The following is a 56,381-nucleotide window of genomic DNA, read 5'->3' on the forward strand; positions in this document are numbered from 1 at the left end:
TGCTCGTTGTCGACGGGTTGCAGAGAGCCTGAGCAGCAAGGCCGACCGAACCGTAATGCTGCGCCTGGCAGAGGAGAGGGAACAAGCAGCAGCATCGTGGGAGCGTCGCCGCTACAAATCAGCTGACGAGTAGCGAAATGGCACACACATCGCCGTCCACCTCATCCGAAGACGCGAGGCGATGTAGCACCAAGATCCTCGCCGACTTAAGGGGACCACATGGATGCCACTCCCCAATTCGTAGTGCTGATGCGACCCGAGCGCGAGAACGGCGGGGCCTTCGGGATCTACGCCGTCAATGAGAAGCGCTGGCTCGACATCATCTACAAAACCGAGAGCGAGGCAACAAACGCCTTGATGAGGTTGCGCGCCTATCACGCGCGATCACCCACCTCGAATGAGCGCCTCAGCAAGGTAAAAAAATAGCGGGGCTAGCCCGCTAGTTTAGAGAAAGGGAACACATTCCGCAGGCTTTTTGCGCTTCATTTATGGCGATCGTGACTTCGAGAAGACGCCATGATGAAGCTACACGGCATCTGGCTGGCGACCTGTCTCAACAGGCTGTCTCGGTGATCAGCGCTCAGGCTGGAGGTCAGCCGGTGGAAAGAAGTGCTCGATCACGTCCTGCGCGAGCCGCGCGGGACGCAAGGTGGCTGCATCGATACAGCACCAACTCGACTTCACCTCTGCGAGAACCTCCTCGCCGCGCTTGATCACGGTTTCGTAGAAGGCGCGCGCGCCATGCACCTTCTCCAGCAGGACGGTGGCGATCACATCATCCTCGAGAAACGCCGGCTTACGGTAGGTGATCTCGTGCTTGAGCGCGACCCACAGGTGCTGGGCGGCAATTTCTGCTGGAGCCAGCGCGCGCCAATGATCAAGCACCGCCGCCTGTACCCACTTCAGGTAGCTCGCATTGTTCACGTGCCCCATAAAATCGATGTCAGCCGACTCGATGCCGATTGCGAAGCGATGTGGAGCAGCGGTGGTCACATCGCACCATACCACCTCCCGTGAGCATCCGCAGCACAGATTGGGGCTGCAAGTGTTCGAAAGCGTGAGCGCTGCTGGTGCCGGTTGTCCTTAGCCGCGGCGGCACCATGTTAGCGTAACTGCCAGCTTCCATATTGCGAGCGCGGGCAGCTGAGAGACCTAGCGCTCCCGCTTGCCAGCGAGGATGCGTGTCATGGACATGAACGAGCTCTACCGCGTCCATCAAATCTCAATCACGCAAGCGGCGAACGCGGCATCAATCGAGGCGCGGATCTCACACGCGGGACGTGCCAGTGGGTATGCCGCGCTGATCGCGAAGCGCCAGCTGTCGTTCGGCGTCATCCATCCCACGCTGGTCTCGCCGTCATGAGCGAGGACCCGGAAGTTTTGCCGCCATTGTCAAAGCCGCGACGCGCTTTCCGCCCGGCCTCCAAATCTCCGCAAATCTCTCCTGAAGCGGCCGCGCGAGAGGGAGCAATTCTGCGAATCGCGATTACGGCGCTTGGGTCAGAAGCCGCTCAGACCTTTCTCAATACACCTAACAATCAACTCGACGGTCGTCCGCTCTCGGTAGCTACGAACGACGCGGGCGGTTTCGAAGCGGTTGCATCAGCCATTCGTGACTTAGGGAGAGCGTGATGACGAGAGGCCAAGAAAAGGCTGCTGAAGGCGGCAAGAATGACCCAGGCGAGAACGATGAGGATCGGGACATCATTGGTAAGCACCAAGAAGACCTAACCTCGGAGGATCTGAAGGGCGACACACGCGAGACCAAGACCAAGTGACTCTACCGCTGTGGCGCTGCTCATGCGCCACAGCAGTCGATAGGAGCTGGAGAGTGCTTATCAAGCCTGCTCCGACTGCGACAGCCATTGCAGACACGGCTGCCAGCGCGAGCCAGAGAAAGGCTTTGCCTGCCCTGATCCGGCATGGTCGATCATCCAGAACCTGGCGCCTCTTCGTCAGACGCATGTTGCCCTTCGACACCGGTCATCCCTGACGCTTCAGCCGCGGCAATCCCGGACGTGTCTTCGACCTTGATGGTGCGACCCTGCATGACTTCGGTCCGGACACGCGATCCATCATCGTCCTGATCGGGACCACGCGGACCCGGCTTCGGTCCGGTCTCCCCCTGATCGCTGAAGTCGTCGTCGCCTTGCGCCGCTGCGTTGGGGTTGTCGCTGCCGTCCTGACCTGCCTGGCCGCCGCCATGGTAGCCGATGTTCGACTGGCCGCCGTGCTTCGGAAAGCCTCCGCTCCGGTCGTCGTCGCCGTCACGGCCGTTGGGATAGCTGCCACCACCGCTCTCGCCTTGCTCGCTTCGGCCGCTTGGGTCGGTGTTCACGCCGTCTGGCGCGCCCTTCAGTCCATCTCCGCCAGCGGCGGGCATCGGCTTGCGGTCGCTCATTGTCGATCCTCTGCATGTGAGATTGCGGAACGCCTCGGTTCGTTGATCGGCTACGAACATCGCCTTCAAGCCCGCCTTCTGACGAGGACCTCATCTCCACGATCGAACACAAGGCGCTGCGGTGGGTAGGCAAGATAGCGGCTCAGCGCGGACCCCCTAGGCTACGGGTCCATTCCGGAAAACGGGCGGCGGACGGCGGGCGCTGAGCCCCGGCTTTCAAGCGTTTCCGGAAGTGCCCTAAGCACAAATGGTGCTGTCAAACCAATGAACCGCGCTGGGTTTCCCGGAGGCGTGGGGTTGTGAGTTACGCTGCCGTAGGCGCTTTCGCACCCATGTCATAAGCGTGTCCCGAGATCGCCCCGCGATCGTCATCGCAACGCCGCGGCACTGCAACAAAGCTACTCCAAAGGCCCCGCAGGAACTGGGGCGGGACGCGACATGAACAGGCGAGAATTTACGCGACGCGCGAGCATGCTTGCGATTGCCACCGGTGGTGCAGGCATGCTGGCCGCATGCGGTGATGATGGCAACGACAGGCCGCTGCCAGTTCCGACCCCGACACCGACCCCCACTGCGGCACCGTTGCCGACAGGCACTTTCGCCGCCGAGCCGCTCGTGCTCACCGAACCGATGCTTCAGCTGCCGACCGCCGACTCTGTGCGCGTCGTCTGGTTCACCGAGTTTAAAGGTCGCAACCACGCGGTTCGCTACGGCGCCAACTTCGCGATGCAGGTTGTCGCGACGTCGACGCCGATGTCGCGGATGTATGAGGACGCGTCATCGACTGTGGGCGGACGCACCTACACCGGGCTGACGCAGCGTGACATCTGGAAACACGAGGCAGTTATCACGGGCCTGAAGCCGGGCGAGCGCGTGCCGTATGTAGCAATCAGCGACGATGGCGCGACTGCGCTTCGCAGCGCGGAAGCCACGCTCCAGCCGCTACCCGCGGCGGGGCAGAAGATCCGGATCCTGCTGACATCGGATCTCCAGCTCAAGAAGATGGCGTCGGCAAACTACGAGCGCGTGTTTGAAACTCAAGGCCCGATCGACGGTATCTTCTTCGCCGGCGATCTCGTCAATGTGCCGAACCGCGCGTCGGAATGGTTCGACAACAGCGTCCTGAACCTGCCGCCGTTCTTCGCAGCGCTGCAGGGCACGATGCGTAAGTGGCAACCCGCCTCGACCTACACTGGCGGCGCACTGCTTCAGAACGGCTGGATATTCCCGATCTTGGGCAACCATGAATACTCGGGGCGCTGGAACACCGCGAACAACCTCAACACGATGTTTAACGATCCGCAGCCGCTCTGGTACGCCGAGATCGCCTACGAAAAGGCCAAGGCGACTGTGAACCCGACTGGCGACGCCGCGATCCGCGATCGCTGGCTGCAAGACAATTCCTACGAGATTGTCTCGTACAACGAGATTTTCTCGCTGCCGCAGGGGCCGGAGGGGGGGCGCTATTATGCGCAGCGCATCGGCGACCTGTTCCTGATCGCGATGGACGGAAACCGCATTTGGCGCAGCTGGGGCGCGACCGGACGGGGCAAGCTGTCGGAAGCAGCCGCTTCGATGAATAAACCCGCCGAGTGGGGCTTTGGCGATTTCCAATTCCACCCATTCGCCAAGGGCTCACGCCAGTATCGCTGGCTGCAGGAAGTGCTCGCCAGCGAGGCGTATCGCACCGCCAAGTACAAGGTAGTGATGGTACACCAGTCTGTGTTCGGGCTTGGAGACAACGCAACGCCGGTCATGGCGCAGACCCAGGCGAGCTTCGAGTATGTCGATGCCGCTGGTGCTGTCCGCGTCCTTGGCCCGCTGCCCTTTCCGATCGATCCTGCGACATGGAACGGGCAGATTCAGCCGATCATCGATGCTGGCCGTATGCGCTTTGTGAAGTACGACTATCCCCTCTCAGGGGATCTGTGGCGTAACGACATCGAGCCAATGCTGGTCGGCGCCGGCGTGCAGCTCGTCCATGTCGGCCATTCCCACCTATGGTGCCGCTCGAAAGTCGGCACGATGAACTACATCGAAACTTCGAACGTTGGGAACACGTATGGCGCATTCGTCGACAATCTGCCGCCGCGGCGTAGCGCTGTACCGGCACCGACCGCGCTGACGAGCGTCACCGGCGTTACCTGGAACCAGGACGATTATCCGCGCGAAGGCGATCCACACGATCGAGTGATGTTCACGCCGACGCTGCGTCAGCCAATGGTGGAGCTTGCCGGGGCCACCAACGCGGTGCCGTTCGTGGCGAGCAACGACATCACAGCGTACAGCATCCTCGATACCGGTGCCGGTACGATTAGTAGTTACGCGTTCGACACGCGATATCCCGCACGCGATCCAATCAAGTTTGATGAGTTCTCACTAATCTGATCGGCGTCCATTTAGCCTCATATGCCGCCGTGTTGCATGACGAGGTCTCGGCCGGGCGTCGTCAAAACAAATGCACCCGCTGGTAATTTGGTGAGGGTAGGGCGGGGTCATGCCCCGCCCGCGCAAGCCAGCCTCGCCTTTCCGCTACTTCAATTCGTCGCCCGAGGTGATCCGGCTGGTGGTGCTGATGTAAGTGCGCTTCCCTTTGAGCCTGCGGAATGTCGAGGATCTGCTGTTCGAGCGTGGGATCGACATCTGCCATGAGGGGCCGGTCAAACCAATGTACCGGCGCGCCCAGAGCCAAGTTTGGCTGGCGTTTCGAGGAACTAAGCTATAGTTGCCCCGCTGTCAGCGTCGCGAGCTTCCTTGGTATTCTCCGAGATGGGCCGCCGTTTGCCTGCTGAGAAGCAGCCAAATGGGGTAGAAGCTCACCCTCATTGGGCGATGTGCAGTTGCTTTGACAGCACCTCACCGAACGCTGTCTCGACCCCGCCTTGTAAATGCGCACCCAAAGTTCGCTGCTGACCGCGTGATGCTCGCTGAGCCAAGTGGCGAGGTCCTTGGGCGGCTCGAATGCGAATGCCTCATTTTTAAGAAGCGTCATTCCCCTGGGATAGTGGAGGTCAGGCTTCCGCAGTCACCCGATTGCTAAGTTGTCGGGCAAACCAAGTCCGATAGTGGTTCGATATGCGAAGTTGGATGTCAGACGATGTCGCTCACCATCTGAGCGACATGCAGGAGCTTTTCCGGATCGCGCGTCATGTAGACCGCCGCAATGCGGCCTTCGCGAATTTCGAGGGCTGTGGTCTGCAGGACACCTCGATCCATGCTGACATATCCCGGCAGACCATCGATCGTCGCCAAACGCAACAGCACGGGCTTGTAGCCACTCTTCTGCGCTAAGCCCGCGAATAGACGAAGCACCTTTGCGATTCCGTCGATGACATTGAGGAAGGCGGGCACCTTGCCGCCGCCATCGGAATGCAATGAAACGGTATCGGCGAGCATCGATGACAACGCGGCAACATCACCGTCGCGCGATGCGGCGAAGAAGGCATGCGCGATACGATCGGCATCGGCCTGCTCGACGCCGAAGCGCGGGCGTTCGACCTGAATGTGCTTGCGGGCTCGCGATGCAAGCTGGCGTACCGCGCTTGCATCGCGGTCGAGCGTGATCGCGACGTCGGCCAACGTCACTCCGAAAACGTCGTGCAGCAGGAAAGCGGCGCGTTCGAGCGGGGACAGACGCTCGAGCGCCAGCATCAGCGTGAGCGTCAAATCATCCGCCACCGGCTCGTCGCGCGGATCGACCGTGCCCATCAGTGGCTCGGGCAGCCACGCACCGACATAGGTTTCGCGCCTCGCCCTCGCCGATTTCATCTGATCGAGGCACAGCCGCGTCACGATGCGGGTGAGATAGGCAGCCGGCGTATCGACGCCTTCCGCGACGCGCGCCCAGCGCAGCCAAGCCTCCTGCACGACGTCCTCGGCTTCGGAAAACGAGCCGAGCATCCGATAGCCGAGGCGCAGCAGCCGGGGCCGCTGCGCCTCAAAATCGGCAAGGCGTTCGTCAGGCCGTGGCACGAGGCGCATCCACCGGATGCGCAACACGCAGGCCGACGGAGAACCGGTTCCATGTGTTGATCGCGCCGATCAGTAAAGTCAGTTGCACCTGCTCGGCCTCCGTGAACTGCGCCTTCAGCACTGCATAGTCCGCATCGGGCGCGTGAGTCTCGGAAAGCCGGGTCAGTGCCTCGGTCCACCCGAGCGCGGCGCGCTCGCGATCCGAATAAAGCGTCGATTCGCGCCAGGCGTCGAGCATGTAGAGGCGCATTTCCGGCTCGCCCTGCTTGCGCAGGTCGGTCGTGTGCATGTGGATGCAGAAGGCGCAGCCGTTGATCTGCGAGGCGCGCAGCCGCACCAATTCCATCAGCACGGAATCGAGGCCGCTGGCCTTGAAGCTGTTCTCCAGCGCATACATCGCCTTGGTGGCTTCGGGGGCGAACGCATAGGGGGCGGCGATACGTTGGGTCATGTGTCTTCTCCGTGCGCGCGATGTGCGCGCCTATTGCTGAGACGAGGCAGGCCGGGCGGATGTGACATGGAGAGCCGCCCAGACAGTAAGCGCGATGGCAATCAGCGCGGGCAGCGTTACGGCCGGGAAATCGCGTGCTAAAGCGGATGCGCCACAAATACCCACAGCGACCTCCCAGATATGGAACAGCGCATGCCCGGTGAGCCATATCGCGGCCGCGCCCCAGAGCGTCACACGTTGCATGGGCCGCGCGATGCCGAGAAAGAAGGCGGCGCCGATCAGCACGAAGATCAGCCCGATATCACGCAGGAAATGCTGATTGAACGGCCCAGTCGTCGTCACGCCCGGCACCGCGAAATACCAGGCGGCGGGCGCGGCAAGCATGTAGAGGCCGTTCGCGGCGAGCCCGGCGCCGAGCAGCGACGCCAATGCGAGGCACGCCTTCTCCGGGCGCATCATGCCGCCACCTGCGTAGGCAGGTGGTGCGCCAACCAATCGTCGAAATGCGTCGGCATTATCCGCGCCGCGGGGCCGGGCGTCAGCGAGGCATCGTCGATTTCGACGCCGAAATAGGGCGCGGCTGGATCGACCGCGACGGCACGCGGATCGTCCGTTTCGCCGAGCCATGTGGCGACGAATTTCGCAAGCGGCGCGCGTTCCGGCCCGGCGAGCTCGATCATGCCGTTCACCGGCGCTGCAAGGACGGCGTCCGCCAGCGCCTCGGCCACATCGGCGGAGGCCATCGGCTGCATCGCGGCCGGGCTTAACCAAACGACGTCCTCGCGCATGCTCGTATGCGCGATGCCGCCCATGAACTCGAAGAACTGCGTGGCGCGAACGATCGTGTAGGGAAGGGGAGAGGCCTTGATCAGTCGCTCCTGCGCCAGCTTGGCACGGAAATAGCCCGAGCCCTGCATACGCTCGGTGCCGACCACCGACAGCGCGACATGGTGCCGAACCCCCGCAACGGCTTCGGCGGCGAGCAGGTTTTTACTGGATGCCTCGAAGAAGGCCAGCACCGCGGTATCCTCGAACGACGGCGAATTGGCGACGTCGACGATGACGTCCGCACCTGCCAGAATGGCGGCAAGCCCTTCGCCAGTAACGGCGTTCACGCCGCTCCTGGGCGAGGCGGCGATCACCTCGTGGCCCAAGCTGTTCAATCGCGCAACGAGCTGGCTGCCGATTAGCCCGGTGCCTCCGATGACTACGATCTTCATGTTGCTTCTTCCTGATGGATGGCGCCCACGTTTCAGGCGCTCATCTCCAGGACGAGGCAGCGCGTACGGGTGTGACACGTTGCGCTGGATTTTTTTAGCTTCGTGCTCTTCGGGTCCAGGGTCCGAAAGGATGCCAAGCTCCCAATGTTTACATGAACTAGCGTCTGGTTTCGAGCACCGAACTGGGCATTGAATGGCGATTTCTGGGTCTTTCAGGCCCGAACCGCTGCAGCGAAGGCCTGACCTCAATTCGTCAACTCATAAAGATGTCTTCGCGGCTAAACAGTGTTTCAGGATCACCGCCTCGCCATGGCGGCAAACGAACCATCGGTCTTGTCAAAGCAACGTACCGGCGCACCCCAGAGCCGTGTAGAGCTGGCAGTTTCGAGCGCTTACGCTGTACCGGCTCCGGGATCAGTGCTGCAAACTTGCTTGGTATTTTCCGAGAGCTGCCCCGATCTGGCTGCTGAACGATAGCCAAATGGGGAAGAAACTCGCCGTCGATTGGACGTTTGCAGTTGCTTGACAGCACCGTTGAAAGCGATGAACGCTCCGCTGCCGGGTATGTCAGATACTGAGGCCGTCGTTGCTCGCGTGCCGAGCCCGCTCTACTCGAGAATAGCCGTCAGGCGACGCCTGCGAAACGGAGCAGGTCCACCATTGCAAAACGCTCATTCGTGTGAGCGGGGTCGATAGTGCGTAGGAACGGTTGCCACTCGGGCTCTTGTGACAGGTAGGACGTGCGATCGCCCTCGATAAGCCCGATCATGACCTCGGCGATGATGCGGCCGCCGACGGGTCCTAGCATTTCACCAGCCCTGAGGCTTTCGGCCTCCTGCAGCACGTAGAACCAAAGTGGCGTATGATCGTCGAGACCCCATGGGGCGAGCTTGGACAATTGCTCCTTGGTGAGTGGTTCGATCTTCATCGCCTTGGCGACACGCTGACCCGAGGGCAGTGAGAAGGTGAGGTGGCGCAGCAGGTTCCGCTGCGCGAGAGAGGCGGGGTTGGTCTTCGGATCGGCATGCGCAACGACGGTGCCGGGAAGGCGGAACAGCGCGGTCGACAGCGTGGTATCGATCTTCTTGTTCGGTTTCACCTCCTTGTCGCCGAAGTCGAAGAAGGTCCGCCAGTCGACGAAGCGCCGCGCAGCCCGGACCCCGCCTGACAGGTCGTCCGGGTCGCCGGCAGGTAGCGACTGCTCTTTGAAGATCATTGCGAAGAAGGGGGTGCCGCTTGGATTGCCATCGAAGTTGGCGCGATATGACGGACGCACCTGGCTGTGGCCGAAGCGGTAGGCGCCAACCGCGAACTCCACCGGGATGTAGGGTTCGTTGCGCCACTTGTAGAATTTACGTCCGTTCGACAGCACGTCGTCGACGACGGCGTCACCGCAGGTTTTGCGGAGGAACTCGTGGATGACGATCCATTGATAATGCCAGCGGACGATCCGCTGGGCTTCGGTGAAGACCTCACCGCCGCTTATCCCGAGGTCGCTCCGGACGTAATCGACCACGGCGTTGTGAAACTTGAGGAAGGCGACCTGAAGCTGGGAGATGATCAGGTTCTCGTCGTCGCGTGGATCGCCGATCAGTGCGATCATCTGGCTATTCCGAGGGACGTCGGATCTGCCGGGCGTTCCGGTCTCCTCGAGCAAAAACTTGTCGCCGTCGCTGCGGTCATAGAGATGGGGGCTACCCCCCGGCCCGCTGCCGTAGACGTTGTCGAGTCCCAGCGTGGGTGTTCGGAAATTCGCGATATGCTCGGGATCGACCTGTCGTTCCAGGCTTGAGGTTGGGTCGAAGGTCATGTCGTGATCGAGAAATTGCCCGAGAAACGTCATGCCTGCCGTCAGCCGCGGATTGTTGGTGTTGCGCGCAGAAAGGTTCAGGTCGGTAATCAGATCCTTGGGATCTGCGTCCAGCGCCTCGCGTGCGTCCATCGGTCCGTCAATCGCACCGATTTCAAGGAGGGCCTTCCTTATACGCGGTGTGTCCGACGCAAAGGCCGGCAGCTTGCCAAACATGCGTCCGAACCGTCCGGAGTCGTAATAGTCTGACACTGGCGGAATGATGTCACGAGGATAGATTCCATGCCTGGCCATCGCTTCTCTCCTGAGCGCCCCCGCTGAAAAGGCGTGCCCGAAGTGCTGCGACTAAATGAAATGAGCCACCAAAAAGGCGGGCACGAGTCGTTTGTTTCTTCCGGCTGACGGGAGAATGCTGCTCAGTACCCGCTGCCGTCAACTCGCTATTCCTTACGATTCGTTTTACCTGCTCCGTCCAACCAGATGCACCTGCTGGTAAGCCGCGCAGGGTAGGGGACGTCACATGCCTCGCCCACGTAAGCCAGCCTCGCCGTTTCGCTACTTCAACTCGTCGCCAGAGGTGATCCGGTGGTGGTGCTGATGTACGTTCGCTTCCCGCTGTCATTGCGCAACGTGGAGGATCTGCTGTTCGAGCGTGGGATCGACATCTGCCATGAGACGGTGCGGCTGTGGTGGAACAGGTTCGGACCGCTGTTTGCTGGAGAGGTACGCCGTCAGCGGGTGAGCCGCATGCGAGGGTTCCGGCACTGGCGCTGGCACGTCGGCGAGATGGTCCACCTCTGGAGAGCGGTCGACCATGAGGCAGAAATCCTCGAGAGTTACGTGACCCGCACCAGAGGCAAGGATGCAGCACTCCGCTTCATGAAGGCGCTCAAACGCCATGGCTCACCTGAGGCAATCAACACCAACGGCCTGCGCTCTTACGGCGCTGCGATGAACGAGCTCGGCAACCGGGGCAAACAGGAGGTGGGCCGCTGGGCCAATAACCGGGTGGAAAACTCACACCTGCCGTTCCGAGGACGAGAACGTGCGATGCTGAGGTTTCGGCAATGAAGACGCTGCAGAAGTTCGCCTCTGTTCACGCCAACGTTCACAACCACTTCAGTCTCGAATGTCACCTCATTGATGGATAGACCTACCGCGAACGACGCTCCGCCGCGCTGGCGGAGTGGCAGGTCCTCGTCAGCTGAATGTCGCGGTCAAAGACCGACGCGCATCGTGTAGAGAGCGGTCCGCATTGGACTGACAGCAACTCTCCGAGCCGCCCGACGGCTTGACGTCCTCAATCAGCTTCTCCAGCCGCTCGATCTCAATTTGTCCTGGCCCCATTTCGCAACGCTAATCGCCGAAGGCCCAACTGCATAGCCTCAGCCGAATTCGCGACTGCCTTGCGAGCTTTGGCCGCCACGTTCTCCGGGCCTGTAGGCGAAAAGTTGGATCAACGAGCGGCCGGTTTGGAGAAGCAGAATGCGAGACGTGAATGTCCGGGTGTGGGTCAACGCAGGTGTGCAATTTCTTAGTGCTACAATATGCTGGCGACCACATTGGCGGCGGATGGCAAGCGCAAGGCGACGCGGTTCCTCAAGTTGAAGGAACCCAATCGTCCGCCCCCGCTGCCGCAGGGCCAAATCTCAGCGAAGACGCGCTACATCACCGCCGACACCACTACCGCGCAGCGGCTTCGTGCTTTGCCGACAAATAGACCACCGATGTTGAATGTCGATCGGCCTCAGACGGGCAGCAGGCGGCGCAGATCGTCGACGACCTGCGCCAGCAGCGTCAGCTTCTCGCTCCGCCGCGTGCCCTCGCCGAATTCGACCATCGCGGCGTACAGCGTCACCTTTTGCAGCAATTCGTCGGCGGTGCGCATTTCCTCCGGCACCAGTTCGCGTGCCGAGAGCGTACGGATCATATAGACCAGCCCGATCAGCGTTTCGCCGTCCGCCGCGGTCAACCGTCGGCGACGGATTTCCACGTCGACCCCCGCCTGTCCTTCCGGGCTGTTGGGCGACAGTTCGGCCGCATCGACGACCATTCTTTCGCCGTCCATCCGCGCGAAGACGCCGGTCATGCGCGCGATCACCGCACGGCTGCCCCCCGCCCGCTCGGTCAGCCGGTCGCGCAACAGACGATTGCAATAGCGCAGCCGCCCGGTTTCGTCGGCGACGATGACCAGATGCGCCTGCTTCAGCAACCGCGCGCGCAGGTCGTCGAGGTCGGTGGCGAGGGACCGCAGGATGGCCGCGTCCGCCGCCGCGTCGTCGGCCGCCGCCACCAGCCGCGCGCTTTCGGAGGCGAGGCGTTTTACCATCGTCTCGATCGGCGTCACCGCGGAGGGCGGGGGTGTGTCGTCCGCCGCCTGCGTGACGATCGTTCCGGCATGTTTCGCCTGGATCGCCGCGACGAGCACGCCGAGGGGACGGCGCAGCGCATTCTCCGACTCGCCCGCCAGCGCTTCGCCGGGCTGCGAGCGTTTCAGCGTTGCGAAGTCCCGCACGACCGTGTCGAGCGCGACGCCGGTTGAGCGGCTGACCTCCTCCGGCGTCATTGCCAGCAGGATGCCGTCCTCCTCGCCTAGTTCGACCTGCAGCGTGCCCGTGCGATCGTTGCAGACGTCCGCCAGCGCCTCGTTCGCGGCGGCGATGATCGCGGCGTGCACCGCCAGCGTCGCGCCTTCCGCCACCGCCTGGTCGGCGGGTTTTTCGACCCATTCGTCCATCGGCCACACCGGCGCGCTGGCCGGAAACGCCTCGACGAACGCCGGGATCGCGGCGGGCATGACGACGCCGGTGCCATCCTCGTCGGCGGCGGAAATCGCTTGTCCCGGCGGCACGGGATCGATCCACGTGGTCCACGCAGAGTCGGCGATCAGCGCCTCGCCGATCCCCGCCAGCGGGCTGTCCGGCGCGATGATTCCGGCGCGCGCGCACGCGGCCTCACGGATGCGGCGCAGCCCAGCGCGCAGCGTCGGCGGCACGTCGATCGGCAGGTGCTCTCCCGGCGTTCCCAGCAACAGCGCGCGCGCATCGGGATGATCCGTCAGCGGGCCGTTTTCCAGGTGACGGTAGATGTCATCCAGCAACCCGGCGACGTGCCCGTCGGTCCCGCGCTGCAACAACGCATGCGCGGCCAGAATGCTGAGCCACGGGTTGTGATATTCGCCCGCCAGCAGTTGCTCCATCCGCTCGCTGCCGAACATCACGCGTTCGGCATCGCCGCCGGCAAGCGCGGCGAGCACCGCATCTGCGGCGAGCGCCTCGTCGCCGCCCGGCTGGAATCCCGCCCCCAGCGGCGCCATGTGCAGCGACAGCGTCGCGAAATCGGGCGGACCGTCGCATCGCAGGAAGACGTGCGTTTCCAGCCCGGCGCACAGATACAGCGGCTGGTAACGACAGCGCGATGTGTCCTCGACCCGCGGCAACGGCGCGCGCAGCACATAATAACCGGGGTGGAGGTCGAACGCGCAGCGCCACATGCGCCGCGGCACGACCCTCAGCCCCGCCTCGGGATCGGCCAGCGTGACGACGATCTCGCCCTGCGCGTCCAGCAGCGCGACGTCGAGGTCGAAGTCGCGCGCAATCTCGCCATCGGGCACCGCGGCGGCGGTCGCGAACAGCAACAGCCGCGTATCGCTGTTCTGGCGCGGCGCGCGCGTGCTGGCCAGCGCCGCCGCGTGCGACAGCCTGTCGTTGGTTTCCGGCCCCGGCGCGGCGGCTGGCAGCGGCATGGCCGTGTCGAGGGTCAGCCCGGTCCAGCTGCCGCGTTCCAGCGTGGCGACGCCGTCCTCTGGCGCGACCACCCATTGCGCGGCGACATGCCCGTTCAGCGAGACGCGCACCTCGTACAGCCCCGGCGGCACCGCGATCTCGATCCGGCCCCTAAAGGGATCGTCGTCGACCGGCGCCACCTTCCCGATGTCGGTGACCGGGCGCAGATCGTTGTCGATCACCGCGACCGACGCCGACCAGTGCGGCACGTCAACGACGATCCGCGACAGGTCAGGGGAGGTGGAGTTCATACGGCTCCGACATCTGGCTGGGATCGAGGATCGACTGCCAGCCAAGATCGTCGGTCATCAACTGGTGGCGGGTATTCGCCGCGATAACGATCGGTGGCAGCGCAGCATTCGCGACCGCCGGACCGAGCACGCGCAGGTTCCGCGTTTTGGGGTTGAGCAATTGCAGCGTCTTGCCGGCGGTCTGCGGCCCGACCACGATTGTCAGCGTCAGTTCGGGGATCGCCGGCAGCGTGCGCAGCGTCATCGGGGTGCCGGTCATCACCCATGGTTCGACTTTCTGGTTGAACTGCGTGTTCTCCGCCACTCGCGCCATGACGTAACGCTGGAGCGACTCGGTGGTGATGCAATTGCCGGTCGCCGGATCGACCGCGCCGGGCGCACCGTTCAGCCCCTCCAGCAAAGCATCGGTCATCAGGCCGCGTTCGTTGTCGCGATCGGTCTCCTCGAAGCTCTTGCCGCCGTGGCCCGACCCCATCAGCGCGAAGTAGTTGATCTGCTCGTCGATCGCGTTCTGGAATAATTGCACGGGCTTGTAGGGCAGGCCGATGGTCTCGACGCTCTGTTCCTCGCGGCAGCAATCCAGGAACAGGATCACCTCGTCGAAGAGCCGAGTGCGGGTGAAATAGTCCAGCCACTTGCCGACGCCGAAACACTGATATTCGATGCGGTTGATCCCGGCATTGGCCGGCAGCAACGCCACCTCCAGACAGTTCGGCCCCAGCCCGTGCCCGGCGTAGTAGACGTACAGCCGACTGCCCTTGCGCGCGCCCTGCCGTGGGCCAAGGCTGTCGACCGCCTGCAGGATGTCGTCGTTGGTCGGGGTGCCGTCGCCCTCGCCGGCGACGAGGTGGATGTTTTCCGGCGGCACCTGCGCCACGTCCTCCAGCCAGCGGCAGAAGCGCGCGGCGTCGCGGCGCGGGCTTTTGAGCGGCGTGTATTCGCGGTAATGCTCGATCCCCACCACCAGCGCATGCTGCGTTGTCGGGTCCATGACCGCGGCGCCCGCCGTCGTCACTGCACGCGCACCAGCACCGGGCGGCCGCCCGCGGTCGCCGCGACGCGCTCGCGGCTGTGCAGGCGGCCGATCGAGGCGCGCACCGAATAGCGTTCGCCAGCGACCGGATCGGCGCAGTTGATGGCGAACGGAATGCGGTCCGCAACGCCGCTGCGGTGCGCCAGACCTTTTATCTCAACCCACGCGACCGCCACGGCGGGCGCATCGGCGCGGCGCGCATCCTCGATCGTGACGGTCGCGGTCGCGCCGTCGAACGAACCGGCATCGGCGTCGATCAGCAACATGCCCGTCACCCTCACGCTTTCCCGACCGCACCGGGATAGATCGCCGCGATCGCCGCGATGTCGCCGGCGCTCAGCCCGTTGCGCTGCCCTATGCTCTCGCCTGCGGTGGTGACGATCGTATCAGCGCCGGTGGTTGAAAAGGCGCGCGACGAATAATGCATGACCGACCCGAAGTCGTAGCTGCCGAGATCCATGCCGTCGTCGATATGCTTGTCGAAATTGTGCCGGTTCTCCGGCGCGACCAGATCGAGGTTGATCGTGACGAAATGGTCGCGGTCGCCGCGACTCTGTTCGTGCCACAGGCCCAGCGCGTGGCCGATCTCGTGCACCGCCGATCCCGTGGTGCAGGTGGGCGAGAAGGACACCTCCTGCATGCCGCCCTGCCGCCCGACGAACGACCAGCTGGAGCCGAGCCGGCAATAATGGGCGTAGTCCTTCTCGTCGGTGCGGCGGCGGAAGCGGACGCCGGTGTGCTCCTCCCAATGCGCCATCGCCGATTGCGCGAGGTCGAGCGCATCGGCGTCGGCATCCCACACCAGCACCGCGCTCGGCCAGCGATACTCATCGCCGCGGATCGCAATCCCGCGCGAACCTGGCGAGCCCACGCGATAGAGCGCGATGTCGCCTTCAAAAATGCCCAGCCCGTCGCGTTCGTTGACGGTCACTTCCTTGTTGCGGCCATAGGGATTGTTCTTTTCCGGCACGCGGATCGTGGCGGCGGTGGCGACCCCACCGCCTATATGGGTGTCCGGCGCAAGGTCGAGATCGGGCGCGTCCGCATCGGCCTGCGGTTGCGGCGGGGTCGGGGGTGCTGGCGGTTGCGGCGGCGCGGGTGGCTGGGGTGGCGCGGCGGCGATCGCCGGCGGCCGCAGCTCCTCGCGACGGATATTCAGCAATAACGCGGCATGCTGCTGCTCCAGCCGCGCACGCGCCACGCCGCTCACGCCCGCGATCTGCGCGTCCAGCGCCTCGGCCTGCGCACGGTAGCGCATATCGGACGCGAGCCGGATACCCTCCATCAGTGTATCGACCGATGCGGTCGCGCCGTCCTTCATTTGGAAGAAGCGTTGCAGGATCGCCGAACTGGCGACGGTCGCGGCGAAATCGGCCAGTTGCGGCCGTTCGCGGCCGTCCAGGCTGATGATCACATAGGGATCGTCGCCGGCGTAGAGCGTGCCGTCCGCCGCGACCAGCCCGGTGCCGTCGACATAGCGGTGTGTGCCCGCGAGCGTCGGATTGTGGCTCAGCACGCGGAAGTCGGCGGTGGCGATGCGGCCGCCGGGCACGTCGAAGTTGATCGATTCCGTGATCGAGAACGCGGGCCGCCCGTCGAACAGTCCGTCGCCGAGATCGCCCGCCAGCCGCGCCACCTCCCCTGCGCCCAGCAGCAGCCCGGCGTGTGGCAGCATCAGCGGCACCCCAGCCAGCGCCTTCAGCGACTGGCCGATCGTGCGGACGAAGTCGCCGGGGAAGCTGTCCACCGCGAATTCGATCGACAGCGTCAGGCTGTCGGTCAGCACCGCGGGCGAATAGGCGACTATGTCGGTGCCCTCGTCGAACGCGCTGCCGCGCAGGTGGCTGCGCGCGCTCACCTCCTTGCAGATCAGGTTCAGCGCGCGGGCGCTGGCGGCGAAGGCGGCGAAATCCTTGACGCCCGATACCAGCGCCACGTCCTTGTCGCCGCCGAACAGCCCGCCGCCCTTGGGAAAGCGGCCGGTGTAGACGTGGCGGATCTGGATCGTCAGCGGACGGCCCTGACCGATCGGGGTGAACGCGCCGACCGCCGGCGCGACATCCTCGTCCGCCGCCGGGATCGCGGCCGCGCCGGCGCCACGCCCACGCCCACGCAGATCGGCCTCGGTCAGCAATTCGTCGTCCATGATGCGGTACACGGCCATGATCGTTCCCCGCTCAGAGCGTCTTCATATATTCCACCAGCGCGCGGCGATCGGCGTTGCTCATCGTCGACGTGCCGTAATCGTGGCCGGTGTTGGCGTTGCCCGCGACCGGCTTGCCGGCGTCGTCGACCGTGCGGAAGGCGAAGCCGCCGCTGTCCATCGTGGCGTAGCCGACGCGGTCGAGATCGTAGCGGCGCGTGCCGAGCCGGAACGTCTTCGGGCGTTGCTCGGCGGGCAGCAGCAGGTCGTACAGCGTCGGCACCGATCCGTTGTGCAGATACGGCGCGGTCGCCCAGATGCCGTCCAGCGGCCGCGCCTTGTAGGCGAGCAGCGCATTGTCGGTACGCAGGCACAGCGCGCGCCGCGCCAATTTCGCCGCGCCGGGCACGGCGCCTTCCTCATCCGACTGGATCACCAGCGGCGGGCGACGCAAGCCGGCGAAATTGCCCAGCGCGACCGCAACGATATCGCCTTTCTTCGCCGCCAGCGCGCCCTTCACCGTCGCGGTCAGCAACGTCACCACCGGCGCGCGATCACCGATCGGGACGCCCGAGACGAAGCCGTCGCGCGTGCCGTGCAGCTTGCCCGCCGGCCCATCGTAGCTCCACGCGTTGCATGCCATCCAGATGTCGGTCTGGTTCTCCGGCCGGGTGGTGCGGAACGGCACCATCACCTCGGTCGGCTCGCCGGGGCGTTGCAGATCGGATGTCCGGTGGCATTCGGCGCAGGCGCCGCGGAACAGGCCGGCACCACGTGTCGCCAGCGCGGTGTCGATGGGCCGTGCGGCGACGGGCCACGCGGGCGGGCGCAGGCGGGCGACCACCGCCTCCAGTCGGTCGAGGTTGGGGACGTTCAGGCTGGAGCCGAAGCCGCGCAGCCGCTGTCCGGGCGCGCCCGCGGGCAGCACGCTCGCTTCGCCGAACACGCCCAGCACCTCGCCGGCGTTGCGGCCCAGCGCGCCATATTCCAGGCTGCCGCCCGCGATCGCGACGCGCGCATTTTCCGCCACGCCATTCCACTGCACCTTCTTCTGGTGCTGGATGTTCCACAGGAACGGATAGCTGACCGGCGCATCGGACGCGTTGGGCGCCGGATCGGGCGCGCCCGCGAACATTTGCACCTTGTTATAGATGTGCCCGAACGCGTCGACGCGCGCGAACCCGGCGGTGCCGGTGGTGTCGCCCGCGGTCTGCGCCGCCGGCCGGTTGAGCTGCTCGGTGCGGCGCTGCCAGTCGATCAGCCGGTCGACCGCATCGCCCAGCATCGCCCGGTTACCCAGCGTATCACGCCGCGCGGTCAGCACCGCCTTCGCGAAGCGGTCCCATTTCGCCGGATCGGCACGCGTCGCCGCGAGTGCCGCATCCATCGCGGCGACGAAGGCGTCATAGTCGCCCAGGCCCGGTCCGCCGTCGACGCGCACGCGCTGTCCGCCGACCTCCAGTTCGGCGGTGTGGCAGGCGGCGCAGTTCAGCCCGACCCAGCGTTCGGCGTTCCGCCCGCCGTTCTGCGCCGCGTACCAGCGTAGCTTCGTCACGATCAGCGCATCGTCCGGCTGCTGATCGATCGCGAAGCCGATCGGCAGCCGCGAGTTGCGACCGGGCGGGGCGGGGATATAGCCGAACCCGGCGAGATTGTCCTCCGCGGCGAATTTGGCGGTCGACCCCGCCTGTTCCAGCGCGGCGAACCACGTCTCGGGCATCATCCGCGAGCCCTGCGTGCCCCAGTACCAGCCCTCGCGTTCGGCCGCGCTCAGCGCGTCGGCGGGTGCGGCCGACGTCCGGACCTGGCTGTCGACGACGCATGCGCCGACCGACGCCGCCACCGCACCGATCAGTGTCGCCACCCCCATTCGCATCGTCCGTCTCCCCGCCGCGGTCCGGCTCCCGTGGCCGTGGCCAGCGTGTCACGCGGGTCGTCGCGCCGGAAGCCGGTCGAACGGTCCCCCGCCATTTGGGGGATAGGCGCAGGCACGGGGTCCGTGGCCAACTACGCCGCGCGGGAGCAATACGACCCGCCCGGGGGGAGGATTGGTGGACGGGGTCGGGTCGTTGCTGTTGGGTCTGGTCGGCGGATGGACGGCGTTCATGCCCGCGCAGCGTACGACGACCTGCCTGCGCCCGGTTCTAATCTGGTCGCTCGTTCTCCTCCCGGTCGGGTGGTGGATGACGGCGCTGCTCGCCCCGCGGGCGGGCTGGCGGCCGGCGGCACGGCGCAGTTGCTGCTGCGCGGCGCGTTGAAGGGAAGGGCAAGGGCATGACGATGACCGAGGCGGGGGCGCTCGGGTTCGGGCTGATGGTGGGGTGGTTCCTGTATTTCGTGAATCGCTATCGCACCGGCGAGGCGTCGTTCACCGACATCACCACGATCATCGGCGCGGTAGGTGGCGCGGCGGTGACGCGGCTGTTCGCGACACGCGGCACGCTGTTCGGCGCTTACGGCATTGGGCTGGCGCTCGGCTTCTTCTCCTATCTTTTCATGCTGATCGTGCTGGTTGCGATCTCGAAGAATTTCGACGCCGATTACTTCCTCGACGGCCGCCGCCGCGTGGTCGGCGCGCGCGACGTCATTCCCGACGGCGTGCGTCGCGCGACGATCGCCGCCGACGAGGACACGCTCCCGGCACCACCGCCGCGCGGGCCGACCCACGCCACCTGACCACGTACCATCGAGGGGGATTTGACGACATGACGGGCACGCCGTTCGCGGCATCGCACCGCGTCCGCCTCGCCGATATCGATCATCAGCGGATGCGCTGCACCCTGGGCAATGGAACCGCGCGGAACGGACGATCGCGTTGTTCCCCGGCTCCACCGTGCCCGCGCAGCGCGCCGTCGCCACCGTGAAGGCGACGAACGGCATCGGCGCCAACATGCTGTTGCTGGGGCGCTATCGCTATCAGAAGGGGGGCACAAGGCCGGCTCCCCGAACAGCCACCGCGCCTTTCGCCAGGCGATGTTCTTTCCCGTGTGGCGCACGCGCCACGATCTTGACTTCGATGTGGCGGACGACATCGACCTGGGCCAGACCGCCGAAACGTTCGTGTTCGGCAACCTCCATTGCGCCTTCGCGGACAATGTCGACCGGCCTGGTTTCTCTAGCAACGGCTGTCAGGTGGTCAGCGGCGCACCGCGCTCAGCGCGCCGCGGCAACGCGCCCGAAACCGGGCTGTGGGCGCGCTTCATCGGCAACGCCTATGACGGCGTGCCGGCGCAATCGGCCTTCACCTATCTGCTGTTCACCGGCACCGAGGCCGCGGCGGCGGCGGACGATACAACCGGCACGATGGCGCGCACACTGCGCTTCGGCTCGTCGGGCGATCAGGTGCGCAGGGCGCAAGAGGCGCTGCAGGGCAAGGGCTTCGACTTCCTCGAACCCGATTCCACCTATGGCCGCGACACGTTGCGCGCGGTGATCGCGTTCCAGCGGCGCGAGTTCGGCGCCAGCAGCGCCGACGGCGTGGTCGGCCCCAACACCGCCGGCGCGCTCGGGCTGGACTGGGCGCCGGTCACCGTCGCCGCGGCCGCCGCACCGCGCCCCGTCGCGGACGACGAGGGGTCGGGTGTACCGGCCGACTGGATCGCGGCGGGGGTGGCGATCACGCCGGGGTTCGAGGTCGCGGGCGATCCGTGAAAGGGCCTGTCGGTCGATTGCGACGGCATGGGCGTATCGTGCGGGGCGCTGCAATGGAACATCGGGCAGGGCTCGCTGCAACCGGTGGTCGTCGCGGTCGGCGAGCGCGGGGTGCGCGCGGCGATGCCGCAACGGGGCGCGGTCATGTGGCGCGCCTGCAATGCGCCGGTCGTCGCCGGGCTGAAGATTATCCGCGCGTGGCAGCCGGGTGGCAAACTGCCCGCGCCGACCCGCGCGGAACTGGTCGCGCTGATGGGATCGGACACGATGCGCCGGCAACAGCACGACCGCATCGCGGTGGTCGCGGCGCGCCCGTTAATCGCCGCGACGCGCTGGCGCCCTCGGCCGAGCGCGGCGCGGCGATCAAGCGCGTGTTCCTATGGTTCTTCGATCTGGTGACCCAGAACGGCGGGCTGGAAGGGATCGTGTTCGACGACGTGCGCACCTTCATCCAGCGCAACGGCGAGGCGAAGGCCGACGACGTGGTGTGCGAATTCCTCGCCGGCGTCACTGGCGGCTCCGGCCACGTCAAGGATGCGGCTTGCGCCGCGCAATTGTGGCGCGGGGGTAGGCGGGCGACGGTCGGCTGGAATCGTTGGTGCATAGCTATTTCCGTTCCAATACCGCCGACGCGAAATGGCGCCACGTCGTGCTCAACCGCAAGGGGACGGTGGCGATGGGCAAGGGCTGGGGCAACGGCAGCTCGCACGACTGCAGCCGCTTCGGCATCTGAACCACAAACGCCTCGGCGCGGTTGGGCGCCTGGCCGCTAACTGTAATCCTTTACCCTTCCGCCGAGGCGTGAAGAGGCGTATGTCTGTGCGCAGGGCTTACTTCGGCGCGCGCGGCAACGGCCGTCGCCACCGTAGATCCGCGTTCCCGAGCCGTCGCGCCCCGTAAAGAACGGGTGTTTGGGTGCGTGCGCTCGTCGTCGCTGGTTGATGTGATGCGATCGGGGAGGGGCATGTTTGCAACTTGCGTGGATGATGTCCGGACGACGGTGGCCTGCCGGCTGCTGATCGTCAGCGATATCCTGCTGTACCGAGAGGGCGTGGCGCGCGCGCTGGAGCAGGCGGGCGGTTTTGTCGTCGCGGGAACGCGGGACGGGCGCGTCGCCGCGCTGGCGCCGGGCGCGCTCGCGTCCGGCGAGCCTTATGACGTCGTGCTGCTCGACGTGTCGCGGCCCGACGCGCTGGCGCTCGCTGCGACCCTGCGCGCGCACGCGCCGGGGGTGCCGGTGGTCGGCTTCGGCGTCGGCGGGGGCGAGAGCGAGGCGCTGGCCTGTATCGAGGCAGGGCTGGTCGGCTTCGTCGGGCGCGAGGCAACCATCGAGGAACTGGCCGCCACCGTGCGCCGCGCGGTCGCGGGCGAGGTGCGCTGCTCGCCGCGGCTGGTGGCGCGATTGTGCGAGCGCGTCGCCACGCTCAGCCATGCGCACCCGCCCGCCAATGACGCGCCGCTAACCCAGCGCGAGGGGCAGGTCGCCGAGCTGATCGCGCAGGGGCTGTCGAACAAGGAAATCGCGCTGGCGCTGGGCATCGGCCCCGCGACGGTCAAGAACCACGTCCATAACATCTTGGAAAAGCTGCATGTGGCGCGGCGCGGTGCGATCGGCGTGCGGCTCTAACCGGCGCAACGCACGGGCACTCGGGCACCGTCAAACCAAATGCACCGTCTGGTAATCGGGTGAGGGTGAGGTAGGTCGGGCCATGCCCCGTCCGCGCAAGCCAGCCTCGCCATTTCGCTACTTCAGCTCGTCGCCCAAGGTAATTTGGCTGGTGGTGCTCATGTACGTGCGGTTTCCGCTGAGCCTGCGGAACGTGGAGGACCTGCTGTTCAAGCGCGGTATCGGCATCTGCCACATACCGATGGCGAAATGAGCGCCACTTGTGACCATAACGGTATCCACGACCACTTCTCTTGAACGCTATCTGCCGGCGGCATCATAAGCGAAGCAAATGAATGCAAAACTAAGTTATGGTGAGCCCATGTTATTAAGCGTGGAAGAGGTTGTTCAGTATATATTAACACTCGCGCGACGCCCTGCATCAATCGGTAAGGTATGGTGAGGAAGTTCGGTCAGACCTGACCTCATATGTTATGAGCGTGCAAGATAAGCGTAATTCTAGCACGCTTCACCTTTAGGGGTATCATTTTTAGTAGCGAGTTTCCCCCCGATCTGCTTTTTCGCGGGTATGCAGGGTCGATAGTCAACCCGATCGCGGCGCATAGATTTCGTCGAAAGCGTTTAAACTCAAGTGACTGTATATTGATCAATTAAGACTATGTGACATTTGCGAGCATAAAGCACCGCAGCCCAATGTTACTTCTTTTTCCTTTTTTCATCTTAGGTACCTTAAGCCTAGAAAGGGCTGTCTATGCTTGAAATGTCGACTATAGGGAGCAAATATCATCGTCCGGTTCGCAAGTCAGCCAAGGGTGGGTTCGCGTATAGCAACGGCGGCAAGCATTTTGTTGAGGTTGTAAGTGCTTGTAACAACGGCTCTGCTATCACTATTAATGTGGTAGACAGTGACATTGCTCGCGAAGCCGCTTGTTTGCTTATAAACAGGTGCTACATCCCGCGGGGGTATGGCGGAGACCATGCGGTTCCCTCAGGTAAGTCTAGCCTGACGTTTACAGCTTCTGCTGGACAAGCCGTCTTTGCTACTCTGACGTTAGGGATAGATACAGGTATCGGACTTGCAGCCGACGACTGTTTTAGAGATCAAATAGATAAATTTAGGTCTAAGACGCGAGCTAAGCTTTGTGAGCTAACGAAACTTGCGGTTGATACGGCGGCTCCACCAAAGGAGCTACTTGCTGCTATATTTCACTTTGCGTTCATATATGGGGGCCACCATCATACGTGTACAGACTTGTTCATAGAGGTAAACCCACGACATCGGCGGTTCTACGAGACAATGCTTGGGTTCGCTCCTATCGGCGACGTTCGGATTAATGCTAGAGTGGCAGCTCCTGCTCAACTAATGCACTTAGACATCTCTAACGTCCGAGTGCAGTTAGACGATGAGAATAGGGGGTATGGATCAGCGCGAAATCGATCACTTTACCCATTCTTTTTCTCCCCAGACGATGAGTCGACAATCGCCGCACACGTGCGTAACGATGGTTAAGGACACGAGGGAGGTGTACAAGAGTCCTTGTTGCGTTCTACCAGTCTACTAATTGGATTCGAATAAGAGTTCTCCGCCCCGTCGAGCCTGCAGGCGAGAAGCATCAGGCGGACGCGCAGATCGCCAACGTCCGTCGCTTGACGGGGGTTTTCGAGCAAGCGTTTCTATTTACTACGGAGAGATGGGGTGCGCAGGGTTGGGCGCCAGCGAACTGTGCCTGGTAAAGCAGCTTAGAGCGTCGAACCGTAACCTAAAAAGGCGGTTACCGACCCGAGGCTTGACAAGCGCATCCTCTATGACGTGCTGTTAGAATCTCTGACGCCCGGACGGCGACGCGAAATGCTTCGGCGGGGTCACGGATCCCGCGGCATGAGCGAGCGGCGTATCGCTAATTGTTGTTAGCGAAAACCAAGCGTGATGGTGTGATGTGCGCGAGCCCGGGCGTCGAGATGATCGTGATTTTTTCAAACACCTCGATCGACACGACAAAGGCGCAGTCTTCCCGGCCGCCTAACTCCAGGATCTCGCAATATGCAGTCATTTCTCCGAGCGCCGGGACAGTGTGAAACGCAATGGCCACCGCCGCTTGTGCGGTCGCAATCCGGGCTTCGAACATGGTCGGATGATTAGCCTCGAACGAGGATCGTACCGCCGCACCGACTATCGAGATACAATAGTAGGGCACGCCTGTTAAAACCGATCGCGCGTCGGCCCGGTAATTGAGTACCGGCGATGAGGAAAGCTGCTCCTCCCCAGCATAGCGCCATAGGCAGCGGCGAATGCCCGATGCGCAATGCGTGCCGAGCGCGAGGGAGATGTCTGCGCATTATGCAGGGAAATCTGCTCGCGCCTGAGGATGTAATTCATGTCCATGCGAATGCCTCCTGAGCGGAGTGCTCGATCGTTGGGCGCATGTCGCTCCGGTCATGCGTGCTCAATCGATATGGGAGTGGCGCCGGCACTTACACCTCGAACGCAAAAAATTAAAGCGTGCAGCCGCTCGACAGGTAAATGAGGAGGCGCATCCTGCTGAAGATGAAAAGGGTCGCGTCCCGGCAAGTGGTGTAGCTGAGGGGTGGCCATCGGAGATCGTCGGATAGGTTCGGGTTGCGAAATCCAACCAACGGAGACCCCGATGGCCGACGATACGATGGGCGTTCAGGCGCTGCTGGAAAAGAGCGCGGATGCTGATTTCCTGCGTGAGATGATCGGCTTTGCCGCGCAGCGGCTGATGGACCTGGAGGTCGGTGGCCTGACCGGTGCCGGATATGGCGAGAAGAGCAGCGATCGGCTCGCCCAGCGCAACGGCTACCGCGAGCGCGACCGGGAAACCCGTGCCGGCACCGTCGAGCTGCGCATCCCCCGCTTGCGGAAGGGCAGCTACTACCCAGCCCTCCTCGAACCCCGGCGCGTTGCCGAGAAGGCGCTGACCGCCGTCGTGCAGGAGGCATATATCCAGGGCATCTCGACCCAAGAAAAAGGTTCGCTTCTCGATCTAGTCGCGATGGGCGTTGCATAGAAAGGGTCTTCTACGACGCTGAGGAGCTCGAGCAGCGCCTGTGCGTGAAAACGGATGCCGCAACCGGCCTCGCCGCGGATACTTGTCGGCGTACAGATCATTCGGGCTTGCCGCCATGATTGCCCTTCAGGAGTCGTTGGCGGCATGATCGGCGTCCATAATCCCGCCGGGGCATTTACCACCGGAACTGTTAAAAATCATCGTTGACAGCGGTCGTCCGTAGGCAGAGAGCTTACTTGGGATAGCGCGTTGACCGTACAATCTCGTTAGCCCCCTTCGACCATGGCGTTCTCGCTATCAAATCCGCAGATAGCGGTCGCGAATTTATTGGCCGATCGTCCAGTACTGGAGATCGTCATGAATATTCTAAAACTGTCAACCATCGCTTTGGTGGTTATATTTCCTGCTTCGTCGTCGGGCCAGTCGGAGGTGCGGGATGTCACGGTTAAAGCCGCGCTGCTCAGCCCGGCGCGCTGGGCCGTCGAGGTGAACCGCAAACTCGAACGGGTTTTGATCTATCCTTACCTGTTCTCCAACGAACTCCCTCGAACGGGGATGGTATCGGTTCGTTTTCACGCCGATGATATGAACCGGCCATCGATGATGGCGATCTCGCGAACGTCCGGTATTCGAGCGTTTGACAAGGCGGCCATGATGGCCGTTAGCCGTATCGGCGCGATGCCGTTGCTGCCCGCAACGTTTCGCCAGAATCAGGCTTTCGTAGCCAATATCATCTACGCGGCGAGCGAGGGTGATTACGATCAACAGGTAGCCGTTCTTCGCAAGGAGGCAAAGACCTTAGCCGAGGGGCCGGCACCGGATCCGAACACGACGGCTTTCGTCATCACGTCACATGTGGGCGTCGCCTCATAAAGGCAACGGTGTGTGCAGCGTCGCTCTTCTCACGCTTCTGCGGACGGGAGGGGGCGATTTCTGGAGAGCGTCCTTCCATAACGCATCGCGCAACGTGCACGAGTGACTGCGTCTGGCTCGAATGCCTGCACGGCATATCATGTTGCGCGGACGAGATCATCCCGCGCTGCGCCCAAGCGTTCACTTAAACGGCAACCTGGTACTCGACCTCCTTCGTAGCCGGAGGAGTCAGGGAGTATTCTCCTGACCAGCTTCAAGCATTACCTTTAAGCAGCCTGCCGTCACTCTGCGAACTCGCGAGAGGCCTGGTGTTGTAAGCACGTGACCCAATTGGTCTATGCAATGAAAAAATTAATCGAGGGAGGAAAGCATGCGCTGCATATCGTTAGTGGCTGGCTTAATCGCGGCATCCTTTATAGGTCTTCCCGCGCATGCCGCCGTCGTGACTTCGACGTACGACTACGTCGCGTTATTTTCTACGGGGCCATTTGGCGTCGTCGTCGGAAGCGTCACTGCATCATTTGACCCAGCCGTTAGGGGCGTCGTTGCAGTGGAAGCGGCCAATACATCTCTCCCCGGAAATTACCCGACTACGGGCTTGCTGTACTCTCCGAATTATATCGCATTCGGCAACTGCAACGCAGTCGGATGCTCATCCTCATCCAATAACAATCACTATTACATCAACTTCATCGTAGGCGATCGCGGCGACGTGCTTACGCCAATAAATTTCTCATATGCAACTCTGCTATCGGACGTATACTCCAGTGATCAGCTTTCGATCGTGCGCCGTCCATCGGCAGGGCCATCGGTTCCAGAGCCAGCCTCATGGGCGCTGATGCTTGTAGGTTTCAGCGTTATAGGCTTGTCTTTGCGTTACAAGGCTACGCAGGCGGCATAATGGCGATGGTCAGCGCTCGGCGCTGAGCTGTCCCGGGTCATCATCTTTAACCGTCAAAAGGGCATTTATTGACGTTTCATTGGAGTTGCGCTTGTTTCGTAGTTTAATACTTGAACTGGAGCGGTGTCCGAGACGGCCTGTCACAAGGCTTCAAGCTTAGTGACGCGTCAGTCAATTATGTACAATTCCTATCATTATGGCAAAAAACTATCATAGGTTTGTTCTTTGTCGTGTTCCATCGTGTCATACAAATACGAGCATAGTTTTTCTTGAGCTTGCTCAACGAGGAAAATCATCATGAAGAACTTCGTAATGTCGGCGCTAGCTGCTGCCGCGCTTTTAGGTGCGTCATCAGCTGGTGCAACGACCTTCCCGGTCGGGTCACCAAATTTCACTGCAACGGCCGGACCTAATGGATCGTTCGCTGGGTCGTTTCGAAACGTTGGGATTGTTGCAGGATTATTTACAGACTACTTCACCTTTACGCTTCCGTTAAATGGACAGGGCAGCGGAACGGTAACAACCAGCGTCAACATGGATGATTTGTTCACAGCGAATGATCTCGATTTTACGTCGGTTTTGGTCAACGGCATCGCTGCAAATTTAACCGTGACCAGCGGTGGTGCATTTGAGGTTGCATTTGCGCAAGGTATCCCGATCACCGCAAACAAGCTGAACACAATCGAGGTGAACGGAGTCTCGCGTGGAAATGGGGCATATGGTGGGCAAGCTACCTTTAGCCCGACTGCTGCAGTACCAGAGACAGCAACATGGGCGCTAATGATTGTGGGCTTCGGAGTAATGGGCTATTCGCTACGTCGTCGCCAAACAGGAAGTCGCATTCGGCAGGCGATCTAGAACTAAGAGGTCAGCGTCGAGGCGCTGACCTCCTCCCGGCTTTTGGAAAGCTTGAGAAATGGCTGATCACTTCTGGCTGAGTGATAAGCAATGGTTGGCAATAGGGCCGCACGTTCCGCAGGTTTGCGCAGGAATGCAGCGTTCCAACGACCGCCGCGTGATATCAGGCATCGTGCATAAATTGCGCGAAGGTTGCAGCTGGTACGCGCTGCCGATTGTTTATGGTCCATACACGACAGTGTACAATCGGTACAAACGCTGGAGCAGGCGAGGTGCGTTGCAAGTGATCATCACAGCTCTAGTTGAAAGTGACGGTCCGCCCGCGAGGGGTCTTTCGACTACCGGTATGTTGGATGCTGAGTGAAGCGCGGCTTATTTCACGGGTAAATGTCTGAACTCGCGAAAGGCAGCGCTGGCTGTATCAGCTTGCCAGGAACGGTCAGATCGAGCCGAGATCGATCAGGCAGGATGCGGTTTCAATGAGTGTGGCAATCTGAAGGCTTAGAAATTACCTTGGTTCGACCGGCGTGATGAGTAGATCTGCCTTTCGGGCCCTCCTTCCTTGCGAACCGCCGATGTATTCTGGAGCCTCGCTTGACCGAGCCACCGGTGGAAGTGACGATCACGGCGGAGGACGATGTCGCTGATCGTCTTGATGACCTTACGAAGCGTCTTACGGTTGCTAGGCTTCGCGACGGGCCGGTTCTTCAGGTGATCGGGATGATCTCCGGAAGCGTCTCTTCGGACAGGTTGCCGGAGCTGCGCGCGCATGAGGGAGTAAAGGCGGTAGAGGTCTCCGGCGAATTCGCTCTGACCCCGCCGCAGTCCGTTGTCCAATGATGCCGTTCTGGTGTCGAACGCTGGATCGGCCTTCGAGCCAAACACGAGGGACCGCGCCGAACTTTAGACTGGCGCGCCCGCCGTCCGCTGCCGCTAAACGCCATAGCCTCAGGCCTAATCGGCAGCGTTTGCACTTCTCGGAAAGGAGCAGTCATGCAGCATCAAAACGCGCCGCTAACCCGCGAGCAACTCTTCGATCTCAGTATCGAGGCGGGCACGAGAGACCTTGAACCGTTCACGACGGCCTCTGTCGGCCGTCAGCGGATCATGGAGCTTGCCGATGGAAGCGTGCAGCTCGGTCGCGTCGGAGAGAAGTGCGAGGCGGGCGAGGTTTTCACCCGCACGCTTCCCGAGCGGAGGCGGGCAGCCGTCGCACGACTTCAGGATGGCCGACGCGAACGCGCCGTTCGGTTGGAGGCAGGCGAGAGCTTCCGCCCCGCGGGTCTCGTTCTCGGTTCAAGGCCAACGCTCGTCACTTCACTCGGCAGGCCGCGATTTGGCCTTTCAAGCCGCGGTACCCGCACGATTATGTCGGAGAGCCCGCACAGTACGATTATCGACGGGGAGTCTCGCTCCCTCGTCTACCCGGACACATTCCCGTACACGGCGGTCTGTAAGCTGTTCTGCAGATGGCAACAGGCGCCGGGCGGCCCATGGCTGAACGAGAGTGAAGCCACAGGATACATGATTGGCCGGAACACGATGATGACGAGCGGCCATGTGGGTCCGCGAACCGGTGGCGCCGGTTGGATGATTGAGGTCATACCGGCCTGCTGGAACGGTCAGTCCCTGTTTGGCCCAGGTGCTGTCAGCTACGTGCAATCCTATCACTCATGGAACTCCGACTCGGGCAGCGACATAAAGATCTGCAAGCTGTTCGATCCGCTTGGCGATAGGACCGGATTTTTTGGCTACCGCGGCTACAACTCCGGTTGGGAGGATGGAGAGTATTGGACAATGGCCGGGTTCCCCTACGATGTCAGCCTCACTCACATGTCGCATGAGGTCGGCATCGCCGTTCGCGACGACGACGATGGCGACGACATAAAGGTTGACGGAACTGCCTACGACACGACCCAGGTGGAGAGCGATGCCGACGAGGCATCAGGGGTGTCCGGAGCTCCCCTATGGGGATGGTGGGGCGACCAAGTCCAAGCGATCGGCGTGCACCACGGCGTCGAACGCGACGGCACAATCTTTGGCACGGAAACGTTGTCGTGCGCATCGGGCGGAGCCGGCTTCACGCAAGCAGCGGCCTGGGGCCGTCGTTTATGGGGTTGAGGCGCGCCTTGGAGAAGGCTGATCGCGTGTTGGTACAGAGAGCGTTCCACAACGAGTACGAGCGCGCGCGGGCGACCCGGAGGTCTGTGCGCAGAAAGCTTGGATGAGCCCCGCAGGCGGCCGCCGCGTTCCGGCTGATGGCTGAAGGTTATCTTGTGAGGAGCGCTTAGCGAGAAGACGCCTACGGGGGAGCAAACGAACTTGGCCCGCAAGGTACCCACGTAGTGCGGCAAACGCTTCTGCAGCCTCGATTCCGTTGTTGTATGCGAGAGGAAGCCATCGCTGTTCATCGACTATGAAGATATACCACGAACCGCTTTGATCGTGCTCAGGCCGCGGCAGCACCACACACCTGCGAATGACCTTCATGTGGTTCCTTAGAACCCTGAAGCCGACGGTATCACAACACGTCGGCTCCGCTCCAGCGTCATTCTATCTCGCGGAAACAAAGCCCTTTTCGGTCAACGTCATCGCATCAAGATCAGGCTCAGAGGCTCGTGCGCCCCGACAAACGGAGGCGGCGACCCTTGACTACCATGGCGGGATTGGTGCGGTAACGTTCCAGCAGTCCGTCGATTAAAGCTGCCTGTACTAGCAGCGCTTCTGCATATTCCCGCTTCGACGCATCGTCGGCTCGACCGAACTCGGGATTGGCAGCGATCACAAGCACGGCCTGAGCGCGCACGGCTTCCGCGGTCGTACGGTTGCGCATGGAAGGATCCCCGTGCGCGACACCCACGAACTCATCCACTAAACCGAGTAAGCGTCGGCGAGGTCTTGGCAAACCAATGTACCGGTGCGACCCAAAGCCGAGTTTGGTGGGCGTTTTCAAGGAACTAAGCTCTAGTGGCCCCGCTGTTAGTGTCGCGAGCTTCCTTGATATTTTCCGAGATGAGTTGCCGTTTGCCTGCTGAGAAGCAGCCTAACGGGGTAGAAGCTCACCCTCATTCGGCGATGTGCAGTTGCTTTGACAGCAGCCTTCGCGATGTTCTGCATGAAGTTCTACGAGCTCGCGAAGCGCCGTATGGCTCAGCGAGCGCGCTTGCTTGCCTTAGGGGAAAGGATCCGCCGAGGCTGCCGAAGGGGAAACGACAGCGTCGGCGGAAAGGTAGAGGCCCGTTTGACGGGATCGCGAAATCAGCCGCCGAACCTCAGTAATCAAGCGGCTCAGACGGCTTGGGGTTCCCTGATGATGGGGCTACATCCGTGATTCGAGTGAGGCGGGCGCAGGTGCTCCGGCTCTTGTCGGCCTTCTAGGCACTGACGAACGCCCGAAGGGGTCCTGTCAAACCAATGTACCGGCGATCGCCAGAGCCGAGTTTGGCTGGCGTTTTCGAGAAACTAAGCTACCGTGGCTCCGCTGTCAGTGTCACGAGCTTGCCTTGGTATTTTACGAGATGGGTTGTCGTTTGCCTGCTGAGAAGCAGTCAAGCGGGGTAGAAGATCACCCTCATTCGGCGATGTTCAGTTGCTTTGACAGCACCCCAGCGGCGCTGGGTTCCTGCGGCCGCGACAATAAAGCGCGCCATAATAGGCGTTTACAAAGCGCGCGATCGGCGTACGGTCATGAACGTCGTTGGCCGACTCGTGAGCGCTAGCGGTTGAGAGATGCTTATATGCTCCCGCTCGTCTCAGCTGCGGGGTGTATATGCCGTACTTTCGGCTATATCGTATCGGACGTGACGGTCGTATTCTCGACGCGATTACTATTGAGGCGCAGGATGAGACCGTCGCCGTTTCCGCGGCAATCGCGTATGATCATGCTCCTTGGGTAGAGATTTGGAGCGGTCACCGTTTGGTTGCCCGCGTCGATCCTGAGGCCAAGACTGCAATCATAATCTAGAACCACGTCGCACCTTGTGCGTCCAAGCATCGCCGGATGCGGCGCTGATGGAAGGACCCCGTCGCAGGCCATTGCCAAAGGGAAGGGCACCGTCAACCAAATGCACCTGCTGGTAATCGGGTGAGGGTGGGGTAGGGCGGGAGCATGCCCCGCCCGCGCAAGCCAGCCAGCCGGCTCTGTCAAACCAATCGCACTCGCTAGTAATCGGCTGATGGTGGGGTAGGGCGGGCCATGCCCCGTCCGCGCAAGCCAGCCTCGCCATTCCGCTACTTCAACTCGTCGCCTGCGGTGATCCGGATGGTGGTGCTGATGTATGTGCGGTTTCCGCTTAGCCTGCGGAACGTGGAAGACCTGCTGTTCGAGCGCGGGATCGACATTTGCCACGAAACAGTGCGGTTGTGGTGGAACAGGTTTGGTCCGCTCTTTGCGGGCGACATCCGTCGCGCATGCATGAGCCGGATGCGCGGCTTCCGACATTGGCGCTGGCACCTGGATGGATGTACGTGAAGCTGAACCGCGAGATGGTCTACCTCTGGCGCGCCGTCGATCACGAGGGTGAGGTGCTGGAAAGCTACGTCACCAGGACCCGTGACAAGGCATCCGCGCTTGCCTTCATGAAGAAGGCGCTCAAACGCCACGGCTCACCGGTGGCGATCACCACCGATGGTCTGCGCAGCTATCGTGCTGCGATGAACGAACTGGGCAATGCCGAAAAGCAGGAGGTCGGTCGCTGGGCGAACAACCGGGTGGAGAATAGTCACCTGCCGTTCCGACGACGGGAGCGGGCGATGCAACGCTTCCGGCAGATGAAGACGCTGCAGAAGTTCGCATCCGTCCACGCCAACATCCACAACCACTTCAGTCTGGAGCGCCACCTCATCGATCGACAAACCTACCGGGAGCGACGCTCCGCCGCACTGGCGGAGTGGCAGGCGCTTGTCAGCTAAACGTCGCCGTCATAGATCGAAACACATCATGTGGAAAGCGGTTCGCATTAGACTGACAGCACCGGCTAGAGGCCAAACCTGTTTAGCGGGTCCGAACGCAAGAAGGAGGATAACGCCTGTCGGCATTACCCTCCTCCGTTCGCCGGGACGGCAGCGTTGCTGCAATCCTGATTAGATTGCCTGGCTGAAGCGCACCACGGTCTTGCGACGCCGCATTGCAAAGCCAACCACGCCGAAGCCCATGACCATCATCGCCCAAGTCGCCGCTTCGGGTACTGCCGCGGTAACGGGGGTGAAGGTCGCCTGTCCGCCATAAGCACCATTGCCGCGCGACAGGCCATTTACGACCAAGCGATTCAACTGCCCACTCACGATCGGCACATTGTTGACGAATGCGACTTCGAAAGCACCGCCCTCGGTGCGCGTGATATTGGCGGCGAAGCCATTAATCAGGACCGAGGTGAAGTCGAGGTCACTTACCGAGAACAGGTCAGTGACGCTGGTGGTCACCGTGCCGCTGCCCAAGCCATTGCTCGGCAGCGTGAAGGTGAACGTGTCGGAAAACACACCAGCGGCAATACCCTGATTCTTGAACGCGCCCGCGAAGGTGCCTCCCGCACCCGGCGTCGCCGTGAAGTTGGGCGTGCCAACCGGGAAGGTGGCTGCTTCCGCGGTGGAACCGAGCGCCGCCGCGGCGGCGATGCTCATAGCTGCGAGAAATTTCATACGACGCTCTTCCTTAGAAAGGCACACCCATAAAAGTGCGACTGCCAGGGCCTATCACGGCCTCCCTCATAAATGAACAACAAATTAACGGCCCTTGCCGAGTCAACTGTCTGTGATTGGGACGATAAATATCCGGTCCGGGCGATCGGTTTGCGTGCCGCGGGCATCGTATATCCGAGAAAATGCACGCCTCACCTCTTGGCAGGCGTTGCCGACTAGGAGCTGTTAACCAAATCTGCTTAGAAAAGTTCCGAAGAGAAAGCGTGATCGCAATCACCACCTTCCGAAATAGAAACCGTGGCTCGCAACAGATTCCTTTCGTACACCGTCTTATTCGAATAGCAAAAGCTTTGAGCGTGAGCGCTGCGCGCGCCGTCGCACATTCTTGCTCTTCGATGCGCTAGACTATAGATCGCCGCTTTTACCTCGATCTGTAATCATACCATCGATTTCTTTGTGGTCCTGCATAAACTACATCGCTCATTAGCTTTTTGGGGTGGCATATGTCTCGTATCTTCCTTTGCGAAAGAAGGCCTACTAACAGCTCACCCTTTGAAATGCCTGATGTTTCTTTTGCTAAACTCAGTCAATCTTTTGTGTATGAGACTATGATTGCTGGCCGTGACCAGCAGGAGCACTCCCTCACGATTGAGGTCGCGTGCGGGGAAGCAGAGTGGGCCGCAGCGCGGTCGCTGCTAAACAAGCGATACGCTTGGCGTGGGTACGGTGATGCGCACAACATCCCTTTGACGCCGACGCATTCGACCTTCACAGCTTCCATAGATGGCGCGCTAGTAGGCACACTAACGCTTGGTGTGGACTCGCCAGCGGGCTTGGAGATCGACGAGACTTTCCGTAATGAGCTCAACACATATCGGCGCGTACCCGGTGCCAAATTGTGCGAGCTCACAAAGTTCGCGTTTGAAACGAATGTGCAATCTAAAGCGATCTTGGCCGCCTTCTTCCACTTTATATTCATATACGGCGAATGCCGCTACAACTGCACTAATTTGTTCATCGAGGTGCACCCGCGCCACCGTCGCTTCTACGAGGCGATGCTTGGCTTTAATCGGGTTGGCGGGCTTAAAGAAAACGCCGACGTCAAGGCGCCCTCCCAGCTTATGCAGCTAGAAGTCGCCCAAATCCGTGCGCACCTCGAAGACTCTTCTTTCTCTGCCGACGGCATTGGGGAGCGATCCCTCTACCCCTTCTTCCTTTCAAACGGTGTCGAAAACGACATTCGTCAACGGATGGAGCTCGGCGGCCCCAAGGCGGCGATAGTTGCTCATTGCGTCGTGCCGGTAACGGAACAGTCTGAGCCAAGCTCGCTCGCCGCTTGAGCATCGGCCGTCAGCTCTTCCAACTAAAAAGACGCGCGGCGCAAGAGCTTCTCAGCTTGTACAGCGAACACGTCTACCAAACCGCAAAGCGCAATGCGGAGCACTAGCAACTTTACCAATTCGCATTCATAGCAAGCTGTTATCAGGTCGGCGGCGTTATTATAGCCAACCTTAACGCGTTGCCCGCGCCGCTGGTCTAACCTCCCACTGGGGGCGCCGCATCACCAATTATTAGCGCCGATACCACAGGACTTGTTGTCAAATGATGTGCAACTGACCACGTCGCGCGCCGCCAGAAGTCGTCCGGCGCCAGTACTTAGGGTCAGGACTCATTGGTCATAGCCAGAAGATGACTGTGGCCGCGAGGGCGACGGCGGAGAGGAAGACCGTTGGGCATCGGTCGTAGCGTGTGGCGACGCGGCGCCAATCTTTCAGGCGGCCGAACATGATCTCGATGCGGCTGCGGCGCCGGTAGCGCCGCTTGTCGTACCTGACCGGCTCGTTGCGCGATCTACGGCCCGGGATGCAGGGCTGGATGCCCTTGGCTTCCAGGGCGTCCCTGAACCAATCCGCATCATAACCGCGATCACCAAGCAGCCATTGCGCCTTTGGCAGATCGTCGAGCAGAGCTGCCGCGCCGGTGTAGTCGCTGACCTGCCCGGCGGTCATGAAGAAGCTCAAGGGCCGCCCATCCGCATCGCTGACGGCATGCAACTTGGTGTTCATACCGCCTTTCGTGCGGCCGATCAGGCGGCCGAGATCCCCTTTTTAACCCGCAGGCTCGATGCCGTGCGGTGTGCCTTCAGGTAAGTCGCGTCGATCATGACTGTTTTCGGCACGGCCTCCGCTGACGCCAGACCCTCCATCATGCGCAGGAAAACGCCCCGTTCACCCCAGCGCTTCCACCGGTTGTACAGCGTCTTGTGCGGACCATACGCGCTCGGTGCATCACACCAGCGCAGTCCGTTGCGATTGACGAAGACGATGCCACTCAGCACCCGTCGGTCATCGACCCGCGGCTTGCCATGGCTCTTGGGGAAGTACGGCTGCAGGCGCGCCATCTGCTCATCCGTCAACCAGTACAGGTCGCTCATCCACGCTCTCCTCACGGGGCCTGAATCAGATCGCGGCGCTCACATCAATGGGTCCTGACCGTAAGTATGCGTATCACGCCCGACACACTGAGGTTTACGATGCGGTACAGCTCTCAATCCTCTAGGCAGCCACAATTCCATTGCTTCTAGTGGAAACCGCAATTTAACGAGGCTTGCGGCCAAGTCCGTTCTTTTTAGCAAGGTCGCGGCGACTCTCGCGATATGAAGGCGCCACCATCGGATAGTCAGCCTTAAGGCCATAACGCCGGCGATACTCGTCTGGTGTGAGGCCATGCCCTCCGAGATGCCGACGCAGAGTCCGGTAAGGTTTCCCGTCGATCAAAGAAATGATGTGGTCCTGTGAACCAAGTGACTTGCGCACCGACACTGCTGGGACAAACTGCTTCAACTCAATCTTAACGTGGCGATGTTGCTCATTTGCGATGGTTAAGGCTATAATGGCATCGTGCATGGAGCGCAGGAAAGCAGGCACTTCCTCGCTTTTTACGCGCGCGTTAGGGTTGCTTAACCATGCAACTGTCAACTCAGTGGCTAGCTGAACGGCGTTCGGAGCATCAGCCATCATATATCCTTGCGTATTCATCGGGACGTGGGCGGATCGGTCCTTTGGAGGCTTGATGATTGCGTTGCAAGGCATACCGCTGTCGACACATGAGCTAGGCTTCCGGTGATTTCGAGGCAACGCAGGCCGCCCTGGCGGTCGATGTGATGTCGACACCTTGTCGATCTCCGCGCCGGCGATCGTCCGTCGGGGCTGCAGCTCTACGAGATGCCGTTCCGGAGCAACATCTCGCTCAGGATCCTGGCAGCTAAAGGGGTGCTTGCTGCGGAAGCGCCATGTGACTGTCGGAGCAAGGCGCGCGCATGATCACTGTGGTTGCTCGCCGCCGATCACGCCGAAGAACTCTCCTCGTAGCGGACGAGCTGGTCGGATGCGTGAGCCTTGCCATTGCAAAAAGCCGTACCGAGCTTTCTTGAGCTAGCTGCTCGGAATTGGTCACATGCCGTGCGGACATAATAACCCGCCAGGTCCAAACGCGATTGCCAAAAAAGATCGGAGCAGCAACGCCACTGGGCATTTATGCCGCCGTGCCTGGCAGTAACAGTTCCATCTCGGCGACAACGCAGCAAAAAGCCGCCAGCTTTTAAACCGGCGGCTTTCGCTCCACCTAATCCAAGGGATTAGATCAGGTGTCGGACGTCACAGAAGGGTTAATACGCGCACTGCCACGAAATTCAATAAAAAAAGACACTTGAAAAAGAATCTTTTTCTATTTCCGCGCCCCGACCCGCAAAACTGCGTCCTCGCCAGGCGGGCGCATCCATGTGGAATGCGGCGGGACCCGACTGCGCTCGTATAGGTCGTCGGCCTCGCTGAAACCGTTATTAGGTGTTTGATCCCACGGTTTGATGGTGCGATCCTTTCGTTAGAATGGAAGGAAGCGGCTCTGTCAAAGCTAATGCACCTGCGCCGCTCGCCGGGGTAGGGGAAGCGCATGCCCCGCCCGGGCTCCGTCAATCCAAATGCACCTGCTGGTAAATGGGTGATGGTGGGGTAGGGCACAGGCATGCCCCGTCCGCGTAAGCCAGCCTCACCGTTCCGCTACTTCAACTCGTCACCTGAGGTGATCCGGCTGGTGGTGCTGATGTACGTGCGCTTTCCGCTAGTCTGCGAAACGTCGAGGATCTGCTGTTCGAGCGCGGGATCGACGTTTGCCACGAGACGGTGCGGTTGTGGTGGAACAGGTTTGGTCCGCTCTTTGCGGGCGACATCCGTCGCGCATGCATGAGCCGGATGCGCGGCTTCCGACATTGGCGCTGGCACCTGAATGGATGTACGTGAAGCTGAACGGCGAGATGGTCTACCTCTGGCGCGCCGTCGATCACGAGGGTGAGGTGCTGGAAAGCTACGTCACCAGAACCCGAGACAAGGCGGCCGCGCTTGCGTTCATGAAGAAGGCGCTGAAGCGGCACGGCTCACCGGAGGCGATCACCACCGATGGTCTGCGCAGCTATCGTGCTGCGATGAACGAACTGGGCAATGCCGAAAAGCAGGAGGTCGGTCGCTGGGCGAACAACCGGGTGGAGAATAGTCACCTGCCGTTCCGACGACGGGAGCGGGCGATGCAACGCTTCCGGCAGATGAAGACGCTGCAGAAGTTCGCATCCGTCCACGCCAACGTCCACAACGGCTCCGTCAAACCAAATGCACCTGCTGGTAATCGGGCGACGGTGGGGTAGGGCAGCGCATGCCTCGACCGCGCAAGCCAGCCTCGCCGTTCCGCTACTTCAACTCGTCGCCCGAGGTGATCCGGCTGGTGGTGCTCATGTACGTGCGCTTTCCGCTAAGCCTGCGCAACGTCGAGGACCTGCTGTTCGAGCGCGGTATCGACATCTGCCACGAGACGGTGCGGTTGTGGTGGAACAGGTTCGGCCCGTTGTTCGCCGGCGACATCCGCCGCCAGCGGGTGAGCCGGATGCGCGGGTTCCGACATTGGCGCTGGCACCTGGACGAGATGTACGTGAAGGTGAACGGCGAGATGGTCTACCTGTGGCGAGCGGTGGATCACGAGGGCGAGGTGCTAGAAAGCTACGTCACGCGCACCCGCGACAAGGAGGCAGCGCTCGCCTTTATGAAGAAGGCGCTGAGGCGCCATGGCTCGCCCCATGCGATTACCACCGACGGTTTGCGCAGCTATCGCGCGGCGATGAACGACCTTGGCAACGCCGAAAAGCAGGAGACCGGACGCTGGGCGAACAATCGGGCCGAGAACAGTCATCTTCCGTTCCGACGACGAGAGCGGGCGATGCAGCGCTTCCGGCAGATGAAGACGCTGCAGAAGTTCGCCTCTGTTCACGCCAACGTCCACAACCACTTCAGCCTGGAGCGCCACCTCATCGATCGACAGACCTATCGGGAACGACGCTCCGCCGCACTGGCGGAGTGGCAGGCGCTCGTTAGCTGAACATCACCGTCAAAGCCCGACGTGCATCGTGTAGAGAGCGGTTCGCGTTAGACTGACAGCACCAGTGGTAGTCACGGGCGGCACGGCTTTCCAAGCTGTGACGGAACAATTTCTTCCGACGCTGGAGGCGAGCGGGATCCCGCGCGGCGAATCCATCATCCTTGCCAAGGACTGGTATTCACTGATCGCACTCGCCAGGCTCTTGCGGGACTTCGGCACCCCGATCGTCGGCCCAGGTGCGCGCCCTTACAAGCGGTCGCGACTTTTCGCCCAGCTTGCCGAGCAACTTTGTGGCGCCATCGTGGAGCCGTCGCCCGACACGACGCGGCAGCTCGAACGCGCGCTCTTCCACACGGTTCAGGACGCAAGTGGCGAGACTCGCCTCGAACTGTTCGGGTTCGAGGGTCGGCGAGTGCTGGTCAGGCTGCAGCGTGAAGCCGTTAGGCTCGCCCAAGCCGGCCATGGTGCATTGGGCTGGCTGGACGCCATGTCGCAGGCCACGGGTGATATCCTGCGACAGGCGGGATACGTCGACTCACAGCAGTCTGGTCTGTTCTATGCCTCCGTGCAGGAGATGAAGGCCGACATGGTCCGGCAGAAGGTGGACGTCGCCAACCTTTCCATCGAGCATCTCGGACTCTTCGCTAGCCCCACCAAGGCACTTCGCCTTTCCACGATACACGCCGCCAAGGGACGCGAATATGCCGCGGTGTGCATCATCGGAATGCGTACGGGATCGTTCCCGCACTACAACACCACCGACCTCGCGGCGGAAAAGCGGCAGTTCTACGTCGCGATTACGCGGGCCGAAAAGTTCCTTATGTATGTCGCCGAGCGCGATCGCTGGAATAATCCACCAGGCCCGTTTCTCGGTCCGACTGGCATCAACGTCCTGAACTGACGGGGATCATCGTGGTGACTGGCATGGCATGAACGAACGTTTGCTTCTCGGAGCGGCTTTAGCGGCCGCAGCCGAGAATGACCGCGATGGGGCTTCTCAGTGTCATAACCGGTCGGTTGTGACCCCAGCCCGAAGCGGCAGCAGACAGCTGCTGCAATCATCAGGGCGCGACTAGAAGCTACAGGTCGAGCTCGGCGGCCTGCTTTGGGGTTAATCTGCGCAACGTCAGATTGCCGATGTTCGCGTTGCTGGCAGACAGCTTCCCAGCGTTGCACTTCAGCACGACGTTAGAGGGTGCGTCATTGGAATCGCCAACATAGTGCACCGTCGCGGAGATGCGATCGGCCGAACGCTTGTTCACCGTCACGTTCCCGCGCGAGATGCCGCCTTCATAGTATTTCCACGTGATCGAGCCTGACTTTCCAATCCGAACGAACAGGCCGGAGCCATCGCCGCTTTCTTCTGAGAAGGACACATTTGAATAGGCGCCGATGCAGCCGAACTCCGCCTCGGTCGACTTCGACTTCGGCTTCGGCTTCGGAGTAGGCGGAGCTACAGGCGCCGGCATAGCACTTTGGGGCGTTGCGGTAGGTAAACGTGCCGCTTTTTTAGCCGTCGGCTTGGGCGAGCGATCCGCGAGCAGCAGATATGCTAGCGTCGCGATTGCAATCACAAGCACCGCAGCGATAGTAGCCTTGATCCAGCGAGTACGGGCGCTAGGCTCGTCTTCCTGAGACCCAACGGCGAGGTGCTCGTCTTGGTCGACGACGGTTGATGACGAGCTAGGCAGCAGCCGAGCTTTTTCGGCCTCGAACTCTTCCGGTGTCAGCGCACCGGCGTCCAGCAGCGCCTTTGCGCGCTCCAACTTGCTCATCCAATCATGCATGCCCTACGATCCTATCAGCCATCCATTGGAGAGCAAGTTAGTGGACTATGATGCGCTGGAGCGGCTCGTCCGATTGCGGGATCAAGGCGCTCTGTCCAGTGGAGAGTTTGCCGAGCAAAAGCGCATTCTGTTTGACGAGGATGGTGCGGCTGCTTCAGCGCCGCTGATCGTGTCGGAGCGCCTCTCCCCTCATTCGCCACTTCAGAAGATCAGCGCCGCAGCGTTCATTACAGGCCTGTGCGCCGTGCTGTATTCCACGTTCATCTACGATGCGACGATTAGTCCCATGGATGCGCCAAGCGCATATTCGTCGATAGACGTGTCCAGCAGCATCGAGGACAAGGCACGTGCGATCAGTGACGTAAATGATCGGCTCGAGCGGACGATGGCCGGTGAGCGGATCGTCAACCTTTCGCGCCTTAAGGAGCAGCGCCAGATATTCTCCTTCGGCGCGTTGCTGATGATTTTGGGTGCTATCGGCTTCGTGGTTCCACTGGCGCGCAGGCGACGCTGAGGCGCAGCCCATTTTACCAAGGTAAAGCGTCATGTTGTGATGGTGTCACAACCGGTCGATTCTGTCATGGCATGTCAATGCACGGTTTTCCGCGACTTCGCGGGTGTCAGAAGCTCGTGTCAGAACGTCGGCTTGCGGTAGGTGAGCGTGTGCTTCAAGGCAGACTTGGCGGCGCAGCGGCCAAGCCGACTAAGAGGCAGGTTTTGGCGAGAGCAGCCGTTAGGCACGGCACGCGGGAACGGCAGGAATGTCCCGCTTCTCGCCATTTCCGCCATCGCTGTTCGAGGCGTCAGGCGAACATGAATGGATGTCCAAAGTTGGAGAACGCGGAACCACCACTGAATGTCGTGTTGTGGGTCTACCCGTCGCAGAGCTGCCGGACAGCTTCCGCCCCATATCGGCCGTTCACTCGATCGGCATGCGTCCCGAAATTGGCCGTTCAAACCGCTCGTCCAGTTCCCGTTTTCTCATGTTCGACCGGCAAATTTCGGGAAAATCCAATCAGGAACAGATTTCGGGGAAGCGTGACCGGAAGAAACGCGCAGCGCGTGTATCAACGGCCTTGTCCTGTTTGACCTTCCTTTTCGAGAAAGGGAAGATCGGCAGAAAGCGCCACACTCTGTGGATGTCAGCGCTAATTGGCACTCTCTGTCAGCGGTAAATGTCACGGCGCGACGTGGCATATCGTCAACGGGCCAGGGCATGGCGATTGATCGAGTCTGGGGGCCTAGGCATGGTGTGGACGGATATCGTGCGCCCCTTGTGAGCATCGCGCGACTGAGAGCGATGTATGATCCCGCTCCATCAGGATGCGGATCATGAAAATAAACTACATTCTGGGCGTGAGCAAACCTCCCTGCATAATGCACGGGTCGGTCGTCTGCGCGGATGGCCCACGAAGGGCTCGCCATGGCTTATGGCGAATTTTTGGCGGCGAGCACCTTTCCCCATCGGCAACCGATCATTGCTATCGGCAAAGTAGCTGCGAATGCCGACAACGATGTGCAGCCGCATGAAGATGCGCGCAACGACATTGCCATAGCCGGAGACGTTGCGAACGCAGCCGCATGACCGAAGAGATAGGTGTGCACGAGGGGATTGGGGTGTCCGGGTAAGGCGGCACGCACTCGATCCGGCATCCCGGACGGGTAAGCCGAACCGGCTGCGATTCCCCAGCGGCAGTCACAGGTTCGACACGAACCACACGACGAATGCGACGACTCCCAGAAGGGCGCAGGCGAGTATGGCACGCACAAGGGGCGGGTCCTCTGGAGTGGTTTCTCGGGGCCACGGCAAAGTAAGTGCTCGCAACGGAGCGACGAAGGCGACGGCCGCGCCGGCAACGCGAACCCAGTCCAGCGTTACCCAGCGCTTCGCCATTGCGACCGACTGGGGATCGGTGATCGTATCTTTGGACGAGCCGATACCGTGATAATAGAGCGCCGCGTTCATCGGCCAGAACGCGACCACCGTCAGGATGAGCAGGAGCAGGATGCCGATCGATGGCAGGCAGAGCTGCCAGCGGTAACGCCAGGGTGTGCGCCATCCGGCGACCAGCGCTCCAAATCCGGCGATCAACATGGCCGCCGAGAACGGGATGAAGAACACGCCGGTATCGACGGGCCACGCCTTGCCATAGGGCATCATCGCGAGAGATGCAGGCGGATCGGCACCCCAGGCGCCGGCAAGAACGACAAGATCGAACAGCTTTGCGCCGAGCAGTGGTCCTCCTACCAGTACCGCAAGCCACAGGAACGCTCGGGTGATGGTTTCCCTGTTCGCCATACGGCCTCCGTCCGAACCCGCACGCTTTATGCGACTGGCCGGGATCCTCTGCCGAAATCCGGCCGACGACAAGCCGCTCATGTTCGTGCGCGGCTCGCGGCCTTCTCGAATAACCATCCTTTTGAGAACGCGCCGGCCGTCTCGATCGCCGTTCTCGTACGGGAAGACAGGATCGCGAGCATCGGTTTGAACTCGATTACGAGGTGCTGTTTCAGCCCCTGTTGCAGTCGCGTTTCCGTGTCTGAAAACGGGGAGGCTAGGCCTTCGCTGGCAACCCCCTTATGATGACCAATGGTAGTCCAAGGCGAGGTAAGTCGTTGCACTTTGAGGTTTTGACGGGCGGCGGGCGCATGGGCGCGGTGATGCGCGCGTACGACTGGAGCAACTCACCGCTGGGACCGCCCGATAGCTGGCCTCAACCGTTGAAAACTCTGGTCGGCGTCATGCTGGGAGCGGATCAGCCGATGTTCATCGGTTGGGGTGCCGATCACATCCTGCTGTACAATGACGGCTACGCTCCCATGCTGGCTGATCGCCATCCCGGTGCCCTTGGCCGGCCCTTCTTCGATGTCTGGCCGGAGGTTCGCGACGAACTGACGCCGCTGTTCGATGCCGTGGCCCGTGGTGAACCCGTTCACATGGCCGACTTGTCACTGGAGCTCGATCGTCCCGGTCGACATCCGGAAGCCCATTTCGCGTTCAGCTATACGCCCGTCCGCAGCGAGACGGGGGAGATCGACGGTCTATTCTGCGCCTGCACGGAGACGACCGAACAAGTCGTCGCTGACCGCCAATCGTCAGCGGCCCGAAACCGCCTGTTCGAGATGACGCGCGATCTCTTCGGCGTGGCGACGTTCGATGGTTATCTCAAGACCATCAACCCGGCATGGGCGTCCATTCTCGGTCGCTCGCATGATGAACTGACCAGCCGGCCGTTTTCAGACATCATCCATCCCGACGATCTCGACGCTACGGGCAGCGTCATCGAAACGCTGATGCGTGGCGAGCCGGTGCATCAGTTCCTCGTTCGCCTGCTGAAGGCGGACGGGACGCCGATCTCGTTCGCATGGTCGGCTACGCCGGACAGCGATCCTGGCAGCGGCATTTTCTACACCGTGGGTCGTGACATCACTGAGGAGCAGAATCGCGAGGAGATGCTGCGGCAGAGCCAGAAGATGGAAGCGGTAGGCCAGCTCACCGGTGGCCTCGCCCATGATTTCAACAACCTGCTGACCGGCATGATGGGCAATCTGGAGCTGCTACAGATGCGTGTCGCGCGCGGGCGCACCGACGACCTCGACCGCTTCATTTCGGCGGCACAGGGCGCTGGCAGGCGCGCTGCATCATTGACGCAACGTCTGCTGGCATTCTCCCGGCGTCAGACCCTCGATCCGAGGCCGACCGACGTCGCCGCGCTCGTCAGGGGCATGGAGGATCTGCTGCGGCGTACGGTAGGACCCGAGTGTGCGATCGAGGTCATCGATGCACCTGGCCTATGGCCGGCGATGATCGACGGGACGCAGCTGGAAAGCGCACTGCTCAACCTGTGCATCAACGCCCGCGACGCGATGCCGGGTGGGGGACGTATTACCATCGAAGCCGCCAACAAGCGTCTCGATCAGCGTGCCGCCCGTCAGCACGACATCGATCCCGGCGAGTATCTGTCGATCTGCGTGACCGACGCCGGCACGGGCATGGAGCCGCAGGTCGTCGAGCGGGCGTTCGAGCCGTTCTTCACCACCAAGCCGATCGGACAGGGAACGGGTCTTGGCCTGTCGATGGTGTACGGCTTTGCCCGTCAGTCGGGCGGACAGGTCCGGATCTATTCCGAAGTCGGCATGGGTACGACCATCTGTATCTACCTGCCCAGGTATGACGGCGAAGCCACGAACACTGCGGGTGACGACGTACTGCCAGAGAACATGAAGGGCAGCGGCGAAACCATCCTCGTTGTGGATGACGAGGCGACCATTCGCCATCTCATCGACGAGGTATTGGACGAACAGGGCTATACGGTCATCGGCGCCGGCGACGGAGCGGCCGGGATCAAGGTCCTGCAATCGGGAGCGAGGATCGACTTGCTCATCACCGATGTTGGATTGCCCAATGGGATGAATGGTCGTCAGGTGGCCGACGCAGCACGATCCTTGCGGCCAGGGCTGAAGGTGCTGTTCATCACCGGCTATGCGGAGAACGCAGCGGTGGGCAACGGCCATCTCGAACCGGGTATGGAACTGCTGACCAAGCCATTTACGATCGAGGCGCTGTCTATGAAAGTCGCCGAGATCCTGAGACAGGCTTGAGCCGGCCCATCGTCTTCGACGATCCGGATTGTGATGAGGGGTCCTATTACGCGCGATCTGTGCCCGCTGCGCGCCGCGGCAGGATCGCCACCAGCAACATGATCGCAGCCGCGAGCACGATCGACGCCAATGGCCGGCTGAACGCCAGTCCTCCATGATCGACCGGCTTGTCGAGGAAGTCACCCACTGCGGCACCAAGCGGGCGGGTCAGGATGAAGGCGGCCCAGAACAGCGCGACGCGGCTGATGTTGGTCATCAAATAGAGGGCGACAAGCAGCGCGAGCCCGATCGCAAAGACGCCCGCCGCACCGATATAGCCGAGCCCGCCAGTGTCTGCGAGCCAGTCGCCCAGCGCCGTGCCCAGCGTTTGCGACAGCGTGATCGTGATCCAGTAGAAGAGTTCGGCCCGCGGTTCGTGGACGGTATCGACCGAGATCGATCCGAGCGCGCGATACCAGGCGAACAGCGATGCCAGCACGAGGGCCAGCAGCAGCGTCGATCCGCCGGTATAGCCGATCCCGAGCGACCGCGTGGCGAAGTCCGCCATCGTGGTGCCAGCGGTGGTGGAGGCGATGATCGTCGCCCAGTAGAGGAAGGGGCGATAGCGATCGGCCCTGATGTGCAATACGACGAGCAGCACCAGCAGGCTCAGGAAGATCGCGCTGCCGACGAGATAGCCGAGGTTCATCGACATGCTGACCGTGTCGCCGGCGGTCTCGCCCAGCGTCGTCGCGAGGATCTTGATGATCCAGAAGCCGAGCGCCACCGCCGGAACCTTGACCAGGGTGCTGCGCGCGTCGTCGGACAGGGTCATTGGTGGCATCTCTCAGGGTGGAAGCCCGATCTACTCCCGGTCCTGATCGCAGCGAAGCCTGCACCGTCACATTGGGGCATTGTATAGTTCCGCCAAGCTCACCCCAATGATGACGGGATAGACGGTCCGGATGATCCGATCGTCCCTGCTGGCCACGCTCCTGTTTTCCGCGCTTCTGCTGCAAGGCTGCGGTACCGACCCGGCTCCCTCGCCGAAGCCACCCGCCAAGGCGGAGGCGGTCGCGCATGAGGCCGATCTGCTGCGGCTGACACTGACTCCCGAAGCGGTGCAGCGGCTTGGTATCCGCGTCGCGGCGGTCGGTGACGGGACGACCGCGCAGGTCCGTGCCACCAGCGGCGAGATCGTCGTGCCACCGATCGGTGCGGCGGGGGTGCCGACCGGATCGACCAGCAACCTCGCTCAGATCGGGACCGCGCAGGCGGCAGCGGACGGCGAGGTCGCGCGGACGCGTGCGCTGGTGCGACTGGCGACGATCGCGCTGAACCGGGCGTCGGCGCTGGTTCGCGAAGAGGCCGGCAGCGTCCGCGCTCGCGACGAGGCAGCGGCAGCGCTCGCCACGGCACGGGCCGCAGCCGACGCGGCGGTCGCGGGGCGCCGCCTGCTCGGTCCGCCCGTTGCGGCGATGGCGAACCCTGCAAGCGTCTGGGTGCGTGTCCCGGTCTTCGGCAGCGACGTCGGCGACATCACGCGGGGCGCATCTGCGACCGTCCGGCCACTCGGCGATGACACCGCCGCACCCCGATCCGCGCGACCGGTGCAGGCCCCGCCTTCCGCCAACGCCGTCGCCGGCACCGTCGATCTGTTCTTCACGCTCGACAATCGTGAGCGGACGTGGCGCGTCGGCCAGCGGGTCGCGGTGTCGCTGCCGCTGGGTGGGACCGCCGAGGGGCTTGCTATCCCGGCTGCGGCGATCGTCCGGGACATCCATGGCGGCGAATGGGTCTATCGCCGCACCGCGCCTGACACCTACGTCCGCCAGCGGATCGAGGTGGCCAGCATCGATAACGGCCGGGCGATCCTGTCACGTGGGCTGGAGCGCGGCGCGGAGGTCGTGACGGACGGCGCGGCCGAGTTGTTCGGCACCGAGTTCGGGACACCGCACTGATGCTCGGCTGGCTTGTTCGTGCCGCGCTGACGCAGCGCGTGCTGGTGCTGGCCTGTGCGGCGCTGCTCGTCGTGCTGGGGCTTCGCGCCGGCGGCAATGTCCCGCTCGACGTGTTCCCCGAGTTCGCTCCGCCGATGGTGGAGGTGCAGACCGAGGCACCGGGCCTGTCGACTGAAGAGGTGGAAAGCCTCATCACCGTGCCGATCGAGACGCAGGTCAACGGCGTACCGGGCCTCGCCACACTCCGGTCGAAGTCGGTGCTGGGCCTGTCCTCGGTCCAGATCCTGTTCGACCGTGGCACCGATGTGATCCGTGCTCGCCAGCTGGTGCAGGAGCGTGTCGCGCAGGTGCAGGCGCGCCTGCCGACCGCCGCGCGCGCGCCGGTGATGCTACCCCCATTGTCGTCGACCAGCCGGGCGATGAAGATCGGCATCTCGTCGAAGAAGCTCGATCAGATGCAATTGTCCGAGCTGGCGCGCTGGACGATCCGGCCGCGGCTGATGGCGGTGCCGGGCGTCGCCAATGTCGCGATCTGGGGATTGCGCGACCGCCAGTTGCAGATCCTCGTCGATCCCGACCGGCTGCGCGCGGCGGGTGTGACGCTGGCCGAAGTCCGTGCCGCGGCGGGCGATGCCGTGCTGATCGGCGGGGGCGGTTTCGTCGATACCGCGCAGCAGCGGCTCGCCGTGCAACAGACCAGCGCGGTGCAGACCGCAGCCGACCTTGCCGCCATGATCGTCAAGCAGAGCGGCGAGGCACCGGTGCGGATCGGCGACGTCGCGCGCGTGGTGGACGGCTTCGCCGCGCCGATCGGCAATGCGATCATCGACGATGGCCCCGGCCTGATGCTGATCGTCGAGAAGCAGCCGACCGGTAACACGCTCCAGCTGACCCATGCCGTCGAAGCAGCCATTGCCGAGCTGAAACCGGGCCTGCGCGACGTGAAGATCGACACGACGATCTTCCGTCCGGCGACCTTCATCGAACGCTCGATCGACAATCTCACCCGCGCGTTGATGATCGGCTGCCTGCTGGTGGCGATCGTGCTCTTCGCGTTCACCCGCGACTGGCGGCAGGCGGTCATCAGCCTCGTCGCGATCCCGTTATCGCTCTTGGGCGCAGGACTGGTGCTGCTGTGGAGCGGGGCGACGATCAATACGATGGTGATCGCCGGCCTCGTCATCGCGCTGGGCGAGGTGGTCGACGACGCGATCATAGATGTCGAGAATATCGCGCGCCGGCTGCGGCTCAACCGCGAGGCGGGCAACCCCCGATCGGCATTCGACGTCGTGCTTTCCGCCTCGCTGGAGGTGCGATCGGCGGTGGTGTTCGCCTCGCTGATCGTCATGCTGGTGTTCCTGCCGATCTTCTTCCTCGGCGGGGTGGCGGGGACCTTCTTCCAGCCGCTGGCCGTCGCCTATGTGCTGGCGATCGGCGCGTCGCTGCTGGTAGCACTCGTCGTGACACCGGCGCTGTGCCTGTTCCTGCTGCCGAACGCGCCGCTGACCGACGAGCGCGACACGCGGCTCGTGGCCGAGCTGAAGCGCCGCTATGCCAGGGTGCTGCCGAAGCTGGTGTCGCGGCCTGCGCTGGCGATTGGGATCGTCGCGGGCGGGCTGATGCTCGCCGGCGTCGGCTATGCATCGTTCAAGGACCAGTTCCTTCCCGATTTCCGTGAAACCGACTTCCTGATGCACTTCGTCGAGAAGCCGGGGACGTCGATCGAGGCGATGGACCGGATCACGATCCGCGCGTCGAAGGAGCTGCGCAGCATCCCCGGCGTTCGCAACTTCGGCGCGCATATCGGCCGCGCCGAGGCGGCGGACGAGGTGGTGGGGCCGAACTTCACCGAACTTTGGATCAGCCTCGACGAGAATGCGCCCTATGACGCCAGCGTCGCGCGCATCAAGGCGGTGATCGACGGCTACCCCGGCCTGTACCGCGACGTGCTGACCTACCTGCGCGAGCGTATCAAGGAGGTGCTGAGCGGGGCCGGGGCGACCGTCGTCGTCCGCATCTTCGGACCCGATCAGGGCGAGCTGCGGGCCGCGGCCGAACGGGTGCGCGCGAAGGTCGCCGGCATCCCCGGCGTCGCCGACCTCAAGGTCGAGCAGCAGGTGCTGGTGCCGCAGATCCAGATCGTGCCGCGTGCCGCAGACCTCGCGACGATGGGCCTGACCGCCGGCGAGGTGCGGCGTCAGGCGCAGACGCTGGTGGCCGGGCAGAAGCTGGGCGAGATCTACCGCGACCAGAAGGCCTTCGACGTGGCGCTCTGGGGCGAGCCGAAGGTGCGCGGCGACCTGCACGCGCTGCGTGACCTGATGATCCAGACGCCGGCGGGTGCCCCCGTCCGCCTGCGCGATGTCGCCGATGTCCGCATCGTTCCCGCCCCCAACGAGGTGAAGCGCGAGAATGGCCAGCGTCGGATCGACGTGACGCTGAACGTGGCCGGTGCCGACCTCGGATCGGTCGCCCGCGGTGTCGAGGCGGCTGTGCGCCAAGTACCGTTCGCGACCGGGTATCACCCGAAGGTGATGGGTGAATATGCCTCGCTGAAGGAATCGCGCGAGCGGCTGTGGACCACGGGGTTGCTGTGCCTGATCGGTATCCTGCTGCTGGTTTGGATGGAGTTCCGCTCGACCCGCATCACTGCGCTGGTCGGCCTCAGCCTGCCGTTCGCGCTGGTCGGCGGGGTCGTCGGCGTCGCGCTGACCGGGGGCGTGCTGTCGCTCGGCTCGCTGGTCGGCTTCGTGACCGTCATCGGCATCTCCGCGCGCAACGGCATCATGCTGTTGTCGCACTACGATCATCTGCGCCGACACGAAGGCGAGGCGTTCGGTCCCGCGCTGATCCTGCGTGGTGCGGAGGAACGGCTGATCCCGATCCTGATGACCGCCGCGTGCGCAGGCCTCGCGCTCCTGCCACTGATCGTCGCCGGCAATGCGCCGGGCCATGAAATCGAGCATCCGATGGCGATCGTCATCCTGGGTGGTCTGGTGTCGTCGACCGCGCTCAACCTGTTTCTGATGCCTGCGCTTTACGCACGGTTCGGCAAGGAGAAACCGGTGCCGGATGCTGCCACGACGGAGGCCACGGCATGAAGCATTTCGCCCTCCTCGCCGCGTGCGGTCTGTCCGCCTGCATGACCGCGCCGCTGCCCTCGCCGACGGTTGCGCCGGCTACCGCGACCGGGCCGTTCGCAACGCTGCCGGTGGCCACAATCGCGCCGGTGCCCGACGACTGGTGGCGACTCTACGACGATCCCGCACTCGATGCGCTGGTGCGGGCGAGCCTCGCCGCCAACGCCGATCTTCGCGTCGCCTATGCCAATCTCGACGGCGCGCGGGCGGCGCTGCGGCAGGCGCAAGCGGCGCGACTGCCGCAGACTACGATCGAGAGCGGGCTGACCCTCGATAACACCGCGGCGCAGCCCAGCGCCTCGTCGAACGTGCCGACGACCGATTTTGATCTGGCGCTCACCGCCAGCTGGGATGCGGACCTGTTCGGACGGCTGCGCTCGTCCGCCCTTGCCGCCCGGGCCGATGCCGAGGTGCAGGCAGCCGCCCTCGACGGCCTGCGTGTCGCGGTCGTCGCCGATACCGTCCTCGCCTATGTCGATCTGTGCGGCGCGACGCAGGCGCTGGCGGTCGCGAGCGAACAGGTCCGCGTGCAGGATCGATCGGTCGCGCTGGTCCAGGATCAGCTTGGCGCAGGCGAAGTCTCGCCGCTGGAGGTCTCGCAGGCCGCCAGTCTGGCGGAGACGACCCGCGCGACGCTTGCTCCGTTCGCTGCGGCGCAGGCCAACGCGCGCTTCCGGCTGGCGACGTTGCAGGGTCGGCCGCCCGCCGAGGCCCGCGCCGCAGTCGTCATCTGTCTCCGTCCGCCGGCATTGCGCGCCTCTGCCCCGGTCGGTGACGGACAGGTGCTGTTGCTGCGGCGTCCCGACATTCGCGAAGCCGAACGGCGGCTGGCTGCTGCCGCCGCACGGATCGGTGTCGCACGGGCGGACCTCTATCCGCGCGTCAATCTGGGCGGCGCGATCGGTCTGCTGACGGGTGGCTTTGCGGCGACCGCATCGCCGCTGTTCAGCTGGGCGTTCCCCAACCAGGCGCCAGCCCGGGCCCGGCTGGCACAGGCGCGGGCAACCGAACGCGCGGCGCTGGCCGGCTGGGACGTGGCGGTGCTGCGCGCGCTTCGGGAAGTGGAGACCGCGCTGGCGGCCTATGATGCCGAGGCGCGGCGTAACCGGGCGCTTGCCATCGCGGCTACCCAGGCCGACCTCTATGCCCGTCGTGCCGCAGCGCGTGTCCGGCTGGGGGACGCGGCCTTTTTGATTCAGCTCGACGCGCAGCGGACTGCCGCCTCTGCCAGCATGGCCCGGGCACAATCCGATCTGGCGGTCGCGCAGGGACAGGTCGCGTTGTTTCGAGCGCTCGGCGGAGGCTGGCGGACCGGTGCGCCTCCGGTAGAATGACACCATGCGTATCCTGATCGTCGAGGACGATGCCGACACCGGCCGGTTCATCGGCAAGGGCTTTACCGAGCTGGGGCATCAGGTCGTTCTCAGCGGTGACGGCCGCGACGGCCTGTACCAGGCAACCGAAGGCGGCTTTGGTGCGCTGATCGTCGACCGGATGCTGCCCGGTCTCGATGGTCTGTCGCTGGTCAGGGCGCTGCGCGCGGCCGGCGACATGACGCCGGTGCTGATGCTGACCGCGATCGGGGGATTGAGCGACCGGGTGGAAGGCATCGAGGGCGGCGCTGACGACTATCTGGTCAAGCCGTTCGCCTTTTCCGAACTGGCCGCTCGCGTGCAGGCGCTGGGGCGACGGCAGGTCTTGGCAGTCGAACCGGCGACGCTGATCGTCCGCGACATCGCGCTCGACCTGCATCGCCGCACCGTCACCCGCTCAGGCCGGCGGGTCACGCTCCAGCCGCGCGAATTTACGCTCCTCGCAGAGCTGATGCGCAATCCCGGGCGGATCATGACCCGCACCATGCTGCTGGAGCGGGTCTGGGATTTCGATTTCGACCCGAAGACCAACATCGTCGAAACGCATCTGAGCCGGCTGCGCACCAAGCTGAACGCCGGGTTCGACGATGACGCGATCGAAACGGTGCGGGGTGCCGGTTACATGATCCGGGGCGGATAATGCCGGTCGGGTTCAAACGCTGGTGGCGCACGACCTTCGGCCTCGTCACGATCGTTGCCCTTGGCTTTGCGCTGGCGACGCTGGCGATCGGCGTGGTCGCGTTCGAGACGACGCACGAGGCACTGGAGCAACAGCTCGACCATCGGATCGCCACGGAAACGCAGGCGCTGATCGACGAGGGCGATGACGGGCCGGCGGGCGTTGCCGACGCGATCCGGCGACGCGAAACCGCGCGGGGTGCCGGCAGTCTCGACTATCGTCTGGTTACGCCGGACGGCGCCACCGTCGCCGGGCAATTGGACGCGGAGGTCCCCACGCAGGCCGGCTTCGTCGAGTTGCTGCCCTACGTCCACACTGGCGAGCGCCGGATCGCGCAGTCGCTGACCACGATCCTGCCGGGCGGGCACCGCCTGCTGGTCGCGGCCGATCGCGGGGTCATCGACGACATGGATGCGACGCTCCTGCGCTTGTTTGCCGGCGCGTTCGGGGCGATGCTCTTCCTCGGCATCGGCGCGGCGTGGATTGTCGGCTTGGTGACCCGACACCGCCTCGCGCAAATCGATCGCACCGCGCTGGCGATCATCGACGGCGACCTGTCACAGCGAATGCCTGTGAGCCGCACAGGCGACGAGTTCGACCGCGTCAGCGCAACGCTCAACCGGATGCTCGACCGGATCGGTACGCTGATGGATAATTTGCGACAGGTGTCGAGCGACGTGGCGCATGATCTGCGCACACCGCTGACGCGCCTGCACAACAGGCTGGAGGAGGCACTGACTACCCCAGAGCGCGAACCCCGGCACGCTGCGATCACGGCTGCGGCCGATCAATCGCGCGAATTGCTCGACATCTTTGCCGCCCTGCTCCGGATTGCGGAGGTCGAGGGACAGGCAGCCCAGGCCCATTTCCAGCGCCTGGACCTTAGTGCGCTGGTGGAAAATATCGTTGAGACATACCGCCCCGACATGGAAGCAAGCGACCATCGCCTGACCGCCACGATCGCGCCGGGACTGACGATCGATGGGGATCGTCGTCTGCTTCAGCAGCTCGTCGCCAATCTGCTCGACAATGTCCTGACCCATACCCCGTCGGGAACGAACGTGAGTGTCGATCTCGCCCGGTCACCCCGAGGGGCAAGGCTTTGCCTGTCGGACGACGGTCCGGATGCATCGGCCGACGAACCCGATCATCTGTTCAGGCGGTTTTCGCAAGGCGAAGCCAGCAGGTCCAGGCCCGGGCACGGGTTGGGCCTCGCTTTGGTACGGGCGATTGCTGACGCCCATCGTGGACGGGCCACGATAGATCGAACATCAGGCTTCGCGGTCATGATTGATCTGGAAGTCGCCAATCAGGCCGTCGAGACGAACGTCTGAAATGCCGCCTTCTACCCCGGAGTAGAAGATGGGGCCATGTCGGATGCGCGCTGATGGCTTCCCAATACTATTCGCATCACGGCTTTCGGGAAAGCGCTCAAATTCGCGCAATTCGATCCTTTTCGGGAAAGGCAGCTTTCGCCACTCGCCTTCCCGAAAGCTGCCGGACCGCTAACCACCGAGGCTGTGTGAAAACGCGCTGATGTGCTAGAGTTCTGGCGCTGGTGGAGGTGCTGGAATGAGCCGTTTCATCGAGGGTAGCGACCGGCGGCAGAAGCTGCTGCTGCCAGACTGCATCGACGATTATGTAGCTGAGCACAGCCCGGTTCGGGTGGTCGATATGTTCGTCGGCGAACTGGATCTTTGCGAGCTTGGCTTCGAGGGCGCGGCCGTGACAGGCCGGCCGGGCTATCATCCGGCGACCATGCTCAAGCTCTACGTCTACGGTTACCTGAACCAGGTGCAGTCGAGCCGGCGGCTGGAGCGCGAGGCCGGGCGCAACGTCGAGTTGATGTGGCTGACGGGCAAGCTAGCGCCCGACTTCAAGACGATCGCCGACTTCCGCCGCGACCATGGCACCGCCATCCAGGCGGCATGCCGGCGCTTCGTACTCGTCTGCCGCAACCTCGGTCTTATCGCCGGCGGCACGGTAGCGGTGGACGGCAGCCGTTTGCGCGCGGTGAACGCGCGCGACAGAAACTTCACGCCAGTGACGATCCGGCGCCGGATGGAGCAGGTGGACGCCAGTATCCAGCGCTACCTGGGCATGCTCGACACCGCTGACCGGCAGGAGGGCCAGGCAACTGAGCTGCGCACGGCGCGACTGACGACGCGGCTCGACGCCTTGCGCCGGCAGATGCGCGACCTGGAAGCCATGGAGCAGGCGGTCGCGGCGGCGCCCGACCGGCAGATCTCGCTGACCGATCCCGATGCGCGCGCGATGGCCTCGGCGGGAGGCGGTACGGGCCTTGTCGGCTACAACCTTCAGGCGGCGGTCGATGCGGACACCCATATCGTCGTGGCACACGAGGTCATCAACCTCGGCCACGATCGCACGTCGCTGGCGAACATGGGACAACAGGCGCGCGAGGCGACAGGTGTCGAGACGCTCACCGTGCTGGCCGACCGCGGCTACTTTTCAGGTGCAGAGGTGCTGGCCTGCGGAGAGGCCGGCATCGTGGCGATCTGCCCCAAACCGCTCACCTCGGGCGCCAAGGCGGAGGGTCGCTTCGGCAAGCAGGACTTCGTCTACCAGCCCGACACCGACAGTTATCGCTGCCCGGCCGGCGAGACGATGACCAGACGGTTCTCCAGCCTTGAGCATGGGCTGACGCTCTACGGCTATGCCACTCCCGCCTGCCGCTCCCGCTGCACGGTGAAGACGAACTGCACCACCAGCGTTGAGCGACGCATCAAGCGATGGGAGCACGAAGAGGTGATCGAGGCGATGCAGGCGCGGCTCGAGCGCTGGCCCGATGCCATGCGCGTTCGACGAAGAACGGTAGAGCATGTCTTCGGCACGCTGAAAGACTGGATGGGCAGAAGCCACTTCCGGACACGAAGGCTCGAGAACGTGGCGACCGAAGCCAGCCTCCATATCCTCGCCTACAACATCAAACGCGCCATCGCCCTGCGCGGTGTGTCGGGCTTGATCGCCGCGATGCACGGTTGAACGACCGGCCTCGCTTGCGACAATCAGACCGCCGTCCCGAGGACGTTCTCACACAGCCTCCACCAATTTCGGCTGCTCAATACCAGCAGAGCGGCGCTTTTCCGGGAAGCGCGAGCCGAGTTGATGGCATGTTGCCGCCCAGGGCCCAGGCCGCTAAATACAGCCCACAAGAAGCTGTGTGAATGCAAGGATACAAGCGTGAACTCTGAAGATGATCTGAATACCGTTGAGCTCGCCACGGAGCTGACTGTCGCTTGGCTAGGCAACGCTCACAATCGCGTCAACGCAGACGATGTACCTGCTTTTTTGCGGCGTATGCACGAGACGATCAACGGTTTGTCAGCGGGGAGTGCTGTTGATGATGAAGCTGGTGAGCCGGGAAAGGAATACACCCCCGCGGTTTCCGTGCGTAAATCGCTGGCTTCGCCTGAGCACATCATTAGCATGATCGATGGCAAGCCCTATAAGACGCTGCGTCGTCACTTATCGACCAATGGCCTGACACCAGACGAATACCGGGAGCGGTATGGTCTGAAGAAGGACTATCCGATGGTTGCGCCGGCTTATTCAGCCGCGCGGCAGGAGATGGCGAAGAAGATCGGTCTTGGCCGCAAGCCTGGGCAGCGCCCCGCCGCTAAACCAGACGCCAAGCTGTCCAAGGCTCGCGACGGGAAGGCCGCTTCATAAGCTTCCCTCTCCAGTCGGATAATCGCCTTTGCACAGGCTGGCTTGCGTCAGCCCAGAGCGGCGGTGACACCGCGCGGGGATGAGGGCACCGGCAGTCAGGCCGC

The 56,381-nt window shown here is 62.8% G+C and carries 49 protein-coding genes and 6 pseudogenes; 35 read left to right on the forward strand and 20 right to left on the reverse strand.

The features are described from left to right. Positions 1-219 precede the first annotated feature (219 nt). Complete coding sequence (locus tag SPHPHY_RS0103745) at positions 220-426, forward strand: hypothetical protein (protein WP_028056456.1); 207 nt, start codon at positions 220-222, stop codon at positions 424-426. 147 nt (positions 427-573) lie between these two features. On the opposite strand, the gene SPHPHY_RS0103750 is transcribed toward SPHPHY_RS0103745, so the two are convergent. Then, positions 574-993 (reverse strand): acyl-CoA thioesterase, encoded by a 420-nt coding sequence (locus tag SPHPHY_RS0103750; RefSeq protein WP_022685367.1) that lies wholly within the window; start codon positions 991-993, stop codon positions 574-576. A gap of 193 nt (positions 994-1,186) precedes the next feature. On the opposite strand from SPHPHY_RS0103750, the gene SPHPHY_RS21745 reads away from it, so the two are divergent. Together SPHPHY_RS21745 and SPHPHY_RS21755 are read left to right on the forward strand one after the other, a co-directional pair. Beyond that, entirely contained in the window at positions 1,187-1,363 is a 177-nt protein-coding gene (locus tag SPHPHY_RS21745) for a hypothetical protein (protein ID WP_156024986.1), read from the forward strand. 268 nt (positions 1,364-1,631) lie between these two features. Beyond that, the gene (locus tag SPHPHY_RS21755) at positions 1,632-1,778 is read left to right on the forward strand and encodes a hypothetical protein (protein WP_022685369.1); all 147 of its coding nucleotides are present in this window, start codon (positions 1,632-1,634) and stop codon (positions 1,776-1,778) included. Positions 1,779-1,930: 152 nt separating this feature from the next. On the opposite strand, the gene SPHPHY_RS21760 is transcribed toward SPHPHY_RS21755, so the two are convergent. Next, positions 1,931-2,401, reverse strand: a complete 471-nt coding sequence (locus SPHPHY_RS21760) for a hypothetical protein (protein ID WP_022685370.1) — start codon at positions 2,399-2,401, stop codon at positions 1,931-1,933. A 471-nt stretch (positions 2,402-2,872) separates the two neighbouring features. Here SPHPHY_RS21760 and SPHPHY_RS0103770 point away from each other — a divergent pair, with 471 nt between their 5' ends. Then, positions 2,873-4,789 (forward strand): fibronectin type III domain-containing protein, encoded by a 1,917-nt coding sequence (locus SPHPHY_RS0103770; protein WP_196802106.1) that lies wholly within the window; start codon positions 2,873-2,875, stop codon positions 4,787-4,789. Between the two features lie 109 nt (positions 4,790-4,898). Beyond that, positions 4,899-5,054, forward strand: a pseudogene (locus SPHPHY_RS22750) (IS6 family transposase); the annotation flags it as partial. Positions 5,055-5,491: 437 nt separating this feature from the next. Here the strand turns inward: SPHPHY_RS22750 and SPHPHY_RS0103780 are convergent. The 5 genes from SPHPHY_RS0103780 to SPHPHY_RS0103800 form a co-directional block, all read right to left on the reverse strand. Then, positions 5,492-6,382 carry a sigma-70 family RNA polymerase sigma factor gene (locus SPHPHY_RS0103780; RefSeq protein ID WP_022685372.1) on the reverse strand — a complete coding sequence of 297 codons (891 nt, stop codon included), beginning with the start codon at positions 6,380-6,382 and terminating at the stop codon, positions 5,492-5,494. Further along, positions 6,360-6,824 (reverse strand): carboxymuconolactone decarboxylase family protein, encoded by a 465-nt coding sequence (locus SPHPHY_RS0103785; RefSeq protein WP_022685373.1) that lies wholly within the window; start codon positions 6,822-6,824, stop codon positions 6,360-6,362. The genes SPHPHY_RS0103780 and SPHPHY_RS0103785 overlap by 23 nt, the downstream gene beginning before the upstream one ends. A gap of 30 nt (positions 6,825-6,854) precedes the next feature. After that, positions 6,855-7,283 (reverse strand): hypothetical protein, encoded by a 429-nt coding sequence (locus SPHPHY_RS0103790; protein ID WP_022685374.1) that lies wholly within the window; start codon positions 7,281-7,283, stop codon positions 6,855-6,857. Then, complete coding sequence (locus SPHPHY_RS0103795; protein WP_022685375.1) at positions 7,280-8,044, reverse strand: SDR family oxidoreductase; 765 nt, start codon at positions 8,042-8,044, stop codon at positions 7,280-7,282. The genes SPHPHY_RS0103790 and SPHPHY_RS0103795 overlap by 4 nt, the downstream gene beginning before the upstream one ends. Before the next feature lie 625 nt (positions 8,045-8,669). Next, positions 8,670-10,148 (reverse strand): peroxidase family protein, encoded by a 1,479-nt coding sequence (locus SPHPHY_RS0103800; protein ID WP_022685376.1) that lies wholly within the window; start codon positions 10,146-10,148, stop codon positions 8,670-8,672. 226 nt (positions 10,149-10,374) lie between these two features. Here SPHPHY_RS0103800 and SPHPHY_RS19125 point away from each other — a divergent pair. Then, positions 10,375-11,005 (forward strand): annotated as a pseudogene (locus SPHPHY_RS19125) (IS6 family transposase). A gap of 596 nt (positions 11,006-11,601) precedes the next feature. Here SPHPHY_RS19125 and SPHPHY_RS0103810 read toward each other — a convergent pair. From SPHPHY_RS0103810 to SPHPHY_RS19135, 5 genes are read right to left on the reverse strand one after another with little or no spacing between them, the layout of a single operon-like run. Next, the gene (locus SPHPHY_RS0103810; RefSeq protein ID WP_156024988.1) at positions 11,602-13,890 is read right to left on the reverse strand and encodes a hypothetical protein; all 2,289 of its coding nucleotides are present in this window, start codon (positions 13,888-13,890) and stop codon (positions 11,602-11,604) included. Beyond that, positions 13,871-14,881, reverse strand: coding sequence for a caspase family protein (locus SPHPHY_RS0103815; protein WP_156024989.1), 1,011 nt, complete (start codon positions 14,879-14,881; stop codon positions 13,871-13,873). Before SPHPHY_RS0103815 ends, SPHPHY_RS0103810 begins: the two co-directional genes overlap by 20 nt. A 20-nt stretch (positions 14,882-14,901) precedes the next feature. Then, positions 14,902-15,189 (reverse strand): hypothetical protein, encoded by a 288-nt coding sequence (locus tag SPHPHY_RS0103820; RefSeq protein WP_028056461.1) that lies wholly within the window; start codon positions 15,187-15,189, stop codon positions 14,902-14,904. Between the two features lie 11 nt (positions 15,190-15,200). Continuing rightward, the gene (locus SPHPHY_RS20830) at positions 15,201-17,087 is read right to left on the reverse strand and encodes a M12 family metallopeptidase (protein WP_051148259.1); all 1,887 of its coding nucleotides are present in this window, start codon (positions 17,085-17,087) and stop codon (positions 15,201-15,203) included. A gap of 13 nt (positions 17,088-17,100) precedes the next feature. Next, a complete protein-coding gene (locus SPHPHY_RS19135; protein WP_156024990.1) occupies positions 17,101-18,942 on the reverse strand; it encodes a di-heme-cytochrome C peroxidase in 1,842 nt (613 codons plus the stop codon). A 398-nt stretch (positions 18,943-19,340) separates the two neighbouring features. Here SPHPHY_RS19135 and SPHPHY_RS0103835 point away from each other — a divergent pair, with 398 nt between their 5' ends. The 7 genes and pseudogenes from SPHPHY_RS0103835 to SPHPHY_RS22755 all read left to right on the forward strand — a co-directional run bounded on the left by SPHPHY_RS0103835 (position 19,341) and on the right by SPHPHY_RS22755 (position 23,854). After that, positions 19,341-19,742 (forward strand): hypothetical protein, encoded by a 402-nt coding sequence (locus tag SPHPHY_RS0103835; protein ID WP_022685382.1) that lies wholly within the window; start codon positions 19,341-19,343, stop codon positions 19,740-19,742. A gap of 297 nt (positions 19,743-20,039) precedes the next feature. Beyond that, positions 20,040-20,717, forward strand: coding sequence for a peptidoglycan-binding domain-containing protein (locus tag SPHPHY_RS20835; RefSeq protein ID WP_022685383.1), 678 nt, complete (start codon positions 20,040-20,042; stop codon positions 20,715-20,717). A 27-nt stretch (positions 20,718-20,744) separates the two neighbouring features. Next, entirely contained in the window at positions 20,745-21,116 is a 372-nt protein-coding gene (locus SPHPHY_RS0103845; RefSeq protein WP_022685384.1) for a hypothetical protein, read from the forward strand. 199 nt (positions 21,117-21,315) lie between these two features. After that, positions 21,316-21,450 carry a hypothetical protein gene (locus SPHPHY_RS22630; RefSeq protein ID WP_022685385.1) on the forward strand — a complete coding sequence of 45 codons (135 nt, stop codon included), beginning with the start codon at positions 21,316-21,318 and terminating at the stop codon, positions 21,448-21,450. A gap of 231 nt (positions 21,451-21,681) precedes the next feature. Continuing rightward, positions 21,682-22,344, forward strand: a complete 663-nt coding sequence (locus SPHPHY_RS19145; protein ID WP_231370341.1) for a response regulator transcription factor — start codon at positions 21,682-21,684, stop codon at positions 22,342-22,344. A gap of 82 nt (positions 22,345-22,426) precedes the next feature. After that, positions 22,427-22,579, forward strand: a pseudogene (locus SPHPHY_RS21195) (IS6 family transposase); the annotation flags it as partial. A gap of 525 nt (positions 22,580-23,104) precedes the next feature. Beyond that, positions 23,105-23,854 carry an N-acyl amino acid synthase FeeM domain-containing protein gene (locus tag SPHPHY_RS22755; RefSeq protein ID WP_419554967.1) on the forward strand — a complete coding sequence of 250 codons (750 nt, stop codon included), beginning with the start codon at positions 23,105-23,107 and terminating at the stop codon, positions 23,852-23,854. A 388-nt stretch (positions 23,855-24,242) separates the two neighbouring features. On the opposite strand, the gene SPHPHY_RS0103865 is transcribed toward SPHPHY_RS22755, so the two are convergent. Continuing rightward, on the reverse strand, positions 24,243-24,470 hold the full coding sequence (locus SPHPHY_RS0103865) for a hypothetical protein (protein ID WP_022685388.1): 228 nt from the start codon (positions 24,468-24,470) through the stop codon (positions 24,243-24,245). Positions 24,471-24,989: 519 nt separating this feature from the next. Here SPHPHY_RS0103865 and SPHPHY_RS0103870 point away from each other — a divergent pair. The 7 genes and pseudogenes from SPHPHY_RS0103870 to SPHPHY_RS20840 all read left to right on the forward strand — a co-directional run. Then, positions 24,990-25,364 (forward strand): annotated as a pseudogene (locus tag SPHPHY_RS0103870) (transposase); the annotation flags it as partial. A 291-nt stretch (positions 25,365-25,655) separates the two neighbouring features. Continuing rightward, a complete protein-coding gene (locus SPHPHY_RS0103875) occupies positions 25,656-26,246 on the forward strand; it encodes a hypothetical protein (RefSeq protein WP_156024991.1) in 591 nt (196 codons plus the stop codon). 370 nt (positions 26,247-26,616) lie between these two features. Then, entirely contained in the window at positions 26,617-27,147 is a 531-nt protein-coding gene (locus SPHPHY_RS22760; RefSeq protein ID WP_156024992.1) for a PEPxxWA-CTERM sorting domain-containing protein, read from the forward strand. A 297-nt stretch (positions 27,148-27,444) separates the two neighbouring features. After that, complete coding sequence (locus tag SPHPHY_RS21205; protein ID WP_081645223.1) at positions 27,445-28,005, forward strand: FxDxF family PEP-CTERM protein; 561 nt, start codon at positions 27,445-27,447, stop codon at positions 28,003-28,005. Positions 28,006-28,063: 58 nt separating this feature from the next. Beyond that, the gene (locus tag SPHPHY_RS22765; RefSeq protein ID WP_081645224.1) at positions 28,064-28,369 is read left to right on the forward strand and encodes a transposase; all 306 of its coding nucleotides are present in this window, start codon (positions 28,064-28,066) and stop codon (positions 28,367-28,369) included. 230 nt (positions 28,370-28,599) lie between these two features. Next, on the forward strand, positions 28,600-28,845 hold the full coding sequence (locus tag SPHPHY_RS0103880) for a hypothetical protein (protein WP_156024993.1): 246 nt from the start codon (positions 28,600-28,602) through the stop codon (positions 28,843-28,845). 153 nt (positions 28,846-28,998) lie between these two features. After that, the gene (locus SPHPHY_RS20840; RefSeq protein WP_022685392.1) at positions 28,999-30,126 is read left to right on the forward strand and encodes a trypsin-like serine peptidase; all 1,128 of its coding nucleotides are present in this window, start codon (positions 28,999-29,001) and stop codon (positions 30,124-30,126) included. 487 nt (positions 30,127-30,613) lie between these two features. Here the strand turns inward: SPHPHY_RS20840 and SPHPHY_RS0103890 are convergent, their stop codons facing one another. After that, entirely contained in the window at positions 30,614-30,838 is a 225-nt protein-coding gene (locus SPHPHY_RS0103890) for a hypothetical protein (protein WP_022685393.1), read from the reverse strand. A 1,362-nt stretch (positions 30,839-32,200) separates the two neighbouring features. Here SPHPHY_RS0103890 and SPHPHY_RS19150 point away from each other — a divergent pair. Further along, positions 32,201-32,916: pseudogene (locus SPHPHY_RS19150) on the forward strand (IS6 family transposase). 171 nt (positions 32,917-33,087) lie between these two features. Here SPHPHY_RS19150 and SPHPHY_RS0103900 read toward each other — a convergent pair. After that, complete coding sequence (locus SPHPHY_RS0103900; protein ID WP_051148260.1) at positions 33,088-33,624, reverse strand: FxDxF family PEP-CTERM protein; 537 nt, start codon at positions 33,622-33,624, stop codon at positions 33,088-33,090. Positions 33,625-34,145: 521 nt separating this feature from the next. Here SPHPHY_RS0103900 and SPHPHY_RS19155 point away from each other — a divergent pair. Beyond that, positions 34,146-34,982: an N-acyl amino acid synthase FeeM domain-containing protein gene (locus SPHPHY_RS19155; RefSeq protein ID WP_156024994.1), complete on the forward strand. Its 837-nt coding sequence runs from the start codon at positions 34,146-34,148 to the stop codon at positions 34,980-34,982. A 336-nt stretch (positions 34,983-35,318) separates the two neighbouring features. Here SPHPHY_RS19155 and SPHPHY_RS21215 read toward each other — a convergent pair. Beyond that, positions 35,319-36,076 (reverse strand): IS5 family transposase gene (locus SPHPHY_RS21215; protein ID WP_156024961.1). Its coding sequence is split into 2 segments (ribosomal slippage): positions 35,319-35,743 and positions 35,743-36,076, totalling 759 coding nucleotides; the frame shifts between segments, so codons are not numbered across the junction. A 163-nt stretch (positions 36,077-36,239) separates the two neighbouring features. Continuing rightward, a complete protein-coding gene (locus SPHPHY_RS21220) occupies positions 36,240-36,659 on the reverse strand; it encodes a MucR family transcriptional regulator (protein ID WP_081645386.1) in 420 nt (139 codons plus the stop codon). A gap of 1,006 nt (positions 36,660-37,665) precedes the next feature. Between SPHPHY_RS21220 and SPHPHY_RS21225 the strand changes: the two are divergent. The 3 genes and pseudogenes from SPHPHY_RS21225 to SPHPHY_RS19165 all read left to right on the forward strand — a co-directional run. Beyond that, positions 37,666-38,287, forward strand: a pseudogene (locus tag SPHPHY_RS21225) (IS6 family transposase); the annotation flags it as partial. A 59-nt stretch (positions 38,288-38,346) separates the two neighbouring features. Next, a complete protein-coding gene (locus tag SPHPHY_RS0103925) occupies positions 38,347-39,063 on the forward strand; it encodes an IS6 family transposase (RefSeq protein ID WP_022685397.1) in 717 nt (238 codons plus the stop codon). 64 nt (positions 39,064-39,127) lie between these two features. Further along, entirely contained in the window at positions 39,128-39,964 is an 837-nt protein-coding gene (locus tag SPHPHY_RS19165; protein ID WP_022685398.1) for a 3'-5' exonuclease, read from the forward strand. A 178-nt stretch (positions 39,965-40,142) separates the two neighbouring features. Here the strand turns inward: SPHPHY_RS19165 and SPHPHY_RS0103935 are convergent, their stop codons facing one another. Further along, positions 40,143-40,850 carry an SHOCT domain-containing protein gene (locus SPHPHY_RS0103935; protein WP_022685399.1) on the reverse strand — a complete coding sequence of 236 codons (708 nt, stop codon included), beginning with the start codon at positions 40,848-40,850 and terminating at the stop codon, positions 40,143-40,145. Between SPHPHY_RS0103935 and SPHPHY_RS0103940 the strand changes: the two genes are divergently transcribed. Together SPHPHY_RS0103940 and SPHPHY_RS21775 are read left to right on the forward strand one after the other, a co-directional pair. Further along, positions 40,849-41,364, forward strand: a complete 516-nt coding sequence (locus SPHPHY_RS0103940) for an SHOCT domain-containing protein (RefSeq protein WP_022685400.1) — start codon at positions 40,849-40,851, stop codon at positions 41,362-41,364. The genes SPHPHY_RS0103935 and SPHPHY_RS0103940 overlap by 2 nt on opposite strands. Before the next feature lie 909 nt (positions 41,365-42,273). Then, positions 42,274-42,435, forward strand: a complete 162-nt coding sequence (locus SPHPHY_RS21775) for a hypothetical protein (RefSeq protein WP_022685401.1) — start codon at positions 42,274-42,276, stop codon at positions 42,433-42,435. A gap of 111 nt (positions 42,436-42,546) precedes the next feature. On the opposite strand, the gene SPHPHY_RS0103945 is transcribed toward SPHPHY_RS21775, so the two are convergent. Next, positions 42,547-43,149 carry an anthrone oxygenase family protein gene (locus SPHPHY_RS0103945; RefSeq protein ID WP_022685402.1) on the reverse strand — a complete coding sequence of 201 codons (603 nt, stop codon included), beginning with the start codon at positions 43,147-43,149 and terminating at the stop codon, positions 42,547-42,549. A gap of 350 nt (positions 43,150-43,499) precedes the next feature. On the opposite strand from SPHPHY_RS0103945, the gene SPHPHY_RS0103950 reads away from it, so the two are divergent. Beyond that, positions 43,500-45,452 carry a hybrid sensor histidine kinase/response regulator gene (locus SPHPHY_RS0103950; protein ID WP_231370342.1) on the forward strand — a complete coding sequence of 651 codons (1,953 nt, stop codon included), beginning with the start codon at positions 43,500-43,502 and terminating at the stop codon, positions 45,450-45,452. A gap of 46 nt (positions 45,453-45,498) precedes the next feature. Here the strand turns inward: SPHPHY_RS0103950 and SPHPHY_RS0103955 are convergent, their stop codons facing one another. Further along, entirely contained in the window at positions 45,499-46,260 is a 762-nt protein-coding gene (locus SPHPHY_RS0103955; protein WP_028056464.1) for a membrane protein, read from the reverse strand. Positions 46,261-46,396: 136 nt separating this feature from the next. Between SPHPHY_RS0103955 and SPHPHY_RS0103960 the strand changes: the two genes are divergently transcribed. The 7 genes from SPHPHY_RS0103960 to SPHPHY_RS0103990 all read left to right on the forward strand — a co-directional run bounded on the left by SPHPHY_RS0103960 (position 46,397) and on the right by SPHPHY_RS0103990 (position 56,277). Further along, positions 46,397-47,392: an efflux RND transporter periplasmic adaptor subunit gene (locus tag SPHPHY_RS0103960; protein ID WP_028056465.1), complete on the forward strand. Its 996-nt coding sequence runs from the start codon at positions 46,397-46,399 to the stop codon at positions 47,390-47,392. Then, the gene (locus tag SPHPHY_RS0103965; protein WP_022685407.1) at positions 47,392-50,493 is read left to right on the forward strand and encodes an efflux RND transporter permease subunit; all 3,102 of its coding nucleotides are present in this window, start codon (positions 47,392-47,394) and stop codon (positions 50,491-50,493) included. Before SPHPHY_RS0103960 ends, SPHPHY_RS0103965 begins: the two co-directional genes overlap by 1 nt. After that, on the forward strand, positions 50,490-51,866 hold the full coding sequence (locus SPHPHY_RS0103970) for an efflux transporter outer membrane subunit (RefSeq protein WP_022685408.1): 1,377 nt from the start codon (positions 50,490-50,492) through the stop codon (positions 51,864-51,866). Before SPHPHY_RS0103965 ends, SPHPHY_RS0103970 begins: the two co-directional genes overlap by 4 nt. Positions 51,867-51,870: 4 nt before the next feature. Beyond that, a complete protein-coding gene (locus SPHPHY_RS0103975) occupies positions 51,871-52,545 on the forward strand; it encodes a response regulator transcription factor (RefSeq protein ID WP_022685409.1) in 675 nt (224 codons plus the stop codon). 92 nt (positions 52,546-52,637) lie between these two features. Beyond that, entirely contained in the window at positions 52,638-53,918 is a 1,281-nt protein-coding gene (locus tag SPHPHY_RS19170) for a sensor histidine kinase (RefSeq protein WP_231370343.1), read from the forward strand. 238 nt (positions 53,919-54,156) lie between these two features. Next, positions 54,157-55,590: an IS1182 family transposase gene (locus SPHPHY_RS0103985; RefSeq protein ID WP_022684912.1), complete on the forward strand. Its 1,434-nt coding sequence runs from the start codon at positions 54,157-54,159 to the stop codon at positions 55,588-55,590. Positions 55,591-55,788: 198 nt separating this feature from the next. Further along, positions 55,789-56,277, forward strand: coding sequence for a MucR family transcriptional regulator (locus SPHPHY_RS0103990; protein ID WP_022685411.1), 489 nt, complete (start codon positions 55,789-55,791; stop codon positions 56,275-56,277). Positions 56,278-56,381 lie beyond the last annotated feature (104 nt).

The organism is Sphingomonas phyllosphaerae 5.2 (assembly GCF_000419605.1).
Lineage (GTDB): Bacteria > Pseudomonadota > Alphaproteobacteria > Sphingomonadales > Sphingomonadaceae > Sphingomonas > Sphingomonas phyllosphaerae_B.

Excerpts from the sequence above, each read along its gene's own strand:
- SPHPHY_RS0103745 (WP_028056456.1), top strand. The coding sequence starts at position 220 with ATGGATGCCACTCCCCAATTCGTAGTGCTGATGCGACCCGAGCGCGAG.
- SPHPHY_RS21745 (WP_156024986.1), top strand. The coding sequence starts at position 1,187 with ATGGACATGAACGAGCTCTACCGCGTCCATCAAATCTCAATCACGCAA.
- SPHPHY_RS21755 (WP_022685369.1), top strand. The coding sequence starts at position 1,632 with ATGACGAGAGGCCAAGAAAAGGCTGCTGAAGGCGGCAAGAATGACCCA.
- SPHPHY_RS21760 (WP_022685370.1), bottom strand. The coding sequence starts at position 2,401 with ATGAGCGACCGCAAGCCGATGCCCGCCGCTGGCGGAGATGGACTGAAG.
- SPHPHY_RS0103770 (WP_196802106.1), top strand. The coding sequence starts at position 2,873 with ATGCTTGCGATTGCCACCGGTGGTGCAGGCATGCTGGCCGCATGCGGT.
- SPHPHY_RS0103780 (WP_022685372.1), bottom strand. The coding sequence starts at position 6,382 with ATGCGCCTCGTGCCACGGCCTGACGAACGCCTTGCCGATTTTGAGGCG.
- SPHPHY_RS0103785 (WP_022685373.1), bottom strand. The coding sequence starts at position 6,824 with ATGACCCAACGTATCGCCGCCCCCTATGCGTTCGCCCCCGAAGCCACC.
- SPHPHY_RS0103790 (WP_022685374.1), bottom strand. The coding sequence starts at position 7,283 with ATGATGCGCCCGGAGAAGGCGTGCCTCGCATTGGCGTCGCTGCTCGGC.
- SPHPHY_RS0103795 (WP_022685375.1), bottom strand. The coding sequence starts at position 8,044 with ATGAAGATCGTAGTCATCGGAGGCACCGGGCTAATCGGCAGCCAGCTC.
- SPHPHY_RS0103800 (WP_022685376.1), bottom strand. The coding sequence starts at position 10,148 with ATGGCCAGGCATGGAATCTATCCTCGTGACATCATTCCGCCAGTGTCA.
- SPHPHY_RS0103810 (WP_156024988.1), bottom strand. The coding sequence starts at position 13,890 with ATGAACTCCACCTCCCCTGACCTGTCGCGGATCGTCGTTGACGTGCCG.
- SPHPHY_RS0103815 (WP_156024989.1), bottom strand. The coding sequence starts at position 14,881 with ATGGACCCGACAACGCAGCATGCGCTGGTGGTGGGGATCGAGCATTAC.
- SPHPHY_RS0103820 (WP_028056461.1), bottom strand. The coding sequence starts at position 15,189 with ATGTTGCTGATCGACGCCGATGCCGGTTCGTTCGACGGCGCGACCGCG.
- SPHPHY_RS20830 (WP_051148259.1), bottom strand. The coding sequence starts at position 17,087 with ATGGCCGTGTACCGCATCATGGACGACGAATTGCTGACCGAGGCCGAT.
- SPHPHY_RS19135 (WP_156024990.1), bottom strand. The coding sequence starts at position 18,942 with ATGCGAATGGGGGTGGCGACACTGATCGGTGCGGTGGCGGCGTCGGTC.
- SPHPHY_RS0103835 (WP_022685382.1), top strand. The coding sequence starts at position 19,341 with ATGACGATGACCGAGGCGGGGGCGCTCGGGTTCGGGCTGATGGTGGGG.
- SPHPHY_RS20835 (WP_022685383.1), top strand. The coding sequence starts at position 20,040 with ATGTTCTTTCCCGTGTGGCGCACGCGCCACGATCTTGACTTCGATGTG.
- SPHPHY_RS0103845 (WP_022685384.1), top strand. The coding sequence starts at position 20,745 with ATGGGCGTATCGTGCGGGGCGCTGCAATGGAACATCGGGCAGGGCTCG.
- SPHPHY_RS19145 (WP_231370341.1), top strand. The coding sequence starts at position 21,682 with ATGTTTGCAACTTGCGTGGATGATGTCCGGACGACGGTGGCCTGCCGG.
- SPHPHY_RS22755 (WP_419554967.1), top strand. The coding sequence starts at position 23,105 with ATGTCGACTATAGGGAGCAAATATCATCGTCCGGTTCGCAAGTCAGCC.
- SPHPHY_RS0103865 (WP_022685388.1), bottom strand. The coding sequence starts at position 24,470 with ATGTTCGAAGCCCGGATTGCGACCGCACAAGCGGCGGTGGCCATTGCG.
- SPHPHY_RS0103875 (WP_156024991.1), top strand. The coding sequence starts at position 25,656 with ATGGCGTTCTCGCTATCAAATCCGCAGATAGCGGTCGCGAATTTATTG.
- SPHPHY_RS22760 (WP_156024992.1), top strand. The coding sequence starts at position 26,617 with ATGCGCTGCATATCGTTAGTGGCTGGCTTAATCGCGGCATCCTTTATA.
- SPHPHY_RS21205 (WP_081645223.1), top strand. The coding sequence starts at position 27,445 with ATGAAGAACTTCGTAATGTCGGCGCTAGCTGCTGCCGCGCTTTTAGGT.
- SPHPHY_RS22765 (WP_081645224.1), top strand. The coding sequence starts at position 28,064 with ATGGCTGATCACTTCTGGCTGAGTGATAAGCAATGGTTGGCAATAGGG.
- SPHPHY_RS20840 (WP_022685392.1), top strand. The coding sequence starts at position 28,999 with ATGCAGCATCAAAACGCGCCGCTAACCCGCGAGCAACTCTTCGATCTC.
- SPHPHY_RS0103890 (WP_022685393.1), bottom strand. The coding sequence starts at position 30,838 with ATGCGCAACCGTACGACCGCGGAAGCCGTGCGCGCTCAGGCCGTGCTT.
- SPHPHY_RS0103900 (WP_051148260.1), bottom strand. The coding sequence starts at position 33,624 with ATGAGCATCGCCGCCGCGGCGGCGCTCGGTTCCACCGCGGAAGCAGCC.
- SPHPHY_RS19155 (WP_156024994.1), top strand. The coding sequence starts at position 34,146 with ATGTCTCGTATCTTCCTTTGCGAAAGAAGGCCTACTAACAGCTCACCC.
- SPHPHY_RS21220 (WP_081645386.1), bottom strand. The coding sequence starts at position 36,659 with ATGGCTGATGCTCCGAACGCCGTTCAGCTAGCCACTGAGTTGACAGTT.
- SPHPHY_RS0103925 (WP_022685397.1), top strand. The coding sequence starts at position 38,347 with ATGCCTCGACCGCGCAAGCCAGCCTCGCCGTTCCGCTACTTCAACTCG.
- SPHPHY_RS0103940 (WP_022685400.1), top strand. The coding sequence starts at position 40,849 with ATGCCCTACGATCCTATCAGCCATCCATTGGAGAGCAAGTTAGTGGAC.
- SPHPHY_RS0103935 (WP_022685399.1), bottom strand. The coding sequence starts at position 40,850 with ATGCATGATTGGATGAGCAAGTTGGAGCGCGCAAAGGCGCTGCTGGAC.
- SPHPHY_RS21775 (WP_022685401.1), top strand. The coding sequence starts at position 42,274 with ATGGCTTATGGCGAATTTTTGGCGGCGAGCACCTTTCCCCATCGGCAA.
- SPHPHY_RS0103945 (WP_022685402.1), bottom strand. The coding sequence starts at position 43,149 with ATGGCGAACAGGGAAACCATCACCCGAGCGTTCCTGTGGCTTGCGGTA.
- SPHPHY_RS0103950 (WP_231370342.1), top strand. The coding sequence starts at position 43,500 with ATGGGCGCGGTGATGCGCGCGTACGACTGGAGCAACTCACCGCTGGGA.
- SPHPHY_RS0103960 (WP_028056465.1), top strand. The coding sequence starts at position 46,397 with ATGATCCGATCGTCCCTGCTGGCCACGCTCCTGTTTTCCGCGCTTCTG.
- SPHPHY_RS0103965 (WP_022685407.1), top strand. The coding sequence starts at position 47,392 with ATGCTCGGCTGGCTTGTTCGTGCCGCGCTGACGCAGCGCGTGCTGGTG.
- SPHPHY_RS0103970 (WP_022685408.1), top strand. The coding sequence starts at position 50,490 with ATGAAGCATTTCGCCCTCCTCGCCGCGTGCGGTCTGTCCGCCTGCATG.
- SPHPHY_RS0103975 (WP_022685409.1), top strand. The coding sequence starts at position 51,871 with ATGCGTATCCTGATCGTCGAGGACGATGCCGACACCGGCCGGTTCATC.
- SPHPHY_RS0103985 (WP_022684912.1), top strand. The coding sequence starts at position 54,157 with ATGAGCCGTTTCATCGAGGGTAGCGACCGGCGGCAGAAGCTGCTGCTG.